The sequence below is a fragment of the Sporolactobacillus shoreae genome, from assembly GCF_004684935.1.
Lineage (GTDB): Bacteria > Bacillota > Bacilli > Bacillales > Sporolactobacillaceae > Sporolactobacillus > Sporolactobacillus shoreae.
The window spans coordinates 1-48,340 of sequence record NZ_SRJD01000021.1 but is presented as its reverse complement, the minus strand read 5'-3'; the positions used below and the strand labels follow the sequence as shown (position 1 = coordinate 48,340).

Below are 48,340 nucleotides of genomic sequence, written 5' to 3'. Positions count from 1 at the left end.
AAAGGGAAAATCTTCAACTGGGATTAGATCCGTTTTAACTTTTGGATTTCAATTTCCCTGCTTAATCAAATATAAGGTGGGGGAATTTTTAATGACGATGTGGGGGATTTTTCAATTGACAATTACAGCTTACGTCGCTTTTGGAAATGACGCAAATGACGTATCAATGTTTACTCACGCTTCTCACGCTGTAATGATCGGATATCATGAGGAATTATCGATACTTGCAACGGAACGTATTTCTATGAAGGACAACGTGGAACAGGAAATTGTTAAGAAAATAACTGCTCTTTCAGCTTATCAATTTTGATCTTTAACCACTGCACGAGCTTTACGACTCTGGGAAAGGAGAAAAGTAAAATAATGAAATTAGGTAAAACGGATATTCAAATTTTTGAGTTTTGGACGGCTTAGGGCGTGTTTACTGCGAAACAGAATAACGAAACATCCTACTGTCATTCAACAACTTCTCCCTTGTCATATTGGTGGGGTTTTGGTGTTAGTACTTCTTAAATTAATATTCAAACCTCCTCTTAATTTCAAAAGTAATTTTCAATGTTTTATTAACGATAAATCTTTGAGTTACCAAAACGATGGACCCAAGCTCAATTGATATTGGCTCATTCTACATAGAAAAGCCGAAAAGAAAAAAGAGAACTTTTACGCGCATGACTGAAACAGCGCTAAAAAGTTCTCTGAAGAAAAAAGATGGAGAGATTTTATCTATTGAATGCGTACGGGCTGTTCTCTTTCAGTAGATGGGATTCTTTTCGCCAGATGCCATCAGGTGAGATTCATACCATATCGTCTGATTTTCCTTGTCGTTGTTTTTTCAAATTCTTTTTCAAGAACTTCAAACACGCGGATGTGTTTATAATCCGGCATTTTGTTGTTCACTTCATCAACAATCGATTTTACCATGGCTTGTATTTCTTCTTTTGCAGGCAGATGGCCGATTATTTTGGCAATGCAATCAAAATCCGGAAATATTTTGGCCTTCACGCAGGCGCCTCCATTACGATCATTCCCAGTAAGAATAAGAGCCTCACTGATCGTATCCTTTTCCAAGAGCCGCGCCTCTAATTCCTCGGGATAAATGTTTTTGCCGTTAGCTGTTACGATCACGTTCTTCATACGCCCTTTGATATACAAAGCTCCGTCACTGTCGATGCATCCCAAATCACCTGTCCGGAGATAGCCGTTGGTGAAAGTGTTGGCCGTTGCCACCGGATCGTTATAGTAACCCAGCATGATGTTATCGCCCTTGGCAAGAATTTCGCCGACACCGGCTTCATTTGGGCTATCTATCATCAATTCGACACCAGGAATCGCAACACCGGTGGATTGGGCGTTGAAATAAAAATCATTATTTCCCGCCAGCAGAGGAGCGGATTCAGTGAGCCCGTAGCCTTGCAGAGCCCGAATACCAAGCGCCAGAAAATCCTCTACCACAGCAGAGGAGAGATCGGCCCCGCCGACAATGCACGTATGAATTTTACCCCCAAGCGATTTCTTCACTTTTCGACGAATGACCATTCTTGCGAGCGCAGGAAAATCTCGTAGTGCTATTGAAATGGAAGAATTTTTGAACTTTGCTTGATACTTGGCCGGACAATCCTTTAAGATTGCTGCGTGAATCCGTTTGTCTAGAAGCTGTAGCAGCGCGGGAACGACGACGAGAATGGTCGGCCTGTATTCAAGGATGTTGCGGCGTATGGCATTCAGACTGTCCGCGTAAGCAATGCACGCTCCGCGCGACAGAATAAGCAGGCAGTCTAAGGTGCACTCGTACGTATGACAAAGGGGCAGGATTGAAAGAGTTTTGTCGCGTGACGTGATCTTTACAATTTGCGAGGTCGAAAAAATATTCGCACAAATATTCTTTTGAGAAAGGCACACCCCTTTTGGTTTTCCGGCTGTGCCTGAAGTGAAAATCAGCACATTCATTTCTTCTTCAGCAATCGGAAGGGTGTCAATGCGCGTATCATTCGCAGGCATGGGCGGCAGGGTATCCTGCAAAGACAAAAGCAATAATTCACTGCCGATCATCGGTTTCAGTTGTTCGAGTAACTCTCTATCCGCGCACACCGCCGTGCAGTCGGCACTGATAATGAAGTGATACATATCTTCCGGGGACAGTTCACGATCGATTGGAACAACAACGCCGACTGTAGCGGCGCATGTATAATGCAGTACCCATCCGTAGCTGTTTTTTCCGACGACTGCGATTCGCTTACCACGCAGGCCAAGATTGAGAAAATGCGTGCCCAGAGCTCTGTACCCCTCTTTAAATTGAGAATAAGTCACATACCGGTAGCTTCCATTTCCTATCTTAATCTGAAAGGCAGGCTTTTTCCTGAACTTCTTTGCACTCGCGTAAATCATTTCCCGAAAATCAGTATACCGTGTAGCCTTGTTCAACTGTTTTATTTTCAAATTCATGCTCCTTCGCCTCTTGGTCATTTATGCTTACTCAGAATTTTGCGTAAGCCAATTGTTCAGTAAATTGCAGCAATTGGCTCTGAAAAAAGGCCTGCGTCGGACAAAAAATTGACACAGTTGTTGATGGATGAATCGCATAGTCCGTTTTAATACAGTGAAAATGGTTTATTTTGGAAAAAACAATGAACTCACGCATTGTGATTCGTGCATAATCCCTAATTGATGCAAAAAAGGGGAGGGATTGAAAACGCAAAAAGTTTTCGCTTTTTGTACCTCTTTTAAGTACGTTGTTTCTCGCGGATAGTTTCAATGAATCATAAAAAGAAGTGGCTCATGATTATGTACTAAATAGGTGTTTATTCAAGCAGCTTTTCATGCTAGATTGCAATAATAAATTAGCGGCCAAAATTGCCAAGTTCGGTGACGAATGGCAGTAAAAGCTGAATGGGTAGGAGAACTGGTAAAATGGTTAGTCAATTTAACGTCATAAATAGAAATGATCGATAAACTAATAAGAGCCGGGTAAAAAAGCCCGGCTGCACGATTTCTATTGCGTCACGTCGTTGTTAACTTAGCATAGATGATAAAAAACACGGTTAATTCCCCAATGATGACAATGTTTGGAACGACCATGATCAAATCAATAACGAAGAAAGTAGCTAATATCCCTAAAAATAGCCCTAAATGATAAATTTTCAAACGGTGCTGTTCATACCTGTATCGGTGAAAAACGACGGTAGTTGCAATGAAATAAAGGATTGCGGAAATAAATACAAAATATAAGATAAAGGAATAATGAACCTCATGTAAAAACATCAGTTTGATCGATGCTGCGATCATGCTCAAGGACATTAGAATGAATAGGTGTCCGTAAATAACCGTTTGACCTGTGCTCTGGATCGACTTGTTGACCTTTTTTTCTAAATTATCAAAATACTGCCACCACATCGAAATAATAAGGATAAATGAAATGATCGAAAATGAAATCGAATTCCAATTACCCTTTTGCGGCTGTAGCACAAACAAGGTGCTGACAACCGATTCTCCAAAAAGAATTAATGTCAATAAACCAAACCGTTCTAATAAGTGGGCCGTATTGGTTGGGATTTTCTCCAGACATTTGCGTCCTAAAATAGGCACCAAAATATCGACAAGAATCCCTATGTATAACACAGCGTACCGAATCCATGAATCAAAAAAGATTGAGAGACATGAGATGATGACCCCAATCCAAAAATATTTTCCTAAAAAAAGAGCAACCCTTTTTTTATCCCCAGCTTCAGAGTTCTGTACAACTAAATATTGGATGGCTGTAAGTGCTCTTAGACCAATGTAGCCAATCAGAAAAGAGAGATAGTATTGGTCAAAATCGATCGATAAGCTGGATGTCATAATAAGGACAAACAACATTTGAAGAATCATAAAAATGCGTTGGTTCAATAAATCTTGCCCAAACCGATTATTAAATAATGTTTGCCCAGTCCAAGACCACCATATCGGGATAAACATTAGAGCAAACTTCAATAAATATTCCGGATGAATAGATCCCTTTTCAACATGAAGTAATGCATGTGTAGCCGTTCCAACTGCCGCCACAAATAGCAGGTCATAAAAAAGTTCTAACCACGTAACTTTTTTTTCTTCCATTTATAGCACTCCTTCGCATCCCTGATACGGTATCGTATCATGAAAAGATAAATATAAACAAGCAGAAATTGAATGACCAAAACCTTCGCCCTTTGGAAATGACACAAATGACATATCAATGTTTACTCACGCCTCTCACGCGGCTATCATGAGGAATTATCGATACTCACAACGGAAAGTATTTCCATGAATGGCGACGTGGAACGGGAAATTGTTAAAAAAATCACTGCTCTTTCAGCTGAGTGATGATGTATGCGTGATTCACTTGATGGTGTGCAGTCTGTCTTTATGTCATAGTTGATGGTACACCACGTAATAGTTATGAAGAAAAAATCTAAATTACAAGAATCAAGTAGATTGCTATTGCATCGGTAAAGGGACATCAACTGAACCCTATACTTTCTGGTGTCGCATAATCAAAAGTGTGACAACGGCCTCACCATCAGAAGATAGCGCATCAAAAACCTTGCCATCCTCAACCCACCCGTTTCTATAATTCATGATGATACTCCAGAGCGGGAGTTCGAAAATTCAGGATCTACTTGGTATGTGAGTCGGCATGGTCGACTGTTCCGTTCAGCACATCCTCTCGCATAATACGCACAAATTTGGCTGGTTCTTCAAACAAAGGACTATGTGCTGAATGATCAAATGTGTAGAAACCTTTCATGGGTGCCTGTAATTTATCGAAATATTTCTTTGCCAACGTATGCGAAACGGTATAGTCATATTTGCCGCTGAAAAAATAGACAGGGATATCAAGTTTCGGCACTTTTACGCTCAAATCTGTCGTATACATTTGTTTGCGCAGATCGGTGGAATTATTCAAAAATGCCTTCCCACGCCATATGTTTATTTTTTCACTCAATGTATACGCCCGACACTGCATTACCGGCAAGAAAATACCGGTAATTACCGATTTCATACGGTGCGTCGTTCCAATGCCAAGATCATGCATTGCTTCGTCACGCAATGAAGATGATAGATATGAATTCAACGCACCATCAGATTTAGTAATAGGGTATGCCTCCAGCTTTTTCACCATTCTTTCATTACCGGTTGCTTTATACCGTCCAAGCATATAGGTGTATGCCATCTTTTCCGACTCAAATTGCTGTGAAACTTGCCCCATGCCAATGTAGGCGTGGTACAGCTGTGGAGCACGTGCCGCAGCCTGCATGCCCAGAAAGGAACCCCACGAGTGTCCCATAAGATAAATTTTTTCTTGCCCAAAGCGCTTGCGCAGGTAGTTGGTTACCGCCAATGTGTCGGACACCAATTGCTCCGCCGTCATAGTCTTGGGTGAGATATCGGCGCTATAGGAGAGTCCGCTACCGCGCTGCTCCCAGTAGCAGACAGTAAAATAGTTCTCAAGACTGGTAGGATATTTCTGGGTAAACGCATACTCAGGCATGCCAGGACCCCCATGCAGGAAAAGCAGCACCGGGTTCGCTTTGTTTTTACTCTCAATGAACATCCCTTGCTTTACGCCATTGATATTCACATAGATTTTTTCGGAGATGCTTCCTTTGAGCACTTTTCCGCTCTCATTAAGAAATGGAGCTGGCTTGCCAGGACTCCAGGCAAACAGTACGCTGACAACAATGAGAATGCAAGCCAACAAAAGGGAAAGTAAGATCAGCATGATTCGTCCCACCACTCGCCAAAATTTGGGGATAGTGAATTTCTTAATAAAAGTTTTTGCCATTTCTTCTCCTCCGATATCAGGCTGAAACGCTAGTACTTCTATTTGTTCCAAATAATGTCCTCAATCTTTGTTTCCCAATCCTCGTCATAATGAACATTTTTCATCGTTGTGATGGAAGCAAGCCCGTGTACGGTTGCAAACATAGATATTATGGTATCTTTTAATTTGTCTTCAGGTAGACCCATCTCTCTTAACACATGAAATGCAGTGGTTTTAAAAAGTTCAAACGGAGGGAAGTTTTTCGTCCCGTCGTCATCCATTGATAGATTAATCTCCATACAGAGTTGGGAACATAAAAACGGGAAATAGTGCGGATTTTTAATAAAAAACATAACATAGGATTTCCCCATTTGAACTAGTAAATAGGGACTGTTAGAATTGGAACAGGATTGAATCGTGTTCTCCAATAGTTCCATGAGCTGTTCTCTTACATGATCTTGCATTGCTTTCAATAATTCTTCCTTATTTTTAAAATGGCTGTAAGGCGCTGCATGACTTACGCCACATAATACTGCGACCTTTCTTAAAGAGAATTGTCTTGTTCCTTCTTGGTTGATGAGTTTGATTCCAGCCTCAATTAGTGAATTCCGCAAATTTCCATGGTGGTAGGGTTTGTTGGTCATTTTTTATTCCTCCATAAACTTGACACTGTAAAGATCATATCTGATTATCTTTACAGTGTCAAGTTTAGCCTAAAAAAGGCTGTTATCGCTGATTTCTGAGTTCAAAGGGTCCTTTCTCATGGATGACAAAATGCGTGATTCATTTGATGGTGTGTAGTCTGTACTTGTTTCGTGAAAGTTGCAAAGTGTACAATATGAAACTGACATTGCATTCCAATTACGTGGTGACTATAATTGAATACAAATTAAAATCTTGGCAATGACGAGAAGAAGTAGGCAGTATGACTTTCCACAGAGAGCTTCGATTGGGTGAGAGAAGCAAAGTTCATACGCTGAAAGATGGCCTCTGAGCGATCAAATTGAACCATGTTTTAACGGAAGCATGGCTAAAGATGACGGAGTGGTTTCCGTTAACAAAACCCGAGTATTAGGCGTTTCAATGCCTGTACTTTTAAGGCCGGTAGTGTGAATGACCGGTAAAATCAGGTGGTACCACGTGGATAATATCCCCGTCCTTTTGCAAAATGCAGAAGAACGGGGATTTTTAATTAAGGAGGAATGAGAAATGGCTGTATTAATCGCAGGGGCCTGGCCGTATGCCAATGGTGAGCTTCACCTGGGGCATCTGTCCAGCTTACTTCCGGGGGATTGTCTTGCTCGTTACTATCGTTTGAAAGGCGAAAAAGTACTGTACGTATCCGGCAGCGACTGCAATGGCACGCCTATTACGATTCGAGCGAGGCAGGAGGGTGTTTCGCCGAAAGTGATTGCCGATCGATACCATCAATCTTTTGTGGCATGCTTTGAAAAACTGGGTTTTACGTATGATTGCTATACACGAACGGATACACCGCTTCACCACAGGATTGTGCAGCAAATTTTCAAACAACTGTATGATCATCGCTATATTTACCTCAAGGAAACAAAACAAATGTACTGTACACATTGTCAGCAGTTCCTGCCTGATCGCTATGTAGAAGGAGTCTGTCCGCACTGCGGTGCTCACGCCCGTGGTGATCAGTGCGAGGCCTGCTCAACAATTCTTGATCCGACTGATTTACTGCAGCCAACATGTAAGATATGCGGCCACACGCCTGAACTTCGCAATGTCAGTCATCTGTATTTTGCCTTAAGTCAGTTTGAACCGCAGCTCAGGCAACTATTGGCAAAGGCAGAGGAGAAAGGAGACTGGCGGGAGAATGCCATTCAGCTGACTCGTCGCTACTTGGATGAAGGTTTGCAGGATCGTGCAGTGACTCGTGACTTACCGGTGGGGGTGCCCGTCCCGGTCAAGGGGTTTGAGGACAAGAAAGTCTATGTTTGGATTGAAGCGGTATCCGGCTATTATTCGGCCAGTGAGTGCTGGGCACAGGAAACGGGCAAAGATATCTCTGAGTTCTGGGATGAAAAGACCATCTCTTATTATGTTCAGGGAAAGGACAATATTCCATTTCATACGATTATCTGGCCTGCGATCTTATTGGGCCTTGGAAAAAAGGCACTGCCAACAAACCTTGTGTCCAATGAATATGTTACCCTTGAAAAAAAGAAGCTCTCGACAAGCCGCAACTGGGCTGTTTGGATTCCCGATATTCTTTCCCGTTACGATGCAGACAGTATCCGCTATTTCATGCTGATTAATGCGCCCGAGTCGCATGATGCAGATTTTTCATGGCGTGCATTCATAGAGAGCCATAATGGAGAGCTTCTGGGTGCCTATGGAAACTTGGTCAATCGAACGCTGAAATTCATTGAGAAATTAGATGACTTCAAGATCAGAACAAGCAGTGTCGATCCGGAGATGAGACAATCTGTAGAAGCGATTTATGTGAAAACAGGTCGTCTGATTGAAAAAGCACAGATTAAAGAAGCACTGAATGAACTGTTCTCGTTTATAAGAAGGTTAAATAAATATTTTGATGAAAAACAGCCATGGAATACAGTTCACGTCAATAAAGTGAGCACTTATCAGACTCTGAATACTTGTCTTTTCAGTCTTGCAAATCTTGCTCAACTACTTTCCCCCTTTCTCCCATTTTCCAGTGAGAAGCTTGGTCAATTTCTTCACCTGGATCCATTTGTATGGAAAATGATCGATTGCCCGGAACAAATTCCTGAAAAGGCTGAACCTCTGTTTGCCCCAATTGGTCATTCGAAAATTAACGAAGAAGTTGATCGCCTGAACAGACAATCACAAAATTAACTATTCCGATCATAGAGAGATACAGGATGCTTTTACAAAGCCATCATCTAAGTTAGTGGGCTGTGCGAGTGGGTGTTTAATGCGAACTGACGAATACTGTACAATATATGCCCACTGTGCATCTAACTTACGGAGATGGAGGTATTATTTCATCGCTTGACTTCTAGAGATATTAGACATAGAGTAAAAATTAAATTGAGTCCTGATTAAAGATTATGAGGAAGAGTAAGTAGGTTTCAATAGTAAGGTTACAGAGAGCCGGCGGTCGGTGCGAGTCGGTCCTTATCTGATACCGAATGGTCTTCTGAATCGCTCTGCTCAAACTGTCCAAGTGACAGAAGTATGCGGATGACGGGAGTCTCTCTCCGTTACCAAGAGAGGAGTATCGAGGGAGACAACTCTTTCTGTACTTAATTACATGCATTTTTATGAGTAAAAAAAGGTGGCATAACGAAACCTCGTCCTTTGTGGATGAGGTTTTTTGATGTGTTTGAAGGAGGTGATGGCTTTGGATGATGGCTGGTGGTGCTCCAAATATTTAGGTTTTTCAAGAAAAATTTTAAGGAGGGTATTTTATGGACGAAAGAGTACTAACAGGAGATCGCGTCACCGGAAAACTTCACCTTGGTCATTATGTTGGGAGTTTAAAAAATCGTGTTGAATTACAGAACAACTACGACATATTTATTGAACTTGCTGATGTACAAGCTTTGACGACACATTTTGATAAACCGGAAATGCTTAAGAAAAATGTACGAAATATAACCATGGATTACTTAGCTTCAGGCATTGACCCTGAGAAATCAACAATTTTTGTTCAGTCACTAATCCCCGAAATTGCTGAACTAACTGTTTACTACTCAATGTTTGTAACTGTAAGTGCATTACGCCATAACCCAACTACTAAATCTGAAGCTGAAGCGCATGGATATAAGGATTTATACTATGGGTTCCTTGGTTATCCGGTTAGTCAGGCGGCAGACATCACCTTTTGTAAAGCAAAGTTAATTCCTGTTGGTGATGATCAGCTACCGCACATTGAACAAACAAGAAGAATCGTGCGACGCTTCAATCAGTTGTATCATCCGGTTTTGATCGAACCAGAGGCACTCATTAGTGAGGTTCCTCGCTTAGTTGGACTGGACGGAAACAACAAAATGAGTAAGAGTCTGGGAAACGCGATTCAATTAGACACAACAGAGCAGGATGTTAACGAAAAAATCAAGAATGCAAAAACTGATCCTGCACGTGTCCATAAAAACGATCTCGGCCATCCTGAAGTTTGTCCAATTTATGCCTATCATCGCATTTTTCGTTCTGAGGGTGCGGATGAAATATGTGAAAGCTGCAAAAAAGGGACAATCGGTTGTATGGAGTGTAAGAAAAAAATTGCACTAAGTATCAATCATTTGTTGGAGCCAATGAGGCAACGGAGGGCAGATTATTTGAAAAAACCTGAGATCGTTGATGAAATCCTCATAGCGGGAACCCAAAGAGCTCGCAAAGTGGCAAAAGAAACAATGAGGGAAGTCAGGGAGGCAATGAACTTAGATTATTTTTGCTCAAAGTAAGTTAAGTTATTGAATAAAGTATTAAACCTCCGTCCGGGTGAGGACGGAGGTTTTAATAAGCCTAAATTCATTACACAGTACATCATTACTAAGCAGTTGACGGGTACTGTACAACATTCATTTTGAGATATTTTAACACAAAATTAAATTAAACCATATACAACCAACTCACGCTGGTTTACAATATCTGGGTTATCTATGGTCGGGATAGGTTAACAAATAATGAATGAAAGGAGTGATTGTATTATGAAAAATAAGAGGTGGCTCTCCGACTGAATCGGAGGAATTAAGATGAATAAAATGTTTGTCCATTCCTCCATTAAAAGAGGATGGATAAGATGACAATACTGGAAACAGAAAGATTAATTATTAGAAAGTTCACCCCTGGAGATTGGAAAGAGCTATATGACTATCTTTCAAAAGAAAGTGTCGTCAAATATGAACCTTATGAAGTTTATAATGAAAGTGACTGCAAAAAAGAAGCAATTTATCGCTCAGCACAAGATGCTTTTTGGGCTGTTTGCTTGAAAGAAAACAATAAGTTAATTGGAAATGTCTATTTTCAACGACAGGAACCTCAAGAATTTCTCACATGGGAAATTGGGTTTGTTTTTAATCCGTTGTACTATGGCAAGGGTTACGCTACTGAGAGTAGCAAAAGAATAATGCAATATGGTTTTGAACAATTAAATGCACGAAGAATTGTGGCAATGTGCAATCCTAAAAATACACCTTCATGGAAATTATTAGAACGTTTAAACATGAGACGAGAAGGTCATTTGATTCAAAATATATTTTTTAAGTGTGACGAAAAAGGAAATCCATTATGGATCGACACCTTTGAGTATGCAATGTTAGCCAAGGAATGGTTAACTAAAAAATAATTGGTTTTCAAGAGTCTTCTCATTAATGAGAGGGCTTTATTAATAATTGCGCAGTACGACCCCATTGTCAGTAGACGAGAACAACGCAAGAACGAAACGAATAGATGAAATCAAAAAGAACATTAGGGTAACACTCTTTATTGCGAATAATATGTTACTATGATCATGAAATGGGAGGTTGTCAAATGATTCTAAAACTAGGTAACTACTCGGTGCAATTAATTTAATCTGCTTACAGACTGAATCGAGTAATGTAGAAAAGAATAAAAACGTGTGAGCAGTTAACTGCACCGTTCCGTGTAATAAATACTAAGCGGAGGCGTAGTTATGGATAAACATACTTTAAAAAAATTGTGGCAACAAGAAGAACAAGCTGATTTTCATGGATGGGATTTTTCGCATCTTAGAGGAAGATGGAAAAGTGAGAATTTGCCATGGAACTATCGAGAAATAGTATTAGCCCATTTAAATCCCAATGATCAGTTGCTTGATATGGGAACGGGTGGCGGGGAGTTCTTGCTTTCTTTGCATCATCCGTATCAAAAAACGTCAGTTACAGAGGCATGGCCCCCTAATGTGCAGTTAATTGAAAAACATCTGGAACCATTAGGCATACACATTTATAAGAGTGATCATGAGGCAGATATTCCATGTCAAGATCATGTATTTGATATCATCATCAACCAACACACTGGAATTAACGTTCGTGATATTAAACGGACATTGAAGCCTAATGGTTTGTTTATCACGAAGCAGGTTGGTGCGGATAACAACTATAATTTATCCAAATTATTAATTCCAGAGTATCAGCGCCCCTATCCGCATAATACTTTAAAGCAAGTTGCTCGAGACTTTGAAATAGCGGGCTTTGAAATAGAGCAACACTATGAAAGTTTTCCTTATTTGCGCTTTTATGATGTGGGTGCTCTCGTCTATTATGCTAAGATCATTTCATGGGAATTTCCTGGATTCTCAGTGGAACGCTGCTTTGATACACTCTATTTTCTGCACAAACAAATAGAGCAGCAAGGATATGTGCAAACCAATGAGCATCGTTTCCTCATTGTTGCACGAAATCATAAAAACTGAAACTGAAGAGGTATCCGTCTCTATATGGGTACCTCTTTTTATTTATTCTGGTAAGCTCAGCAAAATCCGTCCTTACTGCGTAAGACATGGCAGAAGGCTGTCCCAAAAGCCTCGTTAGTTAAAGTATTTATGAATTTCAATGTTATCCCTTAAAGTTATCAACTTGTCTTTATATTGCTGACTTAACGTATTTATCAGTTCTGGTTTGATTTGATTTTCAAAATTCGTATTCCATTTAAACATATCCTTAAATATTTTAAAAGTTGGTTTATAATTTGCCTTTTCGAATCCAAGTTTTTGCCGGACAAATCGCTTTATGATTCTAAATTTTCTTTTCGAATCATTGGTGTCTAAAAATATAATTAAATCCGCATGATCAAAACTTTGAAATACCCAGTTATGAAAATGAGCCCCTTCAATAATCCAGGCATCAGAACGAATAATTGTACCCAAAAGTTTGTCTCTTTCCTCGTTCGGTCTTTTTATATCTCCAGATTCATTTCTCATCCAAACCACATTATCTAGTTCATAAAACGGAATATGAAATTGATGTGAAAGATTTCGCGCTAACGTTGTCTTCCCACTTCCAACGCAGCCTATAATATGTATTTTCTTAGGAATAATCCTTCTCATAAAACCATCCCCCTGAGCAACAAAGATATTACTCAATGTAATCATTCCATTATTCGCCCGAATCTTCAAGTCGCTCCTAACTCGCTAGAAGTTGCTCCTAATTCGTTAGAAGTCGCTCCTAACTCGCTAGAAGTTGCTCCTAACTCGTTAGAAGTCGCTTCTAACTCATTAAAAGTTGTTCCTAATTCACAAAAAGCCGCCCCTAATAGGGCAAAAGTTGCACCAAATCCTTTCGGGTTGTACTGAGTTCAGGTGCCCTCTTTGTGGCTATTATCGGCTGATGGACTGTGCCCACGTTTTTTCGAAGCTTTCCATATTCCATAACGAATAAGAGACGGATTATGCGAAAAAAGCCATTTGCTTTTGATTCAAGAGCAAATGGCTTAAATTATTTCTTAGATGATTCCCCTTTCCTGAAAGATTTCCTTAGCCACTGCGACCGCATTTAACGCTCTGGGGAAGCCGACATATGGGACACAGTGAATAAAAATTTCGGCGATTTCTTGCGGGGTGACACCGACATTCAATGCTCCGTTGATGTGTACGCGCAGCTGATTTTCTGTACCGCCAATCGATGCGAGGCTGCTCAGTGTGATACACTCACGCTGTTTCAAATCCAATGCAGGGCGGGTGTAAATGTCTCCAAAGGCAAATTCAATGATAAACGTTCCCAAATCAGGTGCAATATCTTTCAATGATTGCACGACCTGCTCCCCTACTTTACCGTCCACCTCAGATAACTTCGCAAGCCCTGTTTCATAACGACTCTTTTCCATGCTTTTCATCCTCCTTCTTGGTATACTGAAAGTGTAGATGCTGGAGTCTACTCCATGTCAAATGGAAAATGGGAGGCTTTAATGTGTTTTTTTCGATCGGCAATTTTTCAAAAATAACCGGACTGAGTATTGATACACTTCGTTATTATGAAAAGGAAAAATTGATTGTCCCCGAGAGAGACAGCCATAACCAAAGAAGATACACGGAGAAAGACAAAACATGGATTGATTTTATCTTAAGACTGAAAGAGACAGCGATGCCGATCAGGGAAATAAGAAAGTATGCAAAGCTGAGGTATGAGGGTGACCAGACGATGAAGGAACGGCTGGAAATGCTGCGTTTGCATCGGCAATCCATACTGGAGCAGAAAAAAATATTGGAAGATAACCTGAAACACTTGGATCGGAAGATTGAAACCTACGAAAAAGAAATGCTCTCGAGAATAAAATAAGTCTTGCCGTGGATTTGTACCGCAGTTCAAACATCTATCCTTTCAAAAATGCTGTTTCGCCCCGTCTTTTTTAAATCGGTTTTTAAGAAGTGACAAATGATGAGTAATGGCTATAAAAAGGTAATATGCGGCGATACCGACTGCCGCGCCCAATGTATTCAGAATGACATCGTCAATGTCTGCTGCCCGGCGCTGCCATAAAAACAAATCGGAAAGAAATTGAAGGAACTCGATAGACAGGGAATAGAGGAACAGGACAAGGAAGGCGTGCCTGACACGAATCCGACGAAAATAGAGCAGGAAAAAACAAAGAGGCGCCAGGACGATGATGTTGCCGAAGATTTGCTTCAGTGCGTAGTCGGCCGAAGGATAGTGAGAGAATTGATCGATGATTGTATTCAGCGGTACTAAATTGACCATAAGCATGACATTAGGCCCAAAACGCCTGTCCAAAATGGAAAAGGGATCAAGCGCAAGCAGCAGATAAAAGGCGATCCATGAATAAGCCTGGAAAGCAAAGAACATCACGCCATCCATTTTTCCTTTTAGAGTGATCTTTCGGGTTATAAAAATAAAAACGATCGTAAATACGATCAGATGGCAGCCAATCACGATTAGTTCCAGTTTTATATAATAATCGAAGAGTTCACCCACACATCCCGCAATGTAGAACAGAGCGATGCATACGGAAATGATGGAGCTGATCAAAGCATTTTTAACCCAAGGTTTCACTTGATTATGGTGTTCCATCCTTCAGATCCTCTCATCAATTCATTCTTTCTCAATCAATTGCGGGCGGGCATCAGACCCAAATTGTCCAATAATCGTAGTATACAATAAATGGCAGCTTTAGAGGAGGACCTATGAAACATTTTCATGCGCTTGTGGTCAATAAACAGGAAGGACATTTTTCGGTGGCTGTTCAAGAGCTGACAGTTGATGCGTTGCCAATGGGAGAAGTGCTCATACGTGTCTGCTGGTCCGGGGTGAATTATAAAGACAGCCTGGCCGCCATTCCCGACGGTCGTATTGTGACATCCTACCCTTTTGTACCGGGAGTTGACATAGCCGGCGTGGTTCTTTCTTCAGAGGATTCTCGTTTTAAAGAGGGCGATAGAGTGATCGCGACCAGTTACGGGATCGGCGTTTCTCATTTCGGCGGTTTCAGCGAGCTCGCTCGTATTCCGGCTGACTGGATCGTACCGCTTCCGGATGGCCTTTCGCTTAGAGAAGCGATGATCATCGGTACAGCCGGGTTTACGGCGGCTTTATCTGTTCAGCGTCTTGAAGAGAATCACGTAAGTTCTGAAAAAGGGAAGGTGCTCGTCACAGGGGCAACCGGCGGCGTTGGAAGCTTTGCTGTTTCGATTCTTTCGTCCGGTGGCTATCACGTCGAGGCAAGTACCGGAAAAAAGGCGGAATATAATTTTCTGAAAAAGATCGGCGCGCAAACCGTGATTGATCGCGGCGACATTTATGACGGCACATTAAAACCGTTGCAAAAACAAAAATGGGCTGCTGCGATTGATCCGGTCGGCGGGGAACCGCTTGCCGCACTGCTCAGCCAGATTCAATATAGCGGTTCGGTCGCCGTGTGCGGATTAACGGCCGGGGCTACAATTCCAACAACCGTTTTTCCCTTCATTCTGCGGGGGATCAGCTTATTAGGCATCGATTCAGTTTACTGTCCCATGGAAACAAGGCGGGAAATCTGGCAGCGTCTGGCTAGAGAATGGAAGCCGTCAAATCTTGAACACTTTGTCCAAAGTGAGGTAACGATTGACCGGCTTCCGGAAATTCTCCCGACCTTGCTGAGAGGCGAGGCACGTGGGAGAACGATTATAAAACTGGAGAAGAGATAACAAATTTCATAAAATGGTGCGGGGAGGGGCATTGATGAATCAATTAGAACTCATCAGCGGTGGAAGAGAATTACTTGAAGATGTCAGGAATCTATGGGAAAAGCTGAATACTTATCATAGAAACCATTCGACTCATTTTTCAAATAAATTTGATTGCTTAACTTTCGAGAAGAGAAAACAGAAGTTCTTAAACACAGATCTCGAAGTTCATGTTGACTTAATTGAAGATAAAGAAAGCCATACCTATATCGGTTATTGTATTGGTACATTAAATGGGGAGTTGGATGGAGAGATCGATTCATTATTCATTGAGAGCAAGTACCGTCAATATGGTTTAGGAGCTGAACTAATGAATCATCTACTAGAATGGTTCGAATACAGGCGTGCACGAAGCATTGTTATAGGTGTCTGTGCGGGAAACGAAAGTGTACTCGATTTCTATCAGAAATTCGGATTCTTTAAAAGAAGCTATATTTTAGAGAGAAAGTAAGATGATTTTAGGAGGTATCCGTTTGCAGATCACATTAGAATCGGAACGACTATTTTTAAAACCGCTGTCCTTGAATGAACTTCTGAATATCAAAAACAAAGAATTGGGTGCTCTTGAGACGGCTGTGGATATCGAAGCTCTGGATCTAGTTGATGCAGCAGTTCCAAAGAAAATAGAGAAAATGAAAAAGGTTTACGAAGAGGTACATGAGTGGTATACATACTGGCTGATCATTGATAAGAACAGTCACAGAGGAATAGGCTTCATCGGGTTTAAAGGGTCGCCCGATGAAAGGGGTTATTCAGAAGTCGGATACAGTATTTCGCCTCGTTACAGAAAGAGAGGGCTGATGACGGAGGCCTTACAAACATTGGCTGAATGGGCGCAAGCATTCCGCAACTGCAAGGGTATTACCGCCAAGGTTCTGAAAACAAATACAGGCTCTATTCGAGTATTGGAGCACTGCAATTTTAAACGGGTCAGCTCTGATGAAACGGATCATCATTATGCTCTTAACTTTCACGTTCAGAATTCCTGCTAAAGAAAGCTTAAAATATTCCAGATTGCTGATTGGGCGCTTTTTAATGGCGTGGTAACGGCCAGTTACAATCAGTTCCGCCCAAAAGAGCCATTTCCTCTTCTAAATGACAAATTCAATTGATTCAGAAGATTGCATAAGTGCTAAGATAGTATTGGATGAAGTTTTTTCATTACTATAGAGAAACGGGGTATATCTATGAGAAAATATGCAATTATTGGTGTCGGGCACGTTGGTGCGGCAGTCGCCTATACTTTAGTTACCAAGGGTATAGCGGACGAGTTAGTCATCATCGACACAAATGAAAAGCTGGCCCGGGCGGAGCAACTTGACTTGCAGGACATGCAGGGCCGGATCGAAACACGGACGATTATTAAAATCAATGATTACAGCGAGCTTGCCGATACCGACATCCTGTTCATCACCGCCGGCAACATCCACGCTTATGAAGAGAAACAGGCGCAGGGCAACCGCTGGGCAGAATTCGAATACACGAAGGAAATTGTCAAAGACATTGCGCCTAAGATTAAAGCTTCCGGGTTTCACGGTGTCGCAATCGATACGATGAATCCATGCGACGCGATTACTCAGTATTTACAGGAAAATACGGGACTTAGCCAGCAGCAGATCTTTGCGACCGGAACGTTCCTGGATACCGCCCGGATGCAGAAAGTCGTATCAGACCAATTTAACTGCGACCCGAAAAATGTGTCCGGCTATGTCTATGGTGAGCACGGCGAATCCCAGTTCACAGCCTGGTCGACGGTTCAGGTGAACGGTTTGGCGGTCACAGAGCTGGCCAAACAGCGGGGCCTGAATCTGGACGAGCTGGAAGAGGCAGCGCGTCGCGGCGGCTGGGAAGTTTATGTTGGCAAGCATTATACCAACTGGGCGATCGCAACCTGCGCCGTGAAGCTGAGTCAGGCGGTTCTTTCTGATGCCCGGGCCGCTTACATCTGTTCCTGCTACAGTGAGAAGTACGGCACCTACGTCGGTCAGCCGGCTGTTATTGGAAAGCATGGCATCGAAGAAGTGACCACGCTCCCTTTAACCGATGATGAAGAAACTAAATTCAAACACTCTGCGGATACAATCAAGGAAAAGTTCCAACTCCTGGACAAGCAGACCAACTGATCCGTTTCCCGGCATTGGGATATGGAGACAGGTCTTGTCACAAAAAAATATTGTGTGCCCACAACTCAATGCTCAAGTGCGGAAACAAGAGAAAAAGCCTGAAATCCTTATGACGGAAAGGATTTCAGGCTTTTTCTGCAGCGGCTTTTTCCCTCGTATCTTGATCTCCGGAAGTTTTAGTTATGAATTAAACCCTTCTCTAAAAACAAATGTAGGCCCCATAAAATGTAGATTATCGCAATTTTAAACGAGCAGTTCATATAAAAAAGAGATTTCTTTAATAACAAGACAAGATTCGACATACATTTTAAAAATTTTGTTGTACTATGAAACTGTGCTGAGAAGGGGGAGACATGGAAAATACTAAAATTTCATCCATCGATGTTGCTGATCAATTAAATGAGTGGTACAAAGCTATTCTGGACTATGATATAGAGAAATCTCACGCCCTTCAGAATAAGATTAAGAATATGTTTCAGCACATGGAAGAGGACCAAAATGTTTTATTGTATTATTCACTGCTTGACTTTCGTTCACGATTAAACGATCAGAACATTGAGCGTCATGAAAGTATCGCTGACGCACTCCAAGAGTTGGAGAACAAGGAGGATCATTTAACCGGTATTCTAAGCTACTATTATTGGTTCTTCAAGGGCATGTATGAATTTAAGAATCGTAATTATTCATCAGCCATTACTTATTACAAAGCAGCTGAAGAAAAAGTAAATCAGTTAAATGATGAGATTGAAAAAGCTACATGTTTTTATAAATTATCGCAGATTTATTATGAAATGCAGTACACCGGCCTGTCGATCGCCTATGCTCAGATGGCATTGAGCATTTACAACAAACATCCTGATTATTCAAGGCAGGCATTTTTCTCTGAACTTGTTGTAGCAGGAAACCTTTTAGATCAATATCAGTTTGTCAAAGCCATTAGTACTTTCAAGGAAGCCGGTAAATCATCCATCATTACCAAGGATAAGCGGCTTGACGCATTTGTCAGTCTTAACATTGGTATAGGTTACAACCAGCAATCGCTCTACCAAAAGGCAGAACCCTATATCAAACGAGCGTATTCGCTGTTTCAGATGCTCAATGACCGCTATGTTTCTAAGGCTCTGTTTAATCTGATGGAGTCTTATGTCAAAAGAGGTTTGCGGGACAAAGCGGAATCCGTTTATAAGGAGGGGATAAAAAAAGCTTCTCAATGGAATGATGCAGAGTTTATTGCCAAATTAAATCTTATAAGAGAGTTGCTGCCTGGTTTTGGAAACAAATCAGTCATTGATCATGAATTTTCAGTTTTAAAAGAATTGAATTTATACCCGGACATTGAAAGCTATTCCGTTGATTTTGCACGCTATTTTCAAAAAATGGGAGATGCGGAAGAGGCCATTGAGTATTATGAGTTAAACTTATCCGTACGAAAAATGATAAAAGAGGGGAAAAAATATGAAACTTAAATTAGCTTTACTCATTAGTGTTGCGTTTAGTTATCTGTATTTCTTTACCCCAGGTTCTTTAACTTTAAATCAAGTTGCGGATCGAATCATTACCGGAGATAGTACGCATTCTTCTGATTTTGTAAAAGTGGCGGACAGAATCATTACCGGAGACGGCGTTAATCCTTCTGACTCTACAAAGGTAGCAGACTGAATTATCGGTGGCGATTCTGTTCAACCCCTACTGGGTTAATCATCGATTCCGGGTGAGGGTGACCAGCGCATTCTGGCGGCTGCAGACATTGAGTTATGAATAAACAATGGGAGTTCTGGTTTGTTTCCGATTTTTTTGGTACTGTATATGTAAAGAAACCCATATGAAATGTTTGGTGTTTTAACCATGAGCTACGAAATGACTGAAGGGATTGCTCTTTTCTCAGGGGCAATCTTTTTTTTGAATCTGGTGCAGGGAATATAATGAATCTAGTAGATAGAAGTTTCAAAAATAACATTCGCTATAATTACGGCTACACTTTTTGCTCTTTTCTTGGTGTGACTACTCTATGGGTGCTTTACCTGACCCACAGGGGCATGTCACTCGTCGAAGTCGGTTTGCTGGAAAGCATTTTTCATGTGGCCAGCTTCATGTTTGAGGTGCCCTCCGGCGCACTTGCAGATCGTCTTGGCTATCGGATGTGTCTTGTTTTGGGCCGTGTGTGCGCCGTCATCAGCAGCGGCATCATGATTTTTTCACACAGTTTTGTCTGGTTCGCGATCGGCTTTATTATTTCGGCACTTTCGTACAATCTGAATTCCGGGACCAATGAAGCACTGGTCTACGAATCATTGCGCAAATTAAACGCTGGGGAAAAATATATCAGCGTTTCCGCTAACATTAATGCCATCTATGAATTCACGGATACATTAGGGGTTTTTATTGCGGGCTGGTTTGTGAACCGCTATTTTGAAGGAGTCTATTGGATTCAGATTCTGGTTTCGGTGCTGGCTATTGTGTGCGTAATTCTGATGGTTGAACCGGATAAACCGGTGGTGAAGCAGCATTCTGATCAACCGGATGGGTATCTGGATATTTTAAAAAAAGCGGTATTGTTTTTGAAAGAAAATAAGCAGCTACGTTCTTTGATGCTGTTTTTTGCGCTTTTCCAGGGTATTATGGCAACTTACTTTTTTTACTTTCAGTCGTTGATGGATCGATATGGGTTCAAGGGCATCCAGATCAGTATGCTGATCGTCGTCTCAGCGATATTCCAGATCATAGGGGCAAAAATGGCGCCGCAGATTGAAAAAAGAGTCGGAAAAGCCGCACTGATCACGTGGTTCTTGCTTTTGCTGTCCTTGCTATTGATTGTTTCATTTTCCAGCCAACTGGCAGCACTTATTGTCTGCTTTATCAGTATTAATACGCTCGGAGCTGTCAGTCAGCCTATTTTCAGCAATTACTTTAACCAGTTGATTCCCTCTTCCAGCCGGGCGACTTTGCTCAGCGTTTCCAGCATGTTGTACAGTGTGGCGATGATTATGCTCTTTCCGGTTACGGGCTGGCTGGTCGAGAAGCTGAACTTCTCAGTCAGTTTCGGAATGTCTGGTATTATGCTTTTTGTTTTGCTGGCGGTATTTTGGGGCAGAAACTTTAAACGGACATGAATTGCTGATACAATGAATCCCGCACTCATTTTTTCAGGAGCAGGGCCTTTTTAAGATGATCGGGGGGGACGACAGGTGGCAAATATCTGGGATCCGGTCGGCACCCGTGCTTGCCGCATTCCTTCGCACCCTTCACAGCTTTTCAACAGATATAGCGTCCGATGTGCATCATGTCGCCATTTTCTACCTGATCGATGATACAACGGGTTCTTTTCAAAAACCGGAAATTTTTGAAGGACAGGACTCGGCCGGAGCAAAGTGGGTCAGTCTTGATGAGCTGACCATTCAGAGTGCTTCTCCGCTCGTTCTTAAAGCGGTTGAGTGGCTGAAAAGTAAAAAATTACCTCTGAATCCCACAGTTTATGAAAAATGGGATGTACTCTGAAGCGCTTGTTCGACCGCCCACGCTTGATGCGCGTGAAACATCAGGGGCTTGAAATCGCTGGGATGAGCCGAGCATAGGCCTGCGAACCGGCAGTAATGAAAAGAAATAGTTGCACGCATGACCGAGATAGATCTGATCAATGGCGCAACCCGTTTCTTCCAATAGCTCCCGGCGCAGGCATTGTTCATCAGATTCTCCCGGTTCAATTCAGTCGCCCGGTAGAACAAGCGCCAACTGCGTTTGCATGCGATCTATGAAAATCACAGCGTAGGTACCTTTTCTCACGAAATAATCCAAGTCCTCTTTTTTTATTCCAAAAATCTTCAATTAAGATCACCTTCATCGATAAGATCCGGTTTTCAGGCAAACAATAAAACCAACATAGCAAAAAATGAACGATGCGTCAGGAGGCACTACTCATGATTCAATATGAACCGTTAACTGAAAATGATGCGTCCGCATACAGGGAGCTGCGTCTTGAAGCGTTGATGAAGAATCCGGAAGCGTTTGCTTCGGAATATGGTGTTGAGATCCAGAACTCTCTGTTCGAATTTGAGGAGCGGCTGTCAAGAGAGCATGCCATTACAGTCGGCGCTTTTGATGGCAACAATCTGATCGGCATCGTGACGCTGGTCAAGGAAACGCTGCCTAAGATGCGCCATCGGGCAACGCTCGAAGCCGTTTATGTTAAGCCGGAATACAGAGGCCAGAGGATTTCTGCCCAAATGATCGAAAGATTGATGGAGATCGCAAAGGATGAAGGAATTGTGAAAAAATTTTATCTGTATGTCATGGTTTCAAATAGACAGGCCATCAGCGCATACGAAAAAATGGGCTTTTCGATCTACGGGGAAGACAAGGAAGCCATGTGGGAGGGCGATCACTATGTCGATGAGTACCTCATGGCACGGTTTATTTAATTTAAGGCTTTGTTAAACTTCTCTGTTGTTTTTCGCTCCAGGCGCTCGCTTTCCGCGGGCGATCCGTGAGCCTCCTCACTCGGTACCCTCGTTGCGGGGTCTCACCAGGCTCGCTGATCCCGCAGGAGTCTCGCGCCTTCCGCTCCAATCAACGAAGGGCAAAAACAACATTGAATTGAAACGTAGCCTAATTTAAAGAAAATAAATTGTCATAATGGACAGCAAATAGGAACTGCACAAAAAAGTGTCATCATCACTTCTTCAGGGGTATCTGGGGAATGGATTCACTCATATTGCCAATAAAAGAGCCATTTCAATGAACTTTGAACCCGTATCAATAAAAAAATAAACTCTATCAATAAAAATCCATCATTTATCGATAAGACGTACATCCTTATCAATAAAAACGAGAACAGTATCAATAAAACTCAATTTTCAGAGCATATTTACCCATTCATATTGTGCGGCAGAACGACTTTCATGCTCAGAGTTATACATATATAGAAGAAAAAGTGCAATTAGTCCATTAAAAAAGCGCCAACCACAAACTGGGCTGGCGCCGCGATCGTTCTTTAAAATTTTCCGGTTTTGCTGTAAGCGGATTCGTCATTGATTTCTTCACGAAGGCCGTTAATGCTTTCTTCACGTCGCTTATTTTTTTCGAGAATCTGCTGCTTTTCTTCTTCATTCATTTCTTCGCCATGCGTTTTGATGTAGTCCTTGGAATCATCAATGTTCTGCAGTGTATGGCCGATATTGCGCGCAATTTTATCCACATTATCCGAACGGTCATCTGGTTTTGCCATTATAATCCCTCCTCAACAAGTCGTTTCTAGCTTGCCTCAGGATGATGGGATTATGCAGCAGAAGTCCAATGATTTTACCGGGCTTCAGAACGTTTTATATTTCAAAAATTTCCCGTTCAGCGTGATGACGACACGGTCGCCATGCGGGTCCTCTTCTTTGTCCAAATCCATTTTAAAATCGATTGCGCTCATGATACCGTCGCCGAATTTCTCATGAATCAGCGCCTTAATGGTGTCGCCATACACGAGAACAATTTCATAAAGCCGGTAAATCGTCGGATCGGTCGGTGGCGTACTGAAATTAGCACCGCGAAAGGGGATGGATTTCAAGTCATTTTCGACTTCAATCGGCAGATCAAGCAGATCGGCGACCGCTTTTGCCTGCTCAGGGCTTAATGTCTGCTGACCATAGAGAGCGGCTGTGCAGAATACTTCTGAACAGCCGGCCGCTTCCGCAATTTGTGCAAATGTAAGTTCCTTTTTCTCTTTTGCCTCTAAAATGGTCTGTGTTGCATCTGAAAAAGCTATGCTGACATTGCCTCCTGATTGTTGGTTTATTAGCCACAAAAATGTCACAATGATTGACAGTTCAAGAATAGCACTCTGACTGAAAATCGATGAAGTAATGGAAGATAATCTGCCAAACTAATTCATGGCTCTAATTATTGACCGACTGGTCAATACATGATATATTGACGTTGACCAATCGGTCAATGCAGAAATGAATAGGAGATGACAGGTGATGCCAGTCATTGAACTAAACAATATCAGTAAATATTTTGGAAAGTTTGCGGCGGTCAAGGAGCTGTCGCTGGTTGTGGAAGAAGGAGAATTCTTCGGTTTTATCGGACCAAACGGCGCGGGAAAATCGACCACGATGAATATGATCCTGAATTTTATTAAACGAAACGGAGGCAGCGTCAAATTGCTCGGGCAGGACATGCCGGGAGCAGACGTTGTCGTGAAGAAAAAAATTGGTTATGTACCAAGCGATGTCCGCTTTTATCCGCAGCTCCGCGTGCATGACCTGATCCGCTATACGCTTGATTTCCATCACATGAAAGAAGACAAACAGGAACTGGAGCATTATTGTGAACTTTTTGAGGTGGATCTGAAGAAGAAATTCGGTGACCTCTCACTCGGGAATAAGAAGAAGGTCGCCGTCATCTGTGCAATGATTCACCACCCTGAACTGTTGATCCTGGACGAACCGACGAACGGGCTGGATCCACTGATGCATGCGCGGCTGTTCCGGTTAATGAAAGAGAAACAGGAGCAGGGCACAACCGTTTTCTTGTCCAGCCACAATCTGAAAGAAGTCGAAGACTATTGTTCAAAGGTGGCGTTCATCAAGGCGGGGCATCTGATTGGTGTGGAAGATCTGACAGCAATCAATAAAAATGTGAAAATCATTACATTGAAAGGTGAGAATCTGCCCCTTGATCAAATGAAAACGATTGGTGCTGAGCTGATCAAACAAGGGAAGAATGAGGCGCGTTTTTCGTATGAAAAAGAACTGCCTCTCCTTTTTCAGACACTGTCTCATATGGCTCACGGATTGGATGATGTAACGGTCGACAACCGCGACCTCGAAGAACAATTCATGTCTATGTATGAAAATCAGGAGGCGGCGAGATAATGACACTTTTCAGACTGGAATGCAAAACGCATACAAAAACACTTCTTATATGGACGATTGTTGTCGCGCTGCTGACGCTGGGGCTGGTTTCCCTGTTCCCGGCCATGAAGGATATGGGCCTGCAGCAAATGGATCTGAAATCGATGCCGAAAGAAATGCTGAAGGCGTTCAATCTGTCAGATATGGCGGCCTTTGCGACCATAAAAGGTTATTTTGGTTATGAATTTCAGTATGTGATGATTGCGACCGGGATTTTTGCGGCAATGCTTGGTACCAATGCGCTGTCACGCGAAGAATCAGAAGGTACCATTACTTACTTATATGCTCAGCCGATTTCGCGTGCCTCGATCGTTTCATCGAAAATGTTGGCAAACGCGCTGATTTATTCGCTCTACTGGGTTGTTTCGATGGTGGTCGCTTTTCTCGTTTGCTTGATTTTTAAGGAGTCCGGAGCTTCCGTGTCCGATTTGTTTAAAGGTTTTTCTCAGTTGACATTTACCGGATGGATAATGGGTCTGACCTTTCTCGGTGTCGGATTTCTTCTGTCATCGCTGCTTTCATCAAACAAATCGGCAACGTCCCTGTCACTGGGGCTCGTGTTCCTGACGTTTATCCTTGGCGTTGTCGGCAAACTGAAAGATACTTTTAAGACACTCGTCTATTTCTCGCCCGTCGATACCGCGCTGCCCAGTGCGATTTTCAAGAGTGGCATCCAGTGGAATTACGTCTGGACCGACTTGATCGTACTGGTTTTATCCGTGTTGCTGACTTTCTGGATCTATCGCAGGAAGGATCTGAAAGCGTAAATGGAAGAACCCAAAGAAAGTGCAATTCTAACAGCTGCTATTCATGAGTTTGCGGAAAAAGGATTCGAACAGGCCTCAACAAATCAGATTGCGAAAGATGCAGGGGTCTCAAAGGGCCTTGTTTTTCATTACTACGAATCCAAGGAAAAACTTTTTGAAGAGAGTGTCATCTACGCCATCAATTTTTCAATGGAAGAACTGAATTACAATGACTGGAATTTTAAAGGAAATGTGATTGAAAAATTTAAAAAGTACTGCGAACAGGAAATTCAATTTTGTAAAAATTACCCAGATCTTTATCAGCTGGTCCTCGCTGCCTTTACGAGGCCGCCGAAAGAGCTGACGGATAAAATAGTCCACCTGTTTCAAAAAATGGAATCACTTGTTCCCGAATTTTTTCAGAAAATGATCGGAAGTCTGGACTTGAAGGATGATGTCGATCCGGCGACACTTCAGGCCGTGCTGCAGTCCCATTATTACTATTATTCAAATCGATCCATGGGCTACCTAAAAATGCACCCTGAGGCACAAATTGATGAATTGAGGCCTTTTGTCGACCAGTTTCTGGCCATGCTGTCGATGAGTCTGAGAGGCTTGCTGAAAAATGAGAAAGATGTGCTGAATAAGCGTTCATTACTGAAAAGAAAAATCGAAGAAAATTAATGAGAAGTGTGAGAGCAGGATAGGCTGAATGTTGCGGACAAGACTCTGCGCGTTTATTGCAACCCTGCTTTTTTGACTCTTCTTTTGATTCGCTACACTTCCATTGCGGTATTTTGAGTTTCTTCGCGGAGAAGCTCAATTTTGTCCAGAACATCAAAGTACTTGTCTTCAATTTCCTTATGCAGGGATTCAAAACCGGATTTCATCGTGTTTTCTAAGCCGTCCATTCTCTTTCCAAAACCATCCATTCTCTTCTCAAAACCATCCATTCTTGAGTCAAGGCTATCCATTCTTTTATCCAAACCGTTTACGCTGTGTCCGAGTTCTTTGATCGCCTGCATCACCATCTGCAGTTCACTTGACATTATTTCACCTCCCTTTTTAAAGTATATCAGCGAAAATAAAGTTCTGGCAATAGAAAAAAGAGGCCAATTTGCGAACAAACGGTCTCTTTTTTACAACGCTATTGTGTCGCTCACTTTTACTTTGCAGCATGAAGGGAATGAACTTGATTCTCGCTCGTTCCGGTTGACAGCACATCGACGACGCTGTTCAGTCCGCCTTCGACAATATTCTTAATCGCAGTTGTCGTATAGAAACCGACGTGAGGCGTCAGCACAACCTGATCCAGATCAATCAGCTTCTGCAGGCGTGGGTTGACACCCTTGCCGCTCAGATCCTGGTTAATAAAGCTTTCATCTTCGAAAGTGTCCAGCGCAGCTCCGGCAATTTCATGATTTTCAAGCGCTTCGATTAAATCGTCGGTGTTCACAAGGCCACCACGCGCAATATTGATCAGAACAGCGTCCTTTTTCATCAACTTCAATGTGTTGTGATTGATCATATGGGCGGTCGAGTCCAGAAGTGGTGTATGCAAAGAGACAATGTCCGCTTCTTTCAGCACGTCTTCAAGGGTCGGACGATAGTCAAGAAGGCCGCTTAATTGACTGTTCGGATAATAATCAAATCCGATGATCCGCGCGCCTAGACCTTTAAAAAGCTGAGCAGCAGTTGCCCCGATTCGCCCGGTGCCGATAATCCCGACCGTAAGCGTTCGGATTTCACGCGAGATCAGGCCCTCCCAGCGAAAATCATGATGTGTGATCCGTTTGCTGAACTGGGGAACGTGGCGAACAAGCTGCATCGCTTGAGCAACGGCGAGTTCAGCTACGGCATAAGGTGAGTACGCGGGAACATTGGTGACAATTAGCCCGTTTTTCTCCGCTTCATTCAGATCAATCATATCGAAACCAGCTGTGCGGGTTGCAATCTGCCTGATACCGAATTCTTTCAACTTTTGGTAAACGTCAGGATTCTCGATCCTAACAGGCTGCTGAATACAGATGCCATCGTAGCCTTTGACCTGTTCAACCGTGTCGATGGAAAGAATATCGGGAGTGGTATCCACTTCAATTTTATGCTGCTCCGACCAGTGGCGGATCGCTTCTTCCTCATCTTTGATTGCATGAAAGAGTAAAATTTTCATCAGATATTTCCCCCTTTTTTAGACTGGCTGCAACTGTGAATTAATTCACGTTCAGTTTAATTGAATTTTATATTATTGTAAACGATTCCAGTTTAAAGCATATATGCTTTGAAGGATAAAAGCAGAAAAGCCGGCCATTCATTTTTTCACATGAGTCGGCAGGTAAAGGGATTGAGCCTGTGACTATCGAAATTCTTTTAGGGAGTAAAATCAATTGGGAGGGATTGAGGTGACATCCTGGGATTATTTCTGGACTTTTGCAAGTCCTGTTATGGATACCGCGGTTATCATTGAGGTACTCTTATCCGTGTTCTTGTTTTGGAAAAATCAGCTTGTCCTATCTATAATCTGTGCTGTGCTGACTTTAGCTTTTTCAATCCTTGCCCTTTTTTCTGTTGGAATTTATGCGCTTATTATTGCTTGGATTCAGCTGGCAGGCGTCCTGTTTTTGCTCAAAAAAAGGAAAAATAAGGATTTCTGAAAATGAAATGCAGGTGAAACTGTTTGTGGAAACTACTTGACTATTGGATGAGAATCCCAAGAATATACAAAAGAACCTTCTTAATAGCAATCGAACTCTTCTGTCTGGGCTATCTGCTGGTGACAGGTCTGAGGAACCTGATCACGGAAACCCTTCTTACATTCTGCGTTGCTGCGGTATCCGCACTGGTGATTTTGGTAGTCATATTTTATGACAGCCGGCGGAAATAGCGGTAAAAAAATATCCTTCCGCAAAAAGGGAAGGATAGAAGACTTCAAATAGTTCTCAAACGCCTTTGAAAGCCTGACGATAAATTTCTGCTAATTCTGGTACAAGAGGAAGTTTCGGGTTGGCGGTCGTACACTGGTCTTCAAAAGCCTTGTCGGCAAGCCGGTCGACCGCTTTTTCAAAGGCTTCTTTGCTGACGCCGTTAGCCTCAATACTTGTCGGGATGTTCAGCTCTTTTTCCAGCTTGATGATCGCCTGAACGAGATTTTCGACGCCTTCTTCAGTCGTTTTTCCGGGAACACCGATGATCCGGGCGATTTCTGCGTAACGCTCATCGGCGATGAAGTGGCGGTATTTCGGGAATGCCGCGAATTTCGTTGGCTTTGTCGCGTTGTAGCGGACGACATGCGGCATCAGGATTGCGCAGCAGCGGCCGTGCGCCAGATGGAATTCGTTCCCGAGTTTGTGCGCCAGGCTGTGGTTGATTCCTAAGAATGCATTTGAGAAAGCCATACCGGCGACCGTCGCTGCGTTGTGCATTTTCTCCTTCGCAATTTTGTCGCTGCTGTCCTTATAGGAACGCGGAAGATATTGGAAAACCAGCTGGATCGCTTTGATGCAAAGCCCGTCGGTAAAATCGTTGGCCATGTTGGAAACATACGCTTCAAGCGCGTGTGTCAGTACATCCAGCCCTGAATCCGCAAGCACACGTGGAGGGACAGTCATCACAAATTCCGGATCGATGATCGCTACGTTTGGTGTCAGCGCATAGTCCGCGAGCGGATACTTCATGTCATTTTCTTTATCGGTGATGACTGAAAAAGAGGTTACTTCTGATCCCGTTCCCGATGTTGTCGGGATAGCGACAAATTTCGCTTTCTGCCCCAGATTCGGGAACTTGAAAACCCGTTTTCTGATATCCAGGAATTTCTGTTTTAATCCGAAAAAGTCGGTTTCCGGGCTTTCATAGAAGAGCCACATGCCTTTAGCGGCATCCATTGCTGAGCCCCCGCCGAGCGCAATAATTACATCCGGCTCGAATTTCTGCATCATTTCCGTGCCCTTCATCACTGTAGCCACTGAAGGATCCGGTTCCACATCTGAAAAAATTTCATAATGAATCGGATTCGGCCGTTTTCTCAGAAAATGGAGCACACGATCGACGTAGCCGAATTTGACCATCCCCGGATCTGTGACGATAAATGCGCGCGAGATATCCGGCATCTGAGACAGATAGTTGGTCGAATTTTTTTCAAAATAGATTTTCGGCGGTACTTTGAACCACTGCATGTTGTTTCTCCTGTTTGCCACGGTTTTGATGTTGATCAGATTAGCTGTTCCGACATTGGTCGAGACAGAATTTCCACCATAAGTGCCGCAACCGAGTGTCAGCGACGGGATGAAGTGGTTGTAAATGTCGCCGATTCCGCCGAGAGAAGAAGGCGCATTGACAATAATCCGTCCGACCTTCACGCGGCGGGCAAACGCATCAAGCACAGACTGATCATTGGAGTGGATCACAGCCGAGTGGCCGCTGCCTCCAAAGGCGATCATTTCTTCAGTGCGTTCAAACCCTTCCTCGGTTGTTTTTGCCTTGTAGCAGGCCAGAACAGGGCTGAGTTTTTCCCTTGACAGCGGGGATTCAGGGCCTACGGTCTTCAGCTCTGCGATCAAAATTTTTGTATCACTAGGAACGGTAACGCCCGCAAGCCCGGCAATGAATGAGGCCGACTTGCCGACGATCTGCGGATTGACCGCGCAGCGCCGTTCATCAATCACCAGCTTCTCGACCTTTTTCTTTTCTTCCGTGTTGAGGAAATAGCACTTATTGCTGATCAGTTCCTGTTTCACTTCGTCATAGATCTGCTGGTCGATGATGACGGCCTGTTCGGATGCGCAGATCATGCCGTTATCAAACGTCTTGGAGAGGATTAGGTCGTTGACTGCCTGCTTGATGTCTGCGGTTTTTTCAATATAGCATGGTACGTTGCCGGGTCCGACGCCGATTGATGGCTTTCCGGAACTGTACGCTGCCTTGACCATGCCGGGACCGCCGGTTGCCAGAATCAGCGAGACGCCCGGATGGTGCATCAGCTGCTGTGTCGCTTCAATCGACGGTGTTTCGATCCACTGGATACAGTTTTCCGGGGCGCCCGCTTTGACAGCGGCGTCAAGTAGAATCTTGGCTGCGGCGCTGCTCGATTTCTGTGCCGATGGATGGAAGGCAAAGATAATCGGATTTTTGGTTTTAATCGAGATCAGCGATTTGAACATCGTGGTAGATGTCGGATTGGTTACAGGTGTCACGCCGGCGATGACCCCGACAGGTTCCGCAATCTGCACGATTTCCTCATACGAATCTTCAGAAATGATGCCAACGGTTTTATTATTTTTAATGGAGTTGTAGATGTATTCGGTTGCAAAAATGTTCTTGATGATCTTATCTTCATATACACCACGCTTTGTTTCATCAACGGCCATTTTTGCCAGCTTCATATGCTGATCAAGGCCCGCAAGTGCCATCTGCCGGACAATTTCATTAATCTGTTGCTGATCGAGAGGGCGGAATGCTTCTGCTGCCTTTTGCGCATTTGCGACAAGCTGGCCAATCGTTGTTTCCAATGTTTCGGGTTGATTCAGATTTTTTTCCTCAATTGCCATTATTTTTTCCTCCTCAGATAGGTTTTAAGAAGAAAATATATTGTGAAACTTTTCACATATATAATTTAATCGATTTTCTTCAGATATTCAATCAGAAAGAAACCGCTGTCATCAATTATTAATAAATTAGTGAACACTTTGTGAAAACGGTTTCTTAATCCCGAACCTCAATGAAGTTGGGGGCTTCAGAAAAAATACAAATTAGAGATATGATATAATTTTTATTGGAACGTGTGTTCTGACTGGAGAGAAAACAACAGTGACGGTAAGAGCCTGCTGTTTGGCTCACTAAAAGGGGGAGGGCTATTTATGGGAGAAATAAATGGTCATGAAGTCAGGCTTGCTTTCTACTCGCATTCATATGAGCGGGCTATCGAGGATTACGTGATCCGGGAAATTCAATTCACGGCTCATCCACGGGAGGCACTGGAACAGTGTATGAGAGAAGGGGAGAGACACGCTGTTCTGATTCTACACGGTTCTTTGCTTGTCGGATTTTTTGTCTTACATACGTGGGCCGGTGCGAAGAAGTACAGTGAAAATCGGCGGGCATTGCTTTTACGGGCTTTCTCGGTCGACAGTCGGTTTCAGGGCAAGGGATATGGGAAACAAGCGTTGGCTTTGCTGGATGATTTTATTAAATTGCATTTTCCGGACGTCAATGAAATCGTGCTGGGTGTCAATCATGCTAATGTGCGCGCTCAGCAGCTTTATCTGCATCACGGATTCTCGGATACCGGAAGAAGGGTTATCGGCACACACGGCGAACAGTTTGTTTATCATAAAAAGATGGGCTGATGGTTGACACTCTATGTGATTGGGAGCTGTAAAGGATGAAACAAATAATCGGTTCCATTTTGCTGACAGTTGCTGTAATGATTCTTTCGGGGTGCGGTCACTCATTACTGAATCCCAGTCCAAACATTGCGTCCTCAGGCAAAGGTGGATCCGAGCCTGAGTATTCAAAGCTTAAGCTGACTGACTATAAGACTGACAAAATGAATCAGAACGCAAATATTGTTTTGACGGTGGGGACAAAATTCATCCCCACCGGTTCAACATCCATTACAGTAACCATTGAGAATAAAACCAATCACAAAATCGGATACGGAGCGCTTTACCAGATTGAAACAATGGAAAACGGAAAATGGTATCAGTTACCGTTCCGGAAAGATGTGTCTTTTAGTTTGATCTATAAGAACTTGAATCCTTTGCAATCAGACCGGGCAATGGTCTCTATAACGACGGATACACTCCAGTTTCCTCTGAAAAAAGGAAAATATCGAATCGTTAAAGAAATCGATCAACAGATTTTTTCCGCTGAGTTTGAACTTCTGTAATAATTCCGAACAATCATCATTTAAATAACTATAATGTTCGTTATTTGTTTGACGTTTTTGTGAATCCCCTGCTATAATGAGCTAGAGAAAAGTGTTTCTCTCTCTCAGAGAGTTATTGAAAAATTTTTCCCGGATCTGCTGATTAGTTTTCAGCCTTTATTTTGGCGCTTCGGAATATGGGAGCCTTTTTCTTTTTTCGTTATTAATCAGTGAGGAAAAACAAACAATGAATCATGAGGGAGCTACTCAAAGAGGAGGATTATTGTGAAAGAAAATTGGTTATCACGTTACTTTCAGTTCTCGGAACTGAATACGACATTGGGCCGTGAATCATTGGCGGGACTGACGACTTTTATTTCCATGGCGTACATACTTTTCGTCAATCCGCTTGTTCTGAAGAATGCCGGAATGGATCCGAACGCTGTATTTACAGCAACGGCGATTTCCAGCGCACTGGGCTGCCTGATTATGGGTATTGCCGCTAAGTACCCAATTTCCATTGCCCCTGGTATGGGTGTCAACGCGTTCTTCGCTTTTTCTGTTGTTATTGGCATGAAAATTCCGTGGCAGACGGCTCTTGCCGGTGTTTTCATTGCTGCTGTGATCTTCTTCCTGATTACTGTTTTCAAGATTCGCGAAATGATTATCAACGCGATCCCGCAGAGCCTCAAGCTTGCGATGGCTGCCGGCATCGGACTGTTTATCGCATTTATTGGTTTGCAGGAAGGCGGACTGATTGTCAAAGATCCGAGCACACTCGTTAAATTCAATCAGCTAACAAGCGGCATGACCTGGCTGACGATCTTTGGCCTGATCGTAACGATTATTTTAATGGTAAGAAAGATTCCGGGTTCAATTTTTATCGGTATGGTATTAACCTCCATTGTCGGAATGATTTTCAAACTCGTTCCGCTTCCCTCAAGCGTCGTTGCAACTCCGCCGAGTCTTGCTCCGACATTCGGTGTGGCGATCACTCATATTGGTGACATTAATTCAATCCAGCTTGCGATTGTCGTTCTGACATTCCTGCTTGTTACTTTCTTTGATACTGCGGGTACACTGATCGGCCTCGCGGAGCAGGCCGGATTCATCAAAGACAACAAAATGCCGCGTGTCGGCCGGGCTCTGCTTGCAGACTCCAGTTCAATGCTCGTCGGCTCCGTACTCGGTACCTCACCGACCTCTGCATATATTGAATCATCAACCGGTATCGCAGTCGGCGGCCGGTCCGGTTTTACCGCAGTTGTTACCGGCGTTTTGTTTCTGCTTGGCCTGTTCTTCTCGCCGCTGCTCGCAGTTGTCACTTCACAGGTCACTGCGCCGGCTTTGATTATTGTCGGTGTATTAATGGCTTCGGCACTGAAACAGATTGAATGGGATAAGTTTGAAATTGCTGTGCCTGCATTCTTGACCGTACTTGGTATGCCGCTGACTTACAGCATTTCCGACGGCATCGCACTTGGATTTGTAACTTACGTCATTACAATGGTTGCCGCAGGAAAATGGAAAAAGATTCATCCGATCGTTTATATTCTGTTCGTTATTTTCCTTATTTTCTTCTGGGCACTGTTCGTGAAGCAATAATTAGCAAAACAACACTCAAATTTAGTTTTTTAAAAAATTCCTTCTCCTTTTACTCGGGGAAGGAATTTTTTTGTTTGAGAATAAGGTGAAACTGCATAGCTCGCCTCCTTCAAAGCCAAGCTAAAGATAACCTGATCAAAAGGACGTGATTTCTGATGGCTGGTTTAATTCTGGCTCTTTTATTCTGGCTAGCGGGATTCGGACTGCTCGCTGCGGGCTATGTTTTTACCGTCAAGCTTAAATCGGCGGGTAAGCACTTGCTGGAGCATGCCGATCATGAGAAAGGCAAAGACAACTCGGCCAGCATTGCGATGACGATCGAAGGCAAAATTCTGGAATATATTCCGCTCTACCTAATCCATATGGCGACGGGGGTAGCAGGATCGCTGCTGATCGCGATGGGCTTTGTGGCGTTAGCTTTTTATGCACACTGATTAATGAACGTCGCACATAATTGCTGCCCTAGGCCAGACAAATTGTTATAATCAATTGTACTGATGCATTTTGGTGGTGGGTTGGAAATTGAAAAAAGGTAAGAAAAGTTCAAAGGATAATCAAGCGCGGCAGTCGGCGAAAAAAGCATTCATTGTCGGTGAAAATGAAACAATAGACGCGTGTCTTGACCGGATGAAAAAGGAAGGCTATCAGCCAATCATGCGTACCAGCCGCCCGATTTTCCGTGAAGGAAAGTCAGGACCGGAAGTGATCGGAAGGCACTGCGTGATTGAAGGACGCCTGTCTGTTGCAAAAGGCGAACAATAGATTGTTAATGTTAAATGAATGTTCGATTATCGGGTTGACACGTTTTGAATAATACTGATATGATTGGAGTATCAAAAAAGAAAAGCGAACCCTCATATATTTTTGGGAATATGGCCCAACTGTTTCTACCCGGCGACCGAGAATTGCCGGACTATGAAGGGGAAATAAAAACGTTTTGTTTTTGCGAACCGCTGCCCGCGGTTTCTGGACCAGACGGTTTGTTTTCTCTTTAACAGAGAGAATCAGCTGTTCTGGGCTTTTTTATGTCCACATAATTAGAAGTGCTCAAAAAGCGTACCATTGCTTTTTGAACCCGTTTTGAGGAGGCAGTATGGTGAGTAACGCAGCGGTTGGTGTCGTAATGGGAAGCAGTTCAGACTGGGAGACAATGAAAAACACCTGCACCATTCTGGACGCTATGGAAATACCGTATGAGAAAAAAGTTGTTTCGGCACATCGCACGCCGGATCTGATGTTCCGGTATGCCGAAACGGCGAGAGAACGCGGTTTGAAAGTAATTATCGCAGGTGCGGGCGGTGCGGCGCATCTGCCGGGGATGATTGCGGCAAAGACGACACTACCGGTGATCGGTGTCCCGGTGCAGTCGCATGCGCTGAACGGCATGGATTCTCTGCTTTCGATCGTTCAGATGCCGGCGGGTATCCCCGTGGCAACCGTCGCGATCGGAAATTCCGGGGCGACCAATGCCGGGCTTCTTGCCGCACAGTTTCTGTCGGCGTTCGATGCGGCGCTGGCGGACAAACTTGATGCCTATCGCGCGTCACTGGAAAAGAAAGTAAAGGAAAGTGATTTAAAGTGAAACAGAAAACCATTTTGCCCGGACAGACTATAGGCATACTGGGAGGCGGCCAGTTGGGCCGGATGATGGCGATTGCCGCGAAAGAGATGGGCTATCGCGTCGCCGTTCTTGATCCGACGGAGGACTGTCCGTGCGCCCAAGTTGCCGACACTGCGATTGTCGCCGAATATGACGATCCGGAAGCGGCAAAGAAAATGGCGGAATGCGCGGATGTTGTCACTTATGAATTTGAAAACGTGGATGTTCAGACAGCGGATTATCTCCAGGAACACAGTTATCTGCCTCAAGGCTGGCATCTGCTTGAAATTACAAAGGACAGGCTCAACGAAAAAGCGGCGATTCACGAAGCGGGTCTGCCGGTTGTTCCCTACCTTCCCGTCAGAAGTCAAGAAGAGCTGAAAGCGGCGATCGCCGAGATCGGTTTTCCTTCCGTATTGAAAACGACGGAAGGCGGCTACGATGGAAAAGGGCAGTACGTGCTTCATTCAGAAAAGGATCTGCAGGAAGCTCTTCCATATATTGGTAAAACACCTTTTGAACTTGAAAAATGGCTTCCTTTTGAAAAAGAAATTTCAGTCATCGTTGTACGCAGCACGACCGGGGAAACATCCGTCTTTCCGGTTGCTGAAAACATACATCGGCATAATATCCTGCATCATACGCTTGTGCCGGCGAGAATCCCGGACGCACTCCGTAAAGAGGCAACGCAGCACGCGCTGCACCTTGCGGAAGCCCTCCATCTCGTCGGCACGCTTGCTGTCGAAATGTTTGTCGGCACGGATGGTAAGGTGTACGTCAATGAGACGGCGCCACGGCCGCACAACTCCGGGCATTTTTCAATCAATGCCTGTGACACGTCGCAGTTCGAGCAGCATATCCGCGCCATTTGCGGCCTGCCGCTCGGCAGCACAGCGCTTCTGAAACCGGTCATTATGGTCAACATTTTAGGTGAGCATGTTCATCCGGTATTGGATAAGATCTCGCTTTTATCCGATGCGCACCTTCATCTGTACGGTAAGGATGAAGCCCGGACCGGTCGGAAAATGGGTCACCTGAACATCCTTGGCGATTCAGTGCAAGATGTGATCGACAAAGCAGAGAGATTAGGGATATGGAAAATTGAACAGGAAGTGGGTTGGAATTCATGATTGATCGTTACACACGCCCGGAAATGGGCGCGATCTGGACGGAAGAAAACAAATACAAAGCCTGGCTTGAAGTCGAGCTTCTCACCTGTGAAGGCTGGTCTGAAATCGGTGAAATTCCGAAAGAGGATTGCCAGAAGTTGAGGGAGAAGGCAGCTTTTACAGTTGATCGCGTTCATGAAATCGAACAGATCACACGTCATGATGTCGTCGCTTTTACCCGCACTGTTTCAGAGTCGCTTGGTGCGGAAAAGAAATGGGTTCATTACGGACTAACCTCAACGGATGTCGTTGATACGGCCCAGTCCTATCAGCTCAAACAATGCAATGATCTTTTATTGAAAGACATCGAACATTTTATTGAAGTGATTCGCGAGAAAGCGAAAAAATATAAAAACACGATTATGATGGGCAGAACGCACGGTGTTCACGCCGAACCGACCACTTTCGGGCTGGTGATGGCGCTCTGGTATGAAGAAATGAAACGCAACCTTGCCCGCTTTAAGGATGCTGCGGAAGATATCCGCGTCGGCAAGCTGTCCGGATCGGTCGGCACCTACGCGAACATCGATCCTTCCGTTGAAGAATATGTCTGCGAGCATCTTGGATTAAAGGCTTCGCCCATTTCAACCCAGGTGCTGCAGCGCGACCGCCATGCACATTATATGGCAACGCTGGCTTTGATCGCGACGTCGATTGAAAAATTCGCCGTCGAAATCCGTGGCCTGCAACGCTCGGAAATCCGTGAAGTGGAAGAAGGCTTCGCCAAGGGTCAGAAAGGCTCTTCATCGATGCCGCACAAGCGCAACCCGATCGGTTCTGAAAATATGTGTGGGATGGCGCGTGTGATCCGCGGCTATATGCTGGCCGCCTATGAGGACGTGCCGCTCTGGCATGAACGTGATATTTCTCATTCGTCCGCAGAGCGTGTGATTCTTCCAGACGCGACGATCGGCCTTGACTATATGCTGCACCGTTTCTCGAATATTCTTGAGAACCTGACCGTGTTCCCGGAAAACATGCGCCGGAACATGAAGCGGACTTTTGGCCTTCCATTCTCTCAGCACGTCATGCTCGCCCTGGTTGAAAAAGGACTGAGTCGGGAGACGGCATACGACATTGTTCAGCCGAACGCGATGAAATCCTGGGAAACCGAAACACCGTTCAGAGAATTGCTTGAAAAGGATTCACGAGTCACAGAAAACCTATCACCTGCGGAACTGGACGCCTGCTTTGATGAAACGTATCACCTGAAAAATGTCAATCTAATTTTTGAACGCCTCGGCCTGAACGACTGATCCGCTTCGGAATTTTTTGTACATCCTATTAAAAAGAGGTAGAAACCATGAGCGAGTTATTGTATGAAGGCAAAGCAAAAAAAATGTTTTCAACGGACGATCCCAATGTCCTGCGCGTGGAATACAAAAATGATGCGACTGCTTTTAACGGCAAGAAGAAAGCCGTATTTCAGGGCAAGGGCAGACTGAACAATGCCATCTGCACCAAAATTTTTCATGTGCTTCAGGAAAACAATCTGCCGACGCATTTCATTGATAAAATTTCTGAAACGGAGCAGCTGGTCAAAGCGGTATCGATCGTTCCAATTGAAGTTGTGATCCGTAACGTGGTGGCCGGCAGTCTGGCTAAACGCTTCGGCCTTGATGAAGGCGTCTCGCTCGGCAGAACCATTATCGAATTTTATTACAAAAGTGATGAACTGGGCGACCCGATGATTAATGATGATCACGCCCTGGCTCTTAAAATTGCTACGGAAGAAGATCTGGCTGAGATCCGCCGCCAGGCGCTCAAGGTCAATGACGTGCTTCAGAGCCTTTTCTCGGAAGCTGGCATTCTGCTTGTCGATTTCAAGCTGGAATTCGGCAAACTGAAATCAAACGGCGCCCTTGTACTTGCCGACGAGATTTCTCCGGACAGCTGCCGCCTCTGGGATAAGGAAACACACGAGAAGCTGGACAAAGACGTGTTCCGCCGCAATATCGCTGATCTGCCGGAGACTTATGAAAAACTTCTGAGCCGACTGGAGGCCGTCAAATGAAAAAGGTGAAGGTGTTCATTACTTTAAAGGAAAGCGTGCTGGATCCTCAGGGACAGGCTGTGATGCAGTCACTTCACAACATGGATTATCAGAACGTTAAAGATGTCCGCATCGGGAAGTACATCGAACTCGAAATGGAAGATTCGGCTGACGTTGCGGAGCAGGTCGACGCGATTTGTGACAAACTGCTGGCCAACACTGTGATTGAAAACTATCGCTATGAAATCGAGGAGGAGGTCCACTCGTGAAAACCGCGGTCATTGTTTTTCCCGGATCGAACTGTGATCAGGACATGTACTATGCGATCAAGGACGGGCTCGGCGAAGAAGTGGAATATGTCTGGCACGCGGAAACATCGCTTGACGGTTTCGACGCGGTCATGATCCCTGGCGGCTTTTCCTATGGCGACTATCTGCGGTCGGGCGCGATTGCCCGGTTTGCGGGGATCATGCCTGCCGTTATTGAGGCAGCTAAAGCCGGCAAACCGGTCCTCGGTGTCTGCAACGGCTTCCAGATCTTGCTTGAAGCCGGCCTCCTTCCCGGCGCGATGCTGAAAAACAAGCACCTCAAGTTCATCTGTGAAACCGTGCATCTCAAAACGGAAAATAACGAAACACTTTTTACTTCCTTATACAAAAAAGACGAAATCATCCGCATTCCGATTGCACACGGTGAGGGAAACTATTACTGCGATGATGAAACGCTGCAGGGACTGAGGGACAACCATCAGATTGTTTTCACCTACGACGGTGAAAATCCGAACGGATCACGCGCGGACATTGCGGGGATTATCAATAAAGCCGGCAATGTGCTTGGGATGATGCCTCATCCAGAACGTGCGGCAGACGCCCTGCTCGGAAGCGATGACGGGCTGCGCCTGTTTCAGTCAATCTTGAACCACTGGAGGGAATCTGCTCATGCCGCTTACACATCTTGAACCGTCACCAGAACAGATTGAACAGGAAAAAATTTATCGGACCATGGGCCTGACGGAAGACGAATACGTCGAAGTTAAAAGGTTGCTCGGACGCAAACCGAACTACACGGAAACTGGTTTGTTCTCCGTGATGTGGTCGGAGCACTGCAGCTATAAAACATCCAAGCCGCTACTCAAACAGTTCCCGACAAGCGGAAAACGCGTGCTTCAGGGACCGGGAGAGGGCGCAGGAATTATTGACATCGGTGACGGCCAGGCGGTCGTTTTCAAGATTGAAAGTCACAATCACCCGTCCGCGATCGAACCTTACCAGGGCGCGGCGACTGGCGTCGGCGGCATTATTCGCGATGTCTTCTCAATGGGCGCGCGGCCGGTTGCGCTGCTGGATTCACTCCGCTTCGGCGATCTGAACAATTCGCGTGTACGCTACGTGTTTGAAGAGGTCGTCAGCGGCATTGCCGGATATGGCAACTGCATCGGCATTCCAACCGTCGGCGGCGAGCTGCAGTTTGATGACTGCTACAACGGCAACCCGCTTGTCAACGCGATGTGCGTCGGCATCATGAATCATGAAGATATTCAGGTCGGCCAGGCGCGTGGCATCGGAAATACGGTGATGTACGTCGGCGCGAGTACAGGTCGCGACGGTATCAACGGCGCCACCTTCGCATCGGAAGAGATCTCGGACAAATCCGATGAGAAGCGCTCGGCTGTCCAGGTCGGCGACCCGTTCATGGAAAAATTGCTCGTCGAAGCCTGCCTCGAACTGACCAAGCACGAAGCGCTCGTCGGCATCCAGGACATGGGCGCGGCTGGACTTGTTTCTTCAGCTAGTGAAATGGCGGCCAAGGCCGGTGTCGGTATCCACATGAACCTGGACCTGATTCCGCAGCGTGAAACAGAAATGACGCCTTATGAAATGATGCTCTCGGAATCCCAGGAGCGCATGCTGATCGTCATCAAAAAAGGCAGCGAGGAAGAAATCAAAGCCATTTTCGCCCGCTGGGGACTCCACGCGGTTGCTGTCGGCGAAGTCATCGAGGAAGAAGTGCTCCGTCTCGAACATAAAGGACAGATTGTGGCCGAAGTACCTTCGGACGCACTGGCATCTGCCCCGGTCCGCCATATGCCGTCCAAGGTGCCGGCTGAATACACGGACAATCAGGCAGCACCTGTCTGGATTCCGGTGATTGAGGATTATGCAGGCACGATTAAAAAATTGCTCGTTCAGCCGACACTCGCTTCAAAGGACTGGGTGACCCGCCAGTATGATTACATGGTTCAGACCAATACGGTTGTGGCACCTGGTTCAGATGCAGCCGTGGTCCGTGTGCGCGGCACAAAGAAGGGCCTTGCAATGACGACAGATTGCAACGCTAAATATTTGGCACTTGATCCCCTTGTCGGAGGCAAAATTGCGGTGGCCGAAGCGGCACGCAATATTGTTTGCTCCGGTGCTGTACCGCTCGGTATTACAGACTGCCTGAACTTCGGAACACCGGAAAATCCGGAAGTCTTCTGGGAAATGGAAGAGTCGGTCAAAGGTATGGCTGAGGCGTGCAAAGTACTGGAGACACCGGTCATCAGCGGCAATGTTTCTCTCTATAACGAAACGGATCATGAGGCAATTGATCCGACACCAGTTGTCGGAATGGTCGGTCTGGTCGAAGATCTGGACCGCGTGGCAACCGTCTCCTTTAAAAATGAAGGCGACGCTGTTTACGTGGTTGGGCAGGCGGCCCCGGAATTCGGTGGCAGCGCCCTTCAGATCATGTTTGAGGGCAAAGCAAGCGGCAAGCCGCCGGTGCTCAATCTGGAACTGGAGAAAAAACGCCAGTCGCAGGTTCTCGCGGCCATTCAATCCGGACTTGTTTCTTCGGCTCACGATATTTCTGAAGGAGGACTCGCCGCGGCAATCGCTGACGCAGTCTTTGGCACCTCACTTGGCGCGGATCTTCATTTCACTACGGATCCGGCGGTGGAACTGTTCTCTGAAACTCAGTCGCGGTATCTCATCTCTGTACCTGAAGCATCGATGAAAGCATTCGAATCGGCTGTGGACGGCGCTGTGCTTGTCGGCAGAGTCACCCGCAACGATAAAATCACTCTTGAATTTGCATCGGACACTGTCACTTTGGATCGGCCGGAACTTGAAAAAGACTGGAGAGGAGTCCTGTCATGCATTATGTCGGCAAAGAATTAAACGAAGAGTGTGCGGTATTCGGTATCTGGGGACATGAGCATGCGGCGCAGCTGACATACTACGGGCTTCACAGTATGCAGCACCGCGGCCAGGAAGGTGCGGGGATCGCCGTAACAGACGGAAAGCATATCTACGACCACAAAGGACTTGGCCTTGTCAACGATGTTTTTGACCATGAGAAACTCGAATATCTGAATAATAAAGGTTTTGCGGCGATCGGCCATGTCCGCTACTCGACACAAGGCGGCAACAGCTACGCCAATGTACAGCCGCTGGTTTTCCGTTCGCAGAAGGATTCACTGTCGATTGCCCACAACGGCAACCTGGTTAACGCCCACAAGCTGAAGGGCGAACTCGAGGAGCGGGGCAGCATTTTTCAGACGACTTCGGACACCGAAGTCATTGCTCACCTGATCAAACGCGATTATTCCGATAATTTTCTTGAAAGCCTGAAGCACGCACTGTCGGTCATTAAAGGCGCCTATGCGCTCGCGATGCTGACGGAGCACCAGCTGATTGCCGCACTGGACCCGAATGGCCTGCGCCCTCTGTCACTCGGCAGGCTGGGCAATGCCTGGGTCATCGCTTCTGAGACCTGCGCGTTTGACCTGATTGGTGCTACTTTTGTCCGCGACGTCAACCCGGGTGAGATTATCATTATTGATAATGACGGGCTTCGTTCCGAATTTTTTACAAATCATGCGGAACCCGCTATCTGCAGTATGGAATATATTTATTTCTCCCGTCCGGACAGCAACATTCAGGGTATCAATGTCCACGCTGCCCGCAAAAGTCTGGGACGGATGCTGGCTCAGGAAGCGCCAGTCGAAGCGGATGTGGTCACTGGTGTGCCGGACTCAAGCATTTCCGCTGCGATTGGCTATGCCGAAGCAACCGGTATCCCTTATGAACTGGGTATGATCAAGAACCGTTATGTCGGCCGTACGTTTATTCAGCCTTCACAGGAATTGCGTGAACAAGGCGTTAAAATGAAACTCTCTGCGGTACGTGCGATTGTCGAAGGAAAGCGTGTCGTCATGGTCGATGATTCGATCGTCCGCGGCACAACAAGCCGACGGATTGTCGGCATGCTGCGCGATGCCGGAGCGACCGAAGTTCATGTCCGGATCAGTTCGCCACCGATTACGCACCCCTGCTTTTATGGGATTGATACATCAACCTCATCCGAACTGATCGCTTCAAAGCACTCGGTTGAGGAGATTCGCAAGGAAATTGGCGCCGATTCGCTGGTTTATCTGAGTGTCGACGGCCTTATGCAGGCAATCGGCCGCGATCCCGCACTGAAGAACTGCGGCCAGTGTCTGGCTTGCTTCACAGGAAAATATCCCACGGAGATCTATCCGGATACTGTTTTGCCGCATGAAAAAGAACTGCTTGTCTGAGGAGGATCGGAATGGCTGGGGCATATAAAAAAGCCGGCGTAAATGTTGAAGCTGGCTATGAGACGGTTGACCGCATCAAAAAGCATGTTCGGCGTACGTTCCGCCCGGAAGTCATCGGCGGGCTCGGCGGCTTTGGCGGGGCGATCGACCTGTCGAAGATGGCTATTAAAGAACCCGTGCTGGTTTCCGGGACGGATGGTGTCGGAACGAAACTGATGGTTGCTTTTGCAACCGGCCGCCACGATACGGTAGGAATTGATGCGGTAGCGATGTGTGTTAACGACATTATCACTCAAGGCGCAGAACCGCTTTATTTTCTTGATTACATGGCCTGTGGCGCACTTAAACCTGAAAAGGCGGAAGCGATTGTCAAAGGCATCGCGAATGGCTGTGCCCAGGCCGGCTGCGCGCTGGTCGGCGGAGAAACGGCGGAAATGCCAGGTATGTATCAGGGCGAAGACTACGACATTGCCGGATTCGCTGTCGGGGTTGTTGAGAAATCCAAAAGAATCACGGGTGATCAGATCAAGCCGGGCGACAAGCTGATCGGCCTGGCGTCAAACGGAGTCCACAGCAACGGGTTCTCGCTGGTTCGCAAGCTTGTCGCTGGGGCGAGGGTTGATTTTGGCGATGCCTATGCCCCTGAACCTCAGCTTACAGTTGGTGAAGAGCTGCTTAAGCCGACACGTATTTACGTCAAACCTGTGCTTGAGCTAATGAAATCCGTGGATGTCCGCGGATTGTCCCACATCACAGGAGGCGGCTTTTATGAAAATGTGCCGCGGATGTTTCCTGAAGGTCTGGGCGCTGAGATCGATACGACATCCTGGCCGCTGCCGGATGTTTTCGGCTGGCTAAAGCAGCTCGGAGACTTGGAGACTGATGATATGTTCCATACCTTTAATATGGGGATTGGCATGGTGCTCGCCATAGCGCCGGAGGACGAACAGCAGACGGTTGAAAAACTGAAGGAGCTCGGCGAGACCCCCTATGTGATCGGCCATGTGATTGAAAAACAAGGATTGACGCTGGTGACTCATCATGAAGCATAATATAGCCGTTTTCGCATCCGGAAACGGGACCAATTTTCAGGCGATTAAAGAAGCGGTTGATCGCGGTGACATTGCGGCGAACGTAACACTGATGGTCTGCGACCAACCGGGAGCTGCTGCGATCGACCGCGCGGAGAAGGCCGGTGTCGACACTTTGGTCGTTTCTCGCAAGGATTATCCGACGAAACGCGCATTTGAAGAAGAGATTGTCGCAGCGTGCAAAACGCACACTATCGATTTCATTTTTCTCGCAGGTTACATGAGACTGCTTGGCAAAACGCTGCTTGAAGCTTATCCGCACCGGATCGTCAATATCCATCCGGCACTGCTTCCGTCTTTTACGGGACTGGACGCCATCGGGCAGGCCTTCCGCAAGGGAGTTAAAATCACCGGTGTGACGGTGCATTACGTAGATGAGGGCATGGATACAGGACCGATTATCGCCCAGGCGGCGGTACCGGTCAAAGACGACGACACCATTGACACGCTTGAAGCGCGTATTCATGAAACCGAACACCAGCTTTATCCTCAAACGATCGCGAAAATGCTCGCAGAATAATGAAGGGAAGTATCAAAGTGGCAAAACGTGCCTTAGTAAGTGTTTCAGACAAAACAGGACTCATCGAATTCGTAAAAAAATTAGTGGATGCCGGAATTGAAATCATTTCAACCGGCGGGACAAAAAAGGCAATTGAAGCGGCTGGCCTTCCTGTCCAATCGGTCAGCGACGTCACAGGCTTCCCCGAGATTCTGGACGGGCGTGTGAAGACACTTCACCCGGCGATTCATGGTGGCCTTCTGGCTGTGCGCGACAAAAAAAACCATATGGACGCTATTGCAGAACACGGCATTCAGCCGATCGATTTTGTTATTGTAAACCTCTATCCTTTTAAAGAAACGATTTCAAAACCGGGTGTCGCCTATGATGAGGCGGTCGAAAATATCGATATCGGTGGTCCGAGCATGCTTCGCTCGGCGGCAAAGAACCACAAGAGCGTCACGGTTGTCTGCGATCCGGCCGATTATGATCTTGTTGCGGAAAGCCTGGACGAAAATGCTGACGTTCCTTTTGAACTGAAACAGAAACTGGCAGCAAAAGTTTTCCGTCACACGGCCGCTTATGACGCGCTGATTGCCGACTACTTTACGAAGCAGACTGGTGAGGTATTCCCTGAAAAACTGACGATCACTTACGAAAAGAAACAAGGCCTGCGTTACGGTGAAAATCCGCATCAGATGGCGGCTTTTTATAGTGAACCGATTGAAAATGAAGCGACGATCGCCGCGGCGAAACAGCTGCATGGGAAAGAGCTTTCTTACAACAATATTCGCGATGCAGATGCGGCGCTTGGTATTGTCAAAGAATTCAAGGAACCGGCAGCGGTAGCGGTTAAGCATATGAATCCGTGCGGTATCGGTACCGGGGCGAATGTTAATGAAGCTTACGATAAAGCCTATGAGGCCGATCCGGTTTCTATTTTCGGTGGAATTGTTGCTCTGAACCGAGAAGTGGACGCAGAACTGGCGGAAAAACTGCACAGCATTTTTTTGGAAATTGTCATTGCGCCTTCATACTCGGATGAGGCCATTGCCATTCTTGAGAAAAAGAAGAAAAATCTGCGTCTGCTTCAGGTAAAAATGACAGACGACGCTCAGGATTTTGTTCAGTATACATCCGTACGTGGCGGCATGCTTGTTCAGGATTTGGATACTAAAGGCTATGAAGATATCGAGGATAATTTGAAAGTGGTCACGGAGCGCAAACCGACGGAAGAAGAAATGGAAAGCCTGAAGTTTGCCTGGACGATTGTCAAGCACGTCAAGTCCAACGCGATTGCCCTCGTTAATCATGGCCGGATGGTCGGCATGGGCGGCGGACAGACAAACCGTGTCGGCGCAGCGAAAATCGCGCTTGAAGAAGCAGGTGAAAAAGCGAAGGGTGCTGTTCTTTCATCTGACGCATATTTCCCAATGAACGACACGGTTGAGGAGGCTGCGAAAGCAGGCATTACGGCGATTATCCAGCCGGGCGGATCGATCCGCGACCAGGAATCAATCGACATGGCGAACAAATATAACATTGCCATGGTTATGACCGGCATGCGTCATTTCAAACACTGATTGCTGCTGAGAGGAGACTCCAAACATGAACATTCTGATTGTCGGCGGCGGTGGCCGTGAGCATGCTATGGCGTGGAAGACTGCACAGAGCCCGATGGTAGATAAGGTGTATGCGGCGCCCGGAAGTGACGGGATGGCATCGGTCGCCGACTGTGCACCGATCGACGTACTGGATTTTGAAAAACTGGCTGATTTTGCGGAAGCGCATGATGTCAAACTAACGCTGGTGGGTCCGGAAATTCCGCTCGTTGGCGGAATTGTCGACGCTTTTACCGCTAGAGGACTGAAGGTGTTCGGCCCGACAAAAGCTGCGGCACGAATCGAAGGCAGCAAATCTTTCGCCAAGCAACTGATGGAAAAATATCATATTCCGACATCGCACTATCGGTCGTTCACGAATTATCAGCAGGCGAGCGACTATCTTCAGACTGTTGGCGCGCCGATTGTGCTGAAGGCGGACGGTCTCGCCGGCGGTAAAGGTGTCATCGTGGCGATGACGATGGCCGAAGCAGAAGAAGGTCTGAAGGAAATCATGCTGGACCGGAAATTTGCCGACGCCGGCGCCCGGGTTGTCATTGAGGAATTTCTCGAAGGCGATGAATTCTCGCTGATGGCTCTGGTCAACGGGAAAATTGTCACACCACTGGCAATTGCGCAGGATCATAAGCGGGCTTATGAAGGCGACAAGGGTCCGAATACAGGAGGCATGGGTGCCTATTCCCCGGTTCCGCAGATCCCTGATTCAATTGTCAATGAAGCTGTGCGGTCGATTCTGATACCGGCGGCAGAAGGCATGGTTCAGGAAGGATGTCCCTTCACCGGTGTGCTTTACGCCGGACTGATCCTGACAAAGAGCGGCCCGAAAGTGATCGAATTCAACTGCCGTTTCGGCGATCCTGAAACGCAGGTCGTCCTGCCGCGGCTGGAATCTGACTTGATCCAGGTCGTTCTGGATATTCTGGACGGGAAACAGCCTGACCTCGCGTGGTCGAACAAAACAGCAGTTGGTGCGGTACTGGCCTCTAAAGGTTATCCGGGTCCGTATCCGAAGGGTAAAAAGCTGGGCGACCTCAACTCCCTTCCTGAAGACGCGCTGCTGTTCCATGCCGGAACCAGAAAATCCGGTACAGACTGGCTGACCAACGGGGGACGTGTGCTTCTTGTCACGAGACTCGGGGAAGATCTTCGCGCGGCACGCGATGCCGTGAACCATGACCTCAAGAGCATCGAAACGGATGACGTTTTCTTCCGTAAAGACATCGGCCACCGTGCGCTCGCGGCGGCAAGAAAATAACAGATAAGATTTAATCATAAAGAGCCATGGCCAACCATGGCTCTTTTCTTAGAGCTAAATTCGTCTCCTGCTGCCTTCGGGGGACCCCCGATTTTGGTACAAAATCAGAGGGTCCCCCGAAAGTGGCTGGTAAACCCCCGAAAGTGGCTGGTAAACCCCCGAAAGTGGCTGGTAAACCCCCGAAAGTGGCTGGTAAACCCCCGAAAGTGGCTGGTAAACCCCCGAAAGTGGCTGGTAAACCCCCGAAAGTGGCTGGTAAAGGAGTTAGTCTTTTAAGTGGACACGTCAGAATGGGATCCCATATGATTGTACTATCCTAAAAAAGGGCGTGTTCGAAAATGGCTTTTGATTCGGAGTACCGAGAATATGTCGCCAAATTGGTCGTT

49 protein-coding genes, 1 riboswitch and 1 other annotated feature are annotated in these 48,340 nt (G+C 45.4%); of the genes, 36 read left to right on the top strand and 13 right to left on the bottom strand.

Annotation, left to right across the window (positions count from 1 at the left end; translation table 11 throughout):
• Positions 1 to 310 (top strand): HAD hydrolase family protein (locus tag E4665_RS18565; RefSeq protein WP_241654895.1); only part of this gene is annotated, 310 nt, incomplete at its 5' end.
• Between the two features lie 473 nt (positions 311 to 783).
• On the opposite strand, the gene E4665_RS14795 is transcribed toward E4665_RS18565, so the two are convergent.
• The 4 genes from E4665_RS14795 to E4665_RS14780 all read right to left on the bottom strand — a co-directional run bounded on the left by E4665_RS14795 (position 784) and on the right by E4665_RS14780 (position 6,420).
• Complete coding sequence (locus E4665_RS14795; RefSeq protein ID WP_241654893.1) at positions 784 to 2,442, bottom strand: AMP-binding protein; 1,659 nt, start codon at positions 2,440 to 2,442, stop codon at positions 784 to 786.
• Between the two features lie 555 nt (positions 2,443 to 2,997).
• A complete protein-coding gene (locus tag E4665_RS14790; RefSeq protein WP_135349571.1) occupies positions 2,998 to 4,089 on the bottom strand; it encodes a low temperature requirement protein A in 1,092 nt (363 codons plus the stop codon).
• Between the two features lie 538 nt (positions 4,090 to 4,627).
• Positions 4,628 to 5,797 carry an alpha/beta fold hydrolase gene (locus E4665_RS14785; protein WP_206663588.1) on the bottom strand — a complete coding sequence of 390 codons (1,170 nt, stop codon included), beginning with the start codon at positions 5,795 to 5,797 and terminating at the stop codon, positions 4,628 to 4,630.
• A gap of 38 nt (positions 5,798 to 5,835) precedes the next feature.
• Entirely contained in the window at positions 5,836 to 6,420 is a 585-nt protein-coding gene (locus E4665_RS14780) for a TetR/AcrR family transcriptional regulator (RefSeq protein ID WP_135349570.1), read from the bottom strand.
• A 565-nt stretch (positions 6,421 to 6,985) separates the two neighbouring features.
• On the opposite strand from E4665_RS14780, the gene metG reads away from it, so the two are divergent.
• From metG to E4665_RS14760, 4 genes are all read left to right on the top strand, one after another.
• Positions 6,986 to 8,623 (top strand): methionine--tRNA ligase, encoded by a 1,638-nt coding sequence (gene metG / locus E4665_RS14775; protein ID WP_135349569.1) that lies wholly within the window; start codon positions 6,986 to 6,988, stop codon positions 8,621 to 8,623.
• A 206-nt stretch (positions 8,624 to 8,829) separates the two neighbouring features.
• Positions 8,830 to 9,092: a binding site (T-box leader), on the top strand.
• 106 nt (positions 9,093 to 9,198) lie between these two features.
• Positions 9,199 to 10,194 (top strand): tryptophan--tRNA ligase, encoded by a 996-nt coding sequence (gene trpS, locus E4665_RS14770; protein WP_135349568.1) that lies wholly within the window; start codon positions 9,199 to 9,201, stop codon positions 10,192 to 10,194.
• 338 nt (positions 10,195 to 10,532) lie between these two features.
• Positions 10,533 to 11,078, top strand: a complete 546-nt coding sequence (locus tag E4665_RS14765) for a GNAT family N-acetyltransferase (protein WP_135349567.1) — start codon at positions 10,533 to 10,535, stop codon at positions 11,076 to 11,078.
• A 327-nt stretch (positions 11,079 to 11,405) separates the two neighbouring features.
• Entirely contained in the window at positions 11,406 to 12,167 is a 762-nt protein-coding gene (locus E4665_RS14760) for a class I SAM-dependent methyltransferase (RefSeq protein WP_135349566.1), read from the top strand.
• A 114-nt stretch (positions 12,168 to 12,281) separates the two neighbouring features.
• On the opposite strand, the gene E4665_RS14755 is transcribed toward E4665_RS14760, so the two are convergent.
• On the bottom strand, positions 12,282 to 12,800 hold the full coding sequence (locus tag E4665_RS14755) for an AAA family ATPase (protein WP_135349565.1): 519 nt from the start codon (positions 12,798 to 12,800) through the stop codon (positions 12,282 to 12,284).
• Between the two features lie 395 nt (positions 12,801 to 13,195).
• Complete coding sequence (locus E4665_RS14750) at positions 13,196 to 13,576, bottom strand: carboxymuconolactone decarboxylase family protein (RefSeq protein ID WP_135349564.1); 381 nt, start codon at positions 13,574 to 13,576, stop codon at positions 13,196 to 13,198.
• Between the two features lie 83 nt (positions 13,577 to 13,659).
• On the opposite strand from E4665_RS14750, the gene E4665_RS14745 reads away from it, so the two are divergent.
• Positions 13,660 to 14,028 carry a MerR family transcriptional regulator gene (locus E4665_RS14745; RefSeq protein ID WP_135349563.1) on the top strand — a complete coding sequence of 123 codons (369 nt, stop codon included), beginning with the start codon at positions 13,660 to 13,662 and terminating at the stop codon, positions 14,026 to 14,028.
• Between the two features lie 42 nt (positions 14,029 to 14,070).
• Here E4665_RS14745 and E4665_RS14740 read toward each other — a convergent pair whose 3' ends face one another.
• A complete protein-coding gene (locus E4665_RS14740; RefSeq protein ID WP_135349562.1) occupies positions 14,071 to 14,778 on the bottom strand; it encodes a VanZ family protein in 708 nt (235 codons plus the stop codon).
• A 113-nt stretch (positions 14,779 to 14,891) separates the two neighbouring features.
• On the opposite strand from E4665_RS14740, the gene E4665_RS14735 reads away from it, so the two are divergent.
• From E4665_RS14735 to E4665_RS14700, 8 genes are all read left to right on the top strand, one after another.
• On the top strand, positions 14,892 to 15,890 hold the full coding sequence (locus E4665_RS14735) for an acrylyl-CoA reductase family protein (protein WP_135349561.1): 999 nt from the start codon (positions 14,892 to 14,894) through the stop codon (positions 15,888 to 15,890).
• Between the two features lie 34 nt (positions 15,891 to 15,924).
• Entirely contained in the window at positions 15,925 to 16,380 is a 456-nt protein-coding gene (locus E4665_RS14730; protein WP_135349560.1) for a GNAT family N-acetyltransferase, read from the top strand.
• A 22-nt stretch (positions 16,381 to 16,402) separates the two neighbouring features.
• Positions 16,403 to 16,921, top strand: coding sequence for a GNAT family N-acetyltransferase (locus E4665_RS14725; protein WP_206663587.1), 519 nt, complete (start codon positions 16,403 to 16,405; stop codon positions 16,919 to 16,921).
• 195 nt (positions 16,922 to 17,116) lie between these two features.
• Positions 17,117 to 18,052 (top strand): L-lactate dehydrogenase, encoded by a 936-nt coding sequence (locus tag E4665_RS14720; RefSeq protein ID WP_135349558.1) that lies wholly within the window; start codon positions 17,117 to 17,119, stop codon positions 18,050 to 18,052.
• 353 nt (positions 18,053 to 18,405) lie between these two features.
• A complete protein-coding gene (locus tag E4665_RS14715) occupies positions 18,406 to 19,518 on the top strand; it encodes a response regulator aspartate phosphatase (RefSeq protein ID WP_135349557.1) in 1,113 nt (370 codons plus the stop codon).
• Positions 19,508 to 19,711: a hypothetical protein gene (locus tag E4665_RS14710; protein ID WP_135349556.1), complete on the top strand. Its 204-nt coding sequence runs from the start codon at positions 19,508 to 19,510 to the stop codon at positions 19,709 to 19,711. The genes E4665_RS14715 and E4665_RS14710 overlap by 11 nt, the downstream gene beginning before the upstream one ends.
• A 263-nt stretch (positions 19,712 to 19,974) precedes the next feature.
• Entirely contained in the window at positions 19,975 to 21,162 is a 1,188-nt protein-coding gene (locus E4665_RS14705) for an MFS transporter (RefSeq protein WP_135349555.1), read from the top strand.
• A gap of 55 nt (positions 21,163 to 21,217) precedes the next feature.
• Positions 21,218 to 21,547, top strand: a complete 330-nt coding sequence (locus tag E4665_RS14700; protein WP_135349554.1) for an NUDIX hydrolase — start codon at positions 21,218 to 21,220, stop codon at positions 21,545 to 21,547.
• Here the strand turns inward: E4665_RS14700 and E4665_RS18860 are convergent.
• Positions 21,503 to 21,754 carry an NUDIX domain-containing protein gene (locus tag E4665_RS18860; protein WP_167815219.1) on the bottom strand — a complete coding sequence of 84 codons (252 nt, stop codon included), beginning with the start codon at positions 21,752 to 21,754 and terminating at the stop codon, positions 21,503 to 21,505. The two genes, E4665_RS14700 and E4665_RS18860, sit on opposite strands and share 45 nt — an antisense overlap.
• Before the next feature lie 212 nt (positions 21,755 to 21,966).
• Here E4665_RS18860 and E4665_RS14695 point away from each other — a divergent pair, with 212 nt between their 5' ends.
• Entirely contained in the window at positions 21,967 to 22,467 is a 501-nt protein-coding gene (locus E4665_RS14695) for a GNAT family N-acetyltransferase (RefSeq protein WP_167815218.1), read from the top strand.
• Between the two features lie 572 nt (positions 22,468 to 23,039).
• Here E4665_RS14695 and tlp read toward each other — a convergent pair.
• Complete coding sequence (gene tlp, locus E4665_RS14690; protein WP_135349552.1) at positions 23,040 to 23,273, bottom strand: small acid-soluble spore protein Tlp; 234 nt, start codon at positions 23,271 to 23,273, stop codon at positions 23,040 to 23,042.
• Between the two features lie 84 nt (positions 23,274 to 23,357).
• Positions 23,358 to 23,849, bottom strand: a complete 492-nt coding sequence (gene cynS, locus E4665_RS14685) for a cyanase (protein WP_241654889.1) — start codon at positions 23,847 to 23,849, stop codon at positions 23,358 to 23,360.
• A 166-nt stretch (positions 23,850 to 24,015) separates the two neighbouring features.
• Here cynS and E4665_RS14680 point away from each other — a divergent pair, with 166 nt between their 5' ends.
• From E4665_RS14680 to E4665_RS14670, 3 genes are read left to right on the top strand one after another with little or no spacing between them, the layout of a single operon-like run.
• Positions 24,016 to 24,912 (top strand): ABC transporter ATP-binding protein, encoded by an 897-nt coding sequence (locus tag E4665_RS14680; RefSeq protein ID WP_135349551.1) that lies wholly within the window; start codon positions 24,016 to 24,018, stop codon positions 24,910 to 24,912.
• On the top strand, positions 24,912 to 25,718 hold the full coding sequence (locus tag E4665_RS14675) for an ABC transporter permease subunit (protein ID WP_135349550.1): 807 nt from the start codon (positions 24,912 to 24,914) through the stop codon (positions 25,716 to 25,718). Before E4665_RS14680 ends, E4665_RS14675 begins: the two co-directional genes overlap by 1 nt.
• Complete coding sequence (locus E4665_RS14670) at positions 25,719 to 26,381, top strand: TetR/AcrR family transcriptional regulator (RefSeq protein WP_135349549.1); 663 nt, start codon at positions 25,719 to 25,721, stop codon at positions 26,379 to 26,381.
• 92 nt (positions 26,382 to 26,473) lie between these two features.
• Here E4665_RS14670 and E4665_RS14665 read toward each other — a convergent pair whose 3' ends face one another.
• Positions 26,474 to 26,746 carry a hypothetical protein gene (locus E4665_RS14665; protein ID WP_135349548.1) on the bottom strand — a complete coding sequence of 91 codons (273 nt, stop codon included), beginning with the start codon at positions 26,744 to 26,746 and terminating at the stop codon, positions 26,474 to 26,476.
• Positions 26,747 to 26,862: 116 nt separating this feature from the next.
• Positions 26,863 to 27,867 (bottom strand): D-2-hydroxyacid dehydrogenase, encoded by a 1,005-nt coding sequence (locus E4665_RS14660; protein WP_135349547.1) that lies wholly within the window; start codon positions 27,865 to 27,867, stop codon positions 26,863 to 26,865.
• Positions 27,868 to 28,096: 229 nt separating this feature from the next.
• Between E4665_RS14660 and E4665_RS14655 the strand changes: the two genes are divergently transcribed.
• Positions 28,097 to 28,348: a hypothetical protein gene (locus E4665_RS14655; protein WP_135349546.1), complete on the top strand. Its 252-nt coding sequence runs from the start codon at positions 28,097 to 28,099 to the stop codon at positions 28,346 to 28,348.
• A 285-nt stretch (positions 28,349 to 28,633) separates the two neighbouring features.
• Here the strand turns inward: E4665_RS14655 and adhE are convergent, their stop codons facing one another.
• Positions 28,634 to 31,237 carry a bifunctional acetaldehyde-CoA/alcohol dehydrogenase gene (gene adhE / locus E4665_RS14650; RefSeq protein WP_135349545.1) on the bottom strand — a complete coding sequence of 868 codons (2,604 nt, stop codon included), beginning with the start codon at positions 31,235 to 31,237 and terminating at the stop codon, positions 28,634 to 28,636.
• 309 nt (positions 31,238 to 31,546) lie between these two features.
• On the opposite strand from adhE, the gene E4665_RS14645 reads away from it, so the two are divergent.
• The 17 genes from E4665_RS14645 to purD all read left to right on the top strand — a co-directional run bounded on the left by E4665_RS14645 (position 31,547) and on the right by purD (position 47,954).
• A complete protein-coding gene (locus tag E4665_RS14645; RefSeq protein WP_135349544.1) occupies positions 31,547 to 32,035 on the top strand; it encodes a GNAT family N-acetyltransferase in 489 nt (162 codons plus the stop codon).
• A 35-nt stretch (positions 32,036 to 32,070) separates the two neighbouring features.
• Positions 32,071 to 32,577 carry an immunoglobulin-like domain-containing protein gene (locus E4665_RS14640; protein ID WP_135349543.1) on the top strand — a complete coding sequence of 169 codons (507 nt, stop codon included), beginning with the start codon at positions 32,071 to 32,073 and terminating at the stop codon, positions 32,575 to 32,577.
• A 264-nt stretch (positions 32,578 to 32,841) separates the two neighbouring features.
• Positions 32,842 to 34,161 carry an NCS2 family permease gene (locus E4665_RS14635; RefSeq protein ID WP_135349542.1) on the top strand — a complete coding sequence of 440 codons (1,320 nt, stop codon included), beginning with the start codon at positions 32,842 to 32,844 and terminating at the stop codon, positions 34,159 to 34,161.
• Between the two features lie 155 nt (positions 34,162 to 34,316).
• A complete protein-coding gene (locus tag E4665_RS14630) occupies positions 34,317 to 34,595 on the top strand; it encodes a hypothetical protein (protein ID WP_135349541.1) in 279 nt (92 codons plus the stop codon).
• An 88-nt stretch (positions 34,596 to 34,683) separates the two neighbouring features.
• Positions 34,684 to 34,923, top strand: coding sequence for an NETI motif-containing protein (locus E4665_RS14625; RefSeq protein WP_135349540.1), 240 nt, complete (start codon positions 34,684 to 34,686; stop codon positions 34,921 to 34,923).
• A gap of 72 nt (positions 34,924 to 34,995) precedes the next feature.
• Positions 34,996 to 35,097: riboswitch (purine riboswitch) on the top strand.
• Between the two features lie 157 nt (positions 35,098 to 35,254).
• A complete protein-coding gene (gene purE / locus E4665_RS14620) occupies positions 35,255 to 35,743 on the top strand; it encodes a 5-(carboxyamino)imidazole ribonucleotide mutase (RefSeq protein WP_135349539.1) in 489 nt (162 codons plus the stop codon).
• The gene (gene purK / locus E4665_RS14615) at positions 35,740 to 36,891 is read left to right on the top strand and encodes a 5-(carboxyamino)imidazole ribonucleotide synthase (RefSeq protein WP_135349538.1); all 1,152 of its coding nucleotides are present in this window, start codon (positions 35,740 to 35,742) and stop codon (positions 36,889 to 36,891) included. Before purE ends, purK begins: the two co-directional genes overlap by 4 nt.
• Entirely contained in the window at positions 36,888 to 38,186 is a 1,299-nt protein-coding gene (purB, locus tag E4665_RS14610) for an adenylosuccinate lyase (RefSeq protein WP_135349537.1), read from the top strand. Before purK ends, purB begins: the two co-directional genes overlap by 4 nt.
• A 47-nt stretch (positions 38,187 to 38,233) precedes the next feature.
• The gene (purC, locus tag E4665_RS14605; RefSeq protein WP_135349536.1) at positions 38,234 to 38,944 is read left to right on the top strand and encodes a phosphoribosylaminoimidazolesuccinocarboxamide synthase; all 711 of its coding nucleotides are present in this window, start codon (positions 38,234 to 38,236) and stop codon (positions 38,942 to 38,944) included.
• Positions 38,941 to 39,192 (top strand): phosphoribosylformylglycinamidine synthase subunit PurS, encoded by a 252-nt coding sequence (gene purS / locus E4665_RS14600; protein ID WP_135349535.1) that lies wholly within the window; start codon positions 38,941 to 38,943, stop codon positions 39,190 to 39,192. Before purC ends, purS begins: the two co-directional genes overlap by 4 nt.
• Complete coding sequence (purQ, locus tag E4665_RS14595) at positions 39,189 to 39,881, top strand: phosphoribosylformylglycinamidine synthase subunit PurQ (protein WP_135349534.1); 693 nt, start codon at positions 39,189 to 39,191, stop codon at positions 39,879 to 39,881. The genes purS and purQ overlap by 4 nt, the downstream gene beginning before the upstream one ends.
• Positions 39,862 to 42,084, top strand: a complete 2,223-nt coding sequence (gene purL / locus E4665_RS14590; RefSeq protein ID WP_135349533.1) for a phosphoribosylformylglycinamidine synthase subunit PurL — start codon at positions 39,862 to 39,864, stop codon at positions 42,082 to 42,084. The genes purQ and purL overlap by 20 nt, the downstream gene beginning before the upstream one ends.
• Positions 42,060 to 43,487: an amidophosphoribosyltransferase gene (purF, locus tag E4665_RS14585; protein ID WP_135349532.1), complete on the top strand. Its 1,428-nt coding sequence runs from the start codon at positions 42,060 to 42,062 to the stop codon at positions 43,485 to 43,487. Before purL ends, purF begins: the two co-directional genes overlap by 25 nt.
• A gap of 11 nt (positions 43,488 to 43,498) precedes the next feature.
• Positions 43,499 to 44,539 (top strand): phosphoribosylformylglycinamidine cyclo-ligase, encoded by a 1,041-nt coding sequence (gene purM, locus E4665_RS14580; RefSeq protein WP_135349531.1) that lies wholly within the window; start codon positions 43,499 to 43,501, stop codon positions 44,537 to 44,539.
• Entirely contained in the window at positions 44,529 to 45,098 is a 570-nt protein-coding gene (purN, locus tag E4665_RS14575; RefSeq protein ID WP_135349530.1) for a phosphoribosylglycinamide formyltransferase, read from the top strand. The genes purM and purN overlap by 11 nt, the downstream gene beginning before the upstream one ends.
• A gap of 17 nt (positions 45,099 to 45,115) precedes the next feature.
• Entirely contained in the window at positions 45,116 to 46,660 is a 1,545-nt protein-coding gene (gene purH, locus E4665_RS14570; protein WP_135349529.1) for a bifunctional phosphoribosylaminoimidazolecarboxamide formyltransferase/IMP cyclohydrolase, read from the top strand.
• A 25-nt stretch (positions 46,661 to 46,685) separates the two neighbouring features.
• Complete coding sequence (purD, locus tag E4665_RS14565; RefSeq protein WP_135349528.1) at positions 46,686 to 47,954, top strand: phosphoribosylamine--glycine ligase; 1,269 nt, start codon at positions 46,686 to 46,688, stop codon at positions 47,952 to 47,954.
• Positions 47,955 to 48,340: the final 386 nt, after the last annotated feature.

Bases quoted from the DNA above. Each gene is read 5' to 3' on its own strand.
- E4665_RS14795 (WP_241654893.1), bottom strand. From the start codon at position 2,442: ATGAATTTGAAAATAAAACAGTTGAACAAGGCTACACGGTATACTGAT.
- E4665_RS14790 (WP_135349571.1), bottom strand. From the start codon at position 4,089: ATGGAAGAAAAAAAAGTTACGTGGTTAGAACTTTTTTATGACCTGCTA.
- E4665_RS14785 (WP_206663588.1), bottom strand. From the start codon at position 5,797: ATGGCAAAAACTTTTATTAAGAAATTCACTATCCCCAAATTTTGGCGA.
- E4665_RS14780 (WP_135349570.1), bottom strand. From the start codon at position 6,420: ATGACCAACAAACCCTACCACCATGGAAATTTGCGGAATTCACTAATT.
- metG (WP_135349569.1), top strand. From the start codon at position 6,986: ATGGCTGTATTAATCGCAGGGGCCTGGCCGTATGCCAATGGTGAGCTT.
- trpS (WP_135349568.1), top strand. From the start codon at position 9,199: ATGGACGAAAGAGTACTAACAGGAGATCGCGTCACCGGAAAACTTCAC.
- E4665_RS14765 (WP_135349567.1), top strand. From the start codon at position 10,533: ATGACAATACTGGAAACAGAAAGATTAATTATTAGAAAGTTCACCCCT.
- E4665_RS14760 (WP_135349566.1), top strand. From the start codon at position 11,406: ATGGATAAACATACTTTAAAAAAATTGTGGCAACAAGAAGAACAAGCT.
- E4665_RS14755 (WP_135349565.1), bottom strand. From the start codon at position 12,800: ATGAGAAGGATTATTCCTAAGAAAATACATATTATAGGCTGCGTTGGA.
- E4665_RS14750 (WP_135349564.1), bottom strand. From the start codon at position 13,576: ATGGAAAAGAGTCGTTATGAAACAGGGCTTGCGAAGTTATCTGAGGTG.
- E4665_RS14740 (WP_135349562.1), bottom strand. From the start codon at position 14,778: ATGGAACACCATAATCAAGTGAAACCTTGGGTTAAAAATGCTTTGATC.
- E4665_RS14735 (WP_135349561.1), top strand. From the start codon at position 14,892: ATGAAACATTTTCATGCGCTTGTGGTCAATAAACAGGAAGGACATTTT.
- E4665_RS14730 (WP_135349560.1), top strand. From the start codon at position 15,925: ATGAATCAATTAGAACTCATCAGCGGTGGAAGAGAATTACTTGAAGAT.
- E4665_RS14720 (WP_135349558.1), top strand. From the start codon at position 17,117: ATGAGAAAATATGCAATTATTGGTGTCGGGCACGTTGGTGCGGCAGTC.
- E4665_RS14715 (WP_135349557.1), top strand. From the start codon at position 18,406: ATGGAAAATACTAAAATTTCATCCATCGATGTTGCTGATCAATTAAAT.
- E4665_RS14710 (WP_135349556.1), top strand. From the start codon at position 19,508: ATGAAACTTAAATTAGCTTTACTCATTAGTGTTGCGTTTAGTTATCTG.
- E4665_RS14705 (WP_135349555.1), top strand. From the start codon at position 19,975: ATGAATCTAGTAGATAGAAGTTTCAAAAATAACATTCGCTATAATTAC.
- E4665_RS14700 (WP_135349554.1), top strand. From the start codon at position 21,218: ATGATCGGGGGGGACGACAGGTGGCAAATATCTGGGATCCGGTCGGCA.
- E4665_RS14695 (WP_167815218.1), top strand. From the start codon at position 21,967: ATGATTCAATATGAACCGTTAACTGAAAATGATGCGTCCGCATACAGG.
- tlp (WP_135349552.1), bottom strand. From the start codon at position 23,273: ATGGCAAAACCAGATGACCGTTCGGATAATGTGGATAAAATTGCGCGC.
- E4665_RS14680 (WP_135349551.1), top strand. From the start codon at position 24,016: ATGCCAGTCATTGAACTAAACAATATCAGTAAATATTTTGGAAAGTTT.
- E4665_RS14675 (WP_135349550.1), top strand. From the start codon at position 24,912: ATGACACTTTTCAGACTGGAATGCAAAACGCATACAAAAACACTTCTT.
- E4665_RS14670 (WP_135349549.1), top strand. From the start codon at position 25,719: ATGGAAGAACCCAAAGAAAGTGCAATTCTAACAGCTGCTATTCATGAG.
- E4665_RS14665 (WP_135349548.1), bottom strand. From the start codon at position 26,746: ATGTCAAGTGAACTGCAGATGGTGATGCAGGCGATCAAAGAACTCGGA.
- E4665_RS14660 (WP_135349547.1), bottom strand. From the start codon at position 27,867: ATGAAAATTTTACTCTTTCATGCAATCAAAGATGAGGAAGAAGCGATC.
- adhE (WP_135349545.1), bottom strand. From the start codon at position 31,237: ATGGCAATTGAGGAAAAAAATCTGAATCAACCCGAAACATTGGAAACA.
- E4665_RS14645 (WP_135349544.1), top strand. From the start codon at position 31,547: ATGGGAGAAATAAATGGTCATGAAGTCAGGCTTGCTTTCTACTCGCAT.
- E4665_RS14640 (WP_135349543.1), top strand. From the start codon at position 32,071: ATGAAACAAATAATCGGTTCCATTTTGCTGACAGTTGCTGTAATGATT.
- E4665_RS14630 (WP_135349541.1), top strand. From the start codon at position 34,317: ATGGCTGGTTTAATTCTGGCTCTTTTATTCTGGCTAGCGGGATTCGGA.
- purE (WP_135349539.1), top strand. From the start codon at position 35,255: ATGGTGAGTAACGCAGCGGTTGGTGTCGTAATGGGAAGCAGTTCAGAC.
- purB (WP_135349537.1), top strand. From the start codon at position 36,888: ATGATTGATCGTTACACACGCCCGGAAATGGGCGCGATCTGGACGGAA.
- purC (WP_135349536.1), top strand. From the start codon at position 38,234: ATGAGCGAGTTATTGTATGAAGGCAAAGCAAAAAAAATGTTTTCAACG.
- purS (WP_135349535.1), top strand. From the start codon at position 38,941: ATGAAAAAGGTGAAGGTGTTCATTACTTTAAAGGAAAGCGTGCTGGAT.
- purL (WP_135349533.1), top strand. From the start codon at position 39,862: ATGCCGCTTACACATCTTGAACCGTCACCAGAACAGATTGAACAGGAA.
- purF (WP_135349532.1), top strand. From the start codon at position 42,060: ATGCATTATGTCGGCAAAGAATTAAACGAAGAGTGTGCGGTATTCGGT.
- purM (WP_135349531.1), top strand. From the start codon at position 43,499: ATGGCTGGGGCATATAAAAAAGCCGGCGTAAATGTTGAAGCTGGCTAT.
- purN (WP_135349530.1), top strand. From the start codon at position 44,529: ATGAAGCATAATATAGCCGTTTTCGCATCCGGAAACGGGACCAATTTT.
- purD (WP_135349528.1), top strand. From the start codon at position 46,686: ATGAACATTCTGATTGTCGGCGGCGGTGGCCGTGAGCATGCTATGGCG.